At 62.5% G+C, this 46,796-nt stretch carries 45 protein-coding genes and 1 tRNA gene; 19 read left to right on the top strand and 27 right to left on the bottom strand.

Going from position 1 to position 46,796, the window contains the following annotated elements; translation table 11 throughout:
* Window positions 1-261 precede the first annotated feature (261 nt).
* Together JOZ06_RS19405 and JOZ06_RS19400 are read left to right on the top strand one after the other, a co-directional pair.
* Window positions 262-732: an antitoxin Xre-like helix-turn-helix domain-containing protein gene (locus JOZ06_RS19405; RefSeq protein ID WP_293235478.1), complete on the top strand. Its 471-nt coding sequence runs from the start codon at window positions 262-264 to the stop codon at window positions 730-732.
* The gene (locus JOZ06_RS19400; RefSeq protein WP_293235476.1) at window positions 729-1,211 is read left to right on the top strand and encodes an RES family NAD+ phosphorylase; all 483 of its coding nucleotides are present in this window, start codon (window positions 729-731) and stop codon (window positions 1,209-1,211) included. Before JOZ06_RS19405 ends, JOZ06_RS19400 begins: the two co-directional genes overlap by 4 nt.
* Window positions 1,212-1,237: 26 nt before the next feature.
* On the opposite strand, the gene JOZ06_RS19395 is transcribed toward JOZ06_RS19400, so the two are convergent.
* Entirely contained in the window at window positions 1,238-2,032 is a 795-nt protein-coding gene (locus JOZ06_RS19395) for a sulfite exporter TauE/SafE family protein (protein ID WP_293235474.1), read from the bottom strand.
* 140 nt (window positions 2,033-2,172) lie between these two features.
* Window positions 2,173-3,093 carry an AraC family transcriptional regulator gene (locus JOZ06_RS19390; RefSeq protein ID WP_293235472.1) on the bottom strand — a complete coding sequence of 307 codons (921 nt, stop codon included), beginning with the start codon at window positions 3,091-3,093 and terminating at the stop codon, window positions 2,173-2,175.
* Between the two features lie 119 nt (window positions 3,094-3,212).
* Here JOZ06_RS19390 and JOZ06_RS19385 point away from each other — a divergent pair, with 119 nt between their 5' ends.
* Window positions 3,213-3,554 carry a carboxymuconolactone decarboxylase family protein gene (locus JOZ06_RS19385; protein ID WP_293235470.1) on the top strand — a complete coding sequence of 114 codons (342 nt, stop codon included), beginning with the start codon at window positions 3,213-3,215 and terminating at the stop codon, window positions 3,552-3,554.
* Between the two features lie 54 nt (window positions 3,555-3,608).
* Here the strand turns inward: JOZ06_RS19385 and JOZ06_RS19380 are convergent, their stop codons facing one another.
* From JOZ06_RS19380 to JOZ06_RS19340, 9 genes are all read right to left on the bottom strand, one after another.
* Window positions 3,609-5,204 carry an EAL domain-containing protein gene (locus tag JOZ06_RS19380; protein WP_293235468.1) on the bottom strand — a complete coding sequence of 532 codons (1,596 nt, stop codon included), beginning with the start codon at window positions 5,202-5,204 and terminating at the stop codon, window positions 3,609-3,611.
* Window positions 5,205-5,569: 365 nt separating this feature from the next.
* The gene (gene recN, locus JOZ06_RS19375) at window positions 5,570-7,246 is read right to left on the bottom strand and encodes a DNA repair protein RecN (protein ID WP_293235466.1); all 1,677 of its coding nucleotides are present in this window, start codon (window positions 7,244-7,246) and stop codon (window positions 5,570-5,572) included.
* Window positions 7,247-7,265: 19 nt separating this feature from the next.
* Entirely contained in the window at window positions 7,266-8,141 is an 876-nt protein-coding gene (locus tag JOZ06_RS19370; protein ID WP_293235464.1) for an NAD kinase, read from the bottom strand.
* Window positions 8,142-8,150: 9 nt separating this feature from the next.
* Window positions 8,151-8,807 (bottom strand): response regulator, encoded by a 657-nt coding sequence (locus JOZ06_RS19365; RefSeq protein WP_293235462.1) that lies wholly within the window; start codon window positions 8,805-8,807, stop codon window positions 8,151-8,153.
* A 2-nt stretch (window positions 8,808-8,809) separates the two neighbouring features.
* Window positions 8,810-11,101, bottom strand: coding sequence for an ATP-binding protein (locus tag JOZ06_RS19360; protein ID WP_293235460.1), 2,292 nt, complete (start codon window positions 11,099-11,101; stop codon window positions 8,810-8,812).
* Between the two features lies 1 nt (window position 11,102).
* A complete protein-coding gene (locus JOZ06_RS19355; protein WP_293235458.1) occupies window positions 11,103-12,065 on the bottom strand; it encodes a TrkA family potassium uptake protein in 963 nt (320 codons plus the stop codon).
* A 45-nt stretch (window positions 12,066-12,110) separates the two neighbouring features.
* The gene (gene msrA / locus JOZ06_RS19350; RefSeq protein ID WP_293235456.1) at window positions 12,111-12,641 is read right to left on the bottom strand and encodes a peptide-methionine (S)-S-oxide reductase MsrA; all 531 of its coding nucleotides are present in this window, start codon (window positions 12,639-12,641) and stop codon (window positions 12,111-12,113) included.
* 12 nt (window positions 12,642-12,653) lie between these two features.
* Window positions 12,654-12,869 (bottom strand): DUF1653 domain-containing protein, encoded by a 216-nt coding sequence (locus tag JOZ06_RS19345; protein ID WP_293235454.1) that lies wholly within the window; start codon window positions 12,867-12,869, stop codon window positions 12,654-12,656.
* 6 nt (window positions 12,870-12,875) lie between these two features.
* A complete protein-coding gene (locus JOZ06_RS19340; RefSeq protein WP_293235452.1) occupies window positions 12,876-13,910 on the bottom strand; it encodes an HD domain-containing phosphohydrolase in 1,035 nt (344 codons plus the stop codon).
* 151 nt (window positions 13,911-14,061) lie between these two features.
* Here JOZ06_RS19340 and JOZ06_RS19335 point away from each other — a divergent pair, with 151 nt between their 5' ends.
* Window positions 14,062-15,108, top strand: coding sequence for a tRNA-dihydrouridine synthase family protein (locus JOZ06_RS19335; RefSeq protein WP_293235450.1), 1,047 nt, complete (start codon window positions 14,062-14,064; stop codon window positions 15,106-15,108).
* Here the strand turns inward: JOZ06_RS19335 and JOZ06_RS19330 are convergent.
* The 3 genes from JOZ06_RS19330 to JOZ06_RS19320 are packed head-to-tail and all read right to left on the bottom strand — an operon-like array spanning window position 15,034 to window position 18,960.
* Window positions 15,034-16,332: an MFS transporter gene (locus tag JOZ06_RS19330; protein ID WP_293235448.1), complete on the bottom strand. Its 1,299-nt coding sequence runs from the start codon at window positions 16,330-16,332 to the stop codon at window positions 15,034-15,036. The two genes, JOZ06_RS19335 and JOZ06_RS19330, sit on opposite strands and share 75 nt — an antisense overlap.
* A gap of 25 nt (window positions 16,333-16,357) precedes the next feature.
* Window positions 16,358-16,528, bottom strand: a complete 171-nt coding sequence (gene ccoS, locus JOZ06_RS19325; RefSeq protein WP_293235446.1) for a cbb3-type cytochrome oxidase assembly protein CcoS — start codon at window positions 16,526-16,528, stop codon at window positions 16,358-16,360.
* On the bottom strand, window positions 16,528-18,960 hold the full coding sequence (locus JOZ06_RS19320; protein WP_293235444.1) for a heavy metal translocating P-type ATPase: 2,433 nt from the start codon (window positions 18,958-18,960) through the stop codon (window positions 16,528-16,530). The genes ccoS and JOZ06_RS19320 overlap by 1 nt, the downstream gene beginning before the upstream one ends.
* An 80-nt stretch (window positions 18,961-19,040) precedes the next feature.
* On the opposite strand from JOZ06_RS19320, the gene JOZ06_RS19315 reads away from it, so the two are divergent.
* Entirely contained in the window at window positions 19,041-20,018 is a 978-nt protein-coding gene (locus tag JOZ06_RS19315) for an NAD(P)H-quinone oxidoreductase (protein WP_293235442.1), read from the top strand.
* A gap of 119 nt (window positions 20,019-20,137) precedes the next feature.
* On the opposite strand, the gene JOZ06_RS19310 is transcribed toward JOZ06_RS19315, so the two are convergent.
* A complete protein-coding gene (locus tag JOZ06_RS19310) occupies window positions 20,138-20,932 on the bottom strand; it encodes a hypothetical protein (protein ID WP_293235440.1) in 795 nt (264 codons plus the stop codon).
* A gap of 130 nt (window positions 20,933-21,062) precedes the next feature.
* Between JOZ06_RS19310 and typA the strand changes: the two genes are divergently transcribed.
* The 3 genes from typA to JOZ06_RS19295 all read left to right on the top strand — a co-directional run bounded on the left by typA (window position 21,063) and on the right by JOZ06_RS19295 (window position 24,566).
* Window positions 21,063-22,886, top strand: a complete 1,824-nt coding sequence (gene typA / locus JOZ06_RS19305) for a translational GTPase TypA (RefSeq protein WP_293235438.1) — start codon at window positions 21,063-21,065, stop codon at window positions 22,884-22,886.
* Window positions 22,887-23,024: 138 nt separating this feature from the next.
* Window positions 23,025-24,158 carry a hypothetical protein gene (locus JOZ06_RS19300; RefSeq protein ID WP_293235436.1) on the top strand — a complete coding sequence of 378 codons (1,134 nt, stop codon included), beginning with the start codon at window positions 23,025-23,027 and terminating at the stop codon, window positions 24,156-24,158.
* 102 nt (window positions 24,159-24,260) lie between these two features.
* Window positions 24,261-24,566: a hypothetical protein gene (locus JOZ06_RS19295; RefSeq protein WP_293235434.1), complete on the top strand. Its 306-nt coding sequence runs from the start codon at window positions 24,261-24,263 to the stop codon at window positions 24,564-24,566.
* A gap of 16 nt (window positions 24,567-24,582) precedes the next feature.
* On the opposite strand, the gene JOZ06_RS19290 is transcribed toward JOZ06_RS19295, so the two are convergent.
* Genes JOZ06_RS19290 through lptF form a run of 4 tightly spaced genes read right to left on the bottom strand, consistent with a single transcriptional unit; the run spans window position 24,583 to window position 29,931 of the window.
* Window positions 24,583-25,170: a hypothetical protein gene (locus JOZ06_RS19290; protein WP_293235432.1), complete on the bottom strand. Its 588-nt coding sequence runs from the start codon at window positions 25,168-25,170 to the stop codon at window positions 24,583-24,585.
* Window positions 25,171-25,174: 4 nt separating this feature from the next.
* Complete coding sequence (locus JOZ06_RS19285; RefSeq protein WP_293235430.1) at window positions 25,175-27,742, bottom strand: [protein-PII] uridylyltransferase; 2,568 nt, start codon at window positions 27,740-27,742, stop codon at window positions 25,175-25,177.
* On the bottom strand, window positions 27,742-28,818 hold the full coding sequence (gene lptG, locus JOZ06_RS19280; RefSeq protein WP_293235428.1) for an LPS export ABC transporter permease LptG: 1,077 nt from the start codon (window positions 28,816-28,818) through the stop codon (window positions 27,742-27,744). The genes JOZ06_RS19285 and lptG overlap by 1 nt, the downstream gene beginning before the upstream one ends.
* A gap of 3 nt (window positions 28,819-28,821) precedes the next feature.
* Window positions 28,822-29,931 carry an LPS export ABC transporter permease LptF gene (gene lptF / locus JOZ06_RS19275; protein ID WP_293235426.1) on the bottom strand — a complete coding sequence of 370 codons (1,110 nt, stop codon included), beginning with the start codon at window positions 29,929-29,931 and terminating at the stop codon, window positions 28,822-28,824.
* Window positions 29,932-30,110: 179 nt separating this feature from the next.
* Here lptF and JOZ06_RS19270 point away from each other — a divergent pair, with 179 nt between their 5' ends.
* The 4 genes from JOZ06_RS19270 to JOZ06_RS19255 are packed head-to-tail and all read left to right on the top strand — an operon-like array spanning window position 30,111 to window position 34,336.
* Window positions 30,111-31,676 (top strand): leucyl aminopeptidase, encoded by a 1,566-nt coding sequence (locus tag JOZ06_RS19270; RefSeq protein WP_293235424.1) that lies wholly within the window; start codon window positions 30,111-30,113, stop codon window positions 31,674-31,676.
* The gene (locus JOZ06_RS19265) at window positions 31,663-32,085 is read left to right on the top strand and encodes a DNA polymerase III subunit chi (protein WP_293235422.1); all 423 of its coding nucleotides are present in this window, start codon (window positions 31,663-31,665) and stop codon (window positions 32,083-32,085) included. The genes JOZ06_RS19270 and JOZ06_RS19265 overlap by 14 nt, the downstream gene beginning before the upstream one ends.
* Window positions 32,082-33,785 (top strand): hypothetical protein, encoded by a 1,704-nt coding sequence (locus JOZ06_RS19260; protein ID WP_293235420.1) that lies wholly within the window; start codon window positions 32,082-32,084, stop codon window positions 33,783-33,785. The genes JOZ06_RS19265 and JOZ06_RS19260 overlap by 4 nt, the downstream gene beginning before the upstream one ends.
* Window positions 33,785-34,336 (top strand): cob(I)yrinic acid a,c-diamide adenosyltransferase, encoded by a 552-nt coding sequence (locus tag JOZ06_RS19255; RefSeq protein ID WP_293235418.1) that lies wholly within the window; start codon window positions 33,785-33,787, stop codon window positions 34,334-34,336. Before JOZ06_RS19260 ends, JOZ06_RS19255 begins: the two co-directional genes overlap by 1 nt.
* A 14-nt stretch (window positions 34,337-34,350) precedes the next feature.
* On the opposite strand, the gene JOZ06_RS19250 is transcribed toward JOZ06_RS19255, so the two are convergent.
* Window positions 34,351-34,692 (bottom strand): MliC family protein, encoded by a 342-nt coding sequence (locus JOZ06_RS19250; protein ID WP_293235416.1) that lies wholly within the window; start codon window positions 34,690-34,692, stop codon window positions 34,351-34,353.
* 84 nt (window positions 34,693-34,776) lie between these two features.
* Window positions 34,777-35,568: an enoyl-CoA hydratase-related protein gene (locus JOZ06_RS19245; protein ID WP_293235414.1), complete on the bottom strand. Its 792-nt coding sequence runs from the start codon at window positions 35,566-35,568 to the stop codon at window positions 34,777-34,779.
* Window positions 35,569-35,689: 121 nt separating this feature from the next.
* Between JOZ06_RS19245 and JOZ06_RS19240 the strand changes: the two genes are divergently transcribed.
* Window positions 35,690-36,043 carry a tRNA-binding protein gene (locus tag JOZ06_RS19240; protein WP_293235412.1) on the top strand — a complete coding sequence of 118 codons (354 nt, stop codon included), beginning with the start codon at window positions 35,690-35,692 and terminating at the stop codon, window positions 36,041-36,043.
* Here JOZ06_RS19240 and JOZ06_RS19235 read toward each other — a convergent pair.
* Window positions 36,040-36,639, bottom strand: a complete 600-nt coding sequence (locus JOZ06_RS19235) for a TetR/AcrR family transcriptional regulator (protein ID WP_293235410.1) — start codon at window positions 36,637-36,639, stop codon at window positions 36,040-36,042. The two genes, JOZ06_RS19240 and JOZ06_RS19235, sit on opposite strands and share 4 nt — an antisense overlap.
* A gap of 24 nt (window positions 36,640-36,663) precedes the next feature.
* Window positions 36,664-37,584: a patatin-like phospholipase family protein gene (locus tag JOZ06_RS19230; protein ID WP_293235408.1), complete on the bottom strand. Its 921-nt coding sequence runs from the start codon at window positions 37,582-37,584 to the stop codon at window positions 36,664-36,666.
* 446 nt (window positions 37,585-38,030) lie between these two features.
* On the opposite strand from JOZ06_RS19230, the gene JOZ06_RS19225 reads away from it, so the two are divergent.
* Window positions 38,031-38,657 (top strand): protein phosphatase CheZ, encoded by a 627-nt coding sequence (locus tag JOZ06_RS19225; RefSeq protein ID WP_293235406.1) that lies wholly within the window; start codon window positions 38,031-38,033, stop codon window positions 38,655-38,657.
* A gap of 9 nt (window positions 38,658-38,666) precedes the next feature.
* Here the strand turns inward: JOZ06_RS19225 and JOZ06_RS19220 are convergent, their stop codons facing one another.
* Window positions 38,667-39,038 carry a hypothetical protein gene (locus tag JOZ06_RS19220; RefSeq protein WP_293235404.1) on the bottom strand — a complete coding sequence of 124 codons (372 nt, stop codon included), beginning with the start codon at window positions 39,036-39,038 and terminating at the stop codon, window positions 38,667-38,669.
* Between the two features lie 80 nt (window positions 39,039-39,118).
* Entirely contained in the window at window positions 39,119-39,775 is a 657-nt protein-coding gene (locus JOZ06_RS19215; RefSeq protein ID WP_293235402.1) for a hypothetical protein, read from the bottom strand.
* Between the two features lie 198 nt (window positions 39,776-39,973).
* Between JOZ06_RS19215 and fumC the strand changes: the two genes are divergently transcribed.
* Window positions 39,974-41,377 (top strand): class II fumarate hydratase, encoded by a 1,404-nt coding sequence (gene fumC / locus JOZ06_RS19210; RefSeq protein WP_293235400.1) that lies wholly within the window; start codon window positions 39,974-39,976, stop codon window positions 41,375-41,377.
* 56 nt (window positions 41,378-41,433) lie between these two features.
* Here fumC and JOZ06_RS19205 read toward each other — a convergent pair.
* Together JOZ06_RS19205 and JOZ06_RS19200 are read right to left on the bottom strand one after the other, a co-directional pair.
* Window positions 41,434-41,509: transfer RNA gene (locus tag JOZ06_RS19205), tRNA-Thr, on the bottom strand.
* Between the two features lie 51 nt (window positions 41,510-41,560).
* The gene (locus JOZ06_RS19200; RefSeq protein ID WP_293235398.1) at window positions 41,561-42,064 is read right to left on the bottom strand and encodes a hypothetical protein; all 504 of its coding nucleotides are present in this window, start codon (window positions 42,062-42,064) and stop codon (window positions 41,561-41,563) included.
* 75 nt (window positions 42,065-42,139) lie between these two features.
* On the opposite strand from JOZ06_RS19200, the gene JOZ06_RS19195 reads away from it, so the two are divergent.
* The 4 genes from JOZ06_RS19195 to JOZ06_RS19180 all read left to right on the top strand — a co-directional run bounded on the left by JOZ06_RS19195 (window position 42,140) and on the right by JOZ06_RS19180 (window position 46,621).
* Window positions 42,140-42,994, top strand: a complete 855-nt coding sequence (locus JOZ06_RS19195) for a basic amino acid ABC transporter substrate-binding protein (protein WP_293235396.1) — start codon at window positions 42,140-42,142, stop codon at window positions 42,992-42,994.
* Window positions 42,995-43,119: 125 nt separating this feature from the next.
* The gene (gene gyrA, locus JOZ06_RS19190; RefSeq protein WP_293235394.1) at window positions 43,120-45,705 is read left to right on the top strand and encodes a DNA gyrase subunit A; all 2,586 of its coding nucleotides are present in this window, start codon (window positions 43,120-43,122) and stop codon (window positions 45,703-45,705) included.
* Complete coding sequence (locus JOZ06_RS19185; protein ID WP_293235392.1) at window positions 45,702-46,175, top strand: PaaI family thioesterase; 474 nt, start codon at window positions 45,702-45,704, stop codon at window positions 46,173-46,175. The genes gyrA and JOZ06_RS19185 overlap by 4 nt, the downstream gene beginning before the upstream one ends.
* Window positions 46,172-46,621, top strand: a complete 450-nt coding sequence (locus JOZ06_RS19180) for a PaaI family thioesterase (RefSeq protein WP_293235390.1) — start codon at window positions 46,172-46,174, stop codon at window positions 46,619-46,621. Before JOZ06_RS19185 ends, JOZ06_RS19180 begins: the two co-directional genes overlap by 4 nt.
* The last annotated feature ends 175 nt before the right edge of the window (window positions 46,622-46,796 follow it).

Genomic DNA, 46,796 nt, shown 5'->3' with positions numbered 1-46,796 from the left:
GCCTTGCCTGGCGCGCCGAGCCGATCGACGCGCACACCTCATGGCTGTATCTGCCGGTGGCGGCGCGGGCGCGTGAAGTCGCGGGTTGCCTAGTGCTCACTGCCGACTAAGCCTTTCACCACGGAGGCGGGCCCCGTAGGGGGCCCGGGTCGGCACACCCCGCACCTTGTGTAGCGTGCGTTCGCGCAGCAACGCACGGCATCGCGTGCGCTTGCCTTGTGTGCTCATTTGAGCTATCTATATTGATCAAAGGAGCCGATTATGCGCAGCATCGTGAAGGATAAACCCCGGCATCGGGCTCAGGCCGAGCGTTTCTTGCGGCTGTACGAGCTGCCTCTGACCGAGCGAGTACGGCTGATCGAGGATCGTGTCAAAGCGCGCGTGTTTAAGGACATGGTGGCAGACATGGCTATGTCGCAAAAAGGTCTGGCCGAGTTGTTGCGTATCCCCGTGGCCACGGTGAATCGCAAGGCGATGAACGACGACTTGCTCAGCATCGACGAGAGCGAACGTGTGCTGAATCTGTTTGCGCTGATTGGCCAAGTACAAAAGATGGTGGCAGAAAGCGACCATGCCGAGGATTTCGATGCGCCCAAATGGGTGGCGCATTGGATTGAAGAGCCATTGCCGGCGTTGGGGGGTAAGCGTCCCGCCGAATTTCTCCATACGGCATCCGGGTTCATCATCGTTTCGGATGTGTTATCGGCGATGCAGAGTGGGGCCTATTTATGACCGTCTCGGTTTGGCGTATCGCCACTGATGCGCCGGATTACGCTGCAGACGATCTGACCGGGGCAGGGGCAAAGCTCACTGGCGGGCGCTGGAATCGCAAAGGCGTACCGATGTATTACAGCTCAGGCAGCATTGCTTTGTCTTGCCTGGAAACCGTGGTGCACTTGAATGCCGGCGGGCTGCCTCTCAACCGCTATTTGGTAGAGGTCGCGATTCCGGACGATATTTGGCAAGCGGCAGAGGCGTTTGCCAGCACAGATCACGTCGGCTGGGACGCAGAACCAGCGGGCCGGGTCAGCTTGGACTTTGGTTCGGCATGGGTCGCATCCGGCCGCTCCGTCTTGCTGCACGTACCCTCAGTGATTGTTCCGGAGGAATTAAATATCCTGATCAATCCGAGTCATCCTGACAGGCATCGACTTCGCGTCCGCAAGGTTCGCAAGTGGTTATACGACGGCAGAATCAAAAGCAGTCGTTGATCCTAGTGTGAAGAGTGATCCCCACGCTACATCGCGTGCCACACCCATTGCCGCAGCACGAAAACCACCGTCATCGTCAGGCCCACCGTGATGACGAAGCGCCGCACCGCGGGGCGGCCGATACGGCGGGCGATGCCGGCGGCGAGAATGCCGCCCGCCACCGCGCACAGCGCCATGGCCAGCACGTAAGGCCAGTCCACCAGCCCCGCGGCCACGAACACCAGTACCGCCACGCCGTTGATGCATAGCGAGAACAGACTGGTCAGCGCGCTCATTTCCAGAATGTCGGTTTGTCCGAAGGCGCTTAGCGCCGACAGCATGACGATGCTGACCCCCGCGCCGAAATAGCCGCCGTAAATGCCGATCAACAGTTGGCACGCCAGCGCGAGGCCGAGCTTGCCGCCTATACCGTGGGCAGCTTCCTTATTCGCGCCGGCCAGCCGGCGCTGAATGCCGCCCTGGACCATGAATAGCGCGGTGGCGAAGAAAATGAGGAACGGCACCATGTGCTCGAAGGTGGCCGAAGCGGTGTGCCGCAGCAGGTAAGCGCCGATGCCGCCGCCCAGCAAGCTGGGAATCACCAGCGCGCGCAAGGTGCGGTCGGTGCGGCCGAGTTCCTGGCGAAATCCCCAAATGCTGCCCAGCGATCCCGGCCAGATCGCCACGGTGCTGGTCGCGTTGGCGACGATCGGCGGCAGACCCAGGAACATCAGCGTTGGAAACGTGACCATGGTCCCGCCTCCCGCCACGGAGTTGATGGCGCCAGCCAGAAAGGCCGCACAGGCGGCCAGCAGCAAGGAAAACAGGTGAAGGTGTTGCATGGGGAAATCAAACGCCTCGTGGAATGATCGGCAAAGAGGTCTCTCAGCGCAGCTTGAATTTTACCGGTGGTGGCAAAGGGCCGGCAAACGGCCTGCCGCCAAAAAACCGGTAAATCTGTGAAGATTCGTTGCCCGCCGGGCTACGGCGCCGCTTGCCGTCGCCATTGTCCTGGTGTCGTTCCCAGGCTCTGGCGGAAGGCTTTGCCGAAAGCCGTGTCCGATTGGTAACCGACCGCGGCGGCGATATCCGCCAAGGGGCGCGGGCTGTCGCGTAATAGCCGGCAAGCGAGGGTCATGCGCAGCGCGGTCAAAAAATCGCCGGGTGTCATGCCAGCGCGTTCGCGAAAGCGGCGGGCGAAGGTGGCGCGCGACATGGCGGCGCGGTCGGCCAGGCTTTCCAGCGTCCACGGCTGCTCCGGCGCGCGCAGCATCGCTTGCGTCGCGGCGCCGAGCCGGGGGTCGGTCACCAGGGCGAGGCAGTGCGGGGCGCTGGAGGGTCGATCGGCGCAGTCGCGTAACGCATAACCCAGTAGTGCCTGCATCAGTGCCGTCAGGATGGCGGCGGCGCCGGGCAGGTTGGCGGCGCTTTCCGCGCGCAGCAGGGCGGCCAGCGTTTCCAGCGCGGCCAGGCCCGGGGTTTGATCCAAATGCGCCACCAATAGGCTGGGGACATTGGCGAGCAGCAGCTTGGCGGCGTTGGCGTCGTGGATCAGCCGTCCACACAGCAAGTCGACGGTGTGGTCCCCGTCTTGGCGCTTGAACGGCAGCGCGCCGCTGTCGTCGCTGCGCCGCGGCGCGGCATCGTCTGGCCGTGTCGCGGTGAGGCCGGTGACGCTATGGCCGACACCATGCGGCAGCAGTGCCAGACAGCCCGGCGACAAGAGATGGGCTTCGCCGCTGGCCGTGTGCAATCGGCACTGGCCGGCGAGCACCAGGTGAAAGGTGGCTTCGCCGGGCGGCAGGGGGGCGTGGGGCAGGGTGAAGCGGCTGCCTAGCAGGCAGCGCGCATCGAGCGCGACATGCGCGCGCGTCAAAGCCAGTAATGTGCTGAGCGTATCCATATGAGACGAATGATTGGTTATTGGATACTTTTATACAGTACAAGTCTCGATAGGGACAGCCATACTGCGTGCATGGCAGCCGTTGCGGTTGCCGCTCTTTAAGAACGAAAGGAACCACCATGCTGGACTGGAACGAATACCGCAAGCAACTGATGGGGCGCGTGGGCGAGCTGAGCAAATTGTCTCCGGACACGGTCAGCGGCTATCAGACGCTCTCCAACGCCGGCAAGAAAACCGACCATCTGGACGCCAAGACCCGTGAACTGATCGCGCTGGCGGTGGCGGTGACCACGCGTTGCGATGGCTGTATCGCCGTGCATGCCGACGCGGCGGTCCGCCAGGGCGCCACGCGTGAGGAGGTGGCCGAAGCGCTGGGCGTGGCGGTGGCGCTCAATGCCGGCGCCGCCATGGTCTATTCGGCCCGGGTCATGGACGCGCTGGCGAGCAGCGCACAGGCGTGAAGATATTTTGCTTGTCTGGGGGTCGGTACGGCGGATGTCGTGCCGGTTGCCGAATTAAACGATCGCCCCGGCCCAGCGCGCCTCGAGCCCGGCAAACCAGTCGGGGACGTCCGGCGCCGGCATCGGCTTGGCGAAGTAGAAGCCTTGAATGCTGTCGATACCGCTTTGGATGACGATATCCAGCTCTTCCTGGGTTTCCACGCCTTCGGCGGTGACCGGGATATCCAAGTCGACCGCGAGCTCGGCGATCTTGCGCAGCAGCACTTGGCGGCGCGTGTCTTGCGCCAAGCCCTTGATGAACAGCCGGTCGCACTTGAGGCCGGAAATCGGCAGGTCGGCCAGGAGCCCAAGGGACGAATAGCCGGTGCCGAAGTCGTCCATCACCACGCCCACGCCTTTGGCTTTGAGGCGGCGAATGGTGCGCACCATGTCGCTGCCATTGGCGATCAGCGCGTGTTCGGTGATTTCCAGCCGCACGCTGCCTGGCGGCAAGTCGCGCCGCTGCAGCTCCTGGTACATCCATTCGACGAAATGCGGTTCCAGCAGCGTGTCGGGAGAGACGTTGATATTGATGGTGGCGTCGTCAAAGCCTTGTTGACCCCAGTTGGCCAGGTGATCGAGGGCGTTGCCGATGATCAGCATGTCGACGTGCGCGCCTTGGGCTTGCAAAGTGCAGGCCAGGATGAATTTTTCCGGGTTGATGCGGCCGAGCACCGGGTCGGTGACGCGCAGCAGCGCTTCGAAATGCGCCTTGGGCTGATTGGGCGTGACAATGGGTTGAAAGTGGATGTGCAGCTGGTCCGGATGCAGCAGTTCCGGCAAGCGGTCGGCGATCAGCGCCAGTTGGTAGTCCTTGCCGGTGGCGGCGGTAATGAACGTGGCCGGGGTGGCCGCGCTACGAAAGGCGCGTTGTCGTCGCCGTTCGGAGTGTAGGGTCTGTACCTGGTCGGCGGCGATCGCCAGGCCGAAGGCGAGCACGGTGACCAGTAGGCGCACGCTGCCCGTGCTGGCGGCTTCCGGGATTCTCGGCAGCGGGAAAGTGGAGGTCAGGCACCAGTGCAACGGCAGGATCAGGCAGCCGGCGGCGGCTTTTAGCCGCCAGGTAAAGGGGGTGAACTGGCTGCCGGCCGCCTGTAGGCGTGCTTTGCGGTGTTTGAGCGCGAGGCCGGCGGCCAGAAAAATGGTGAAGACCGTCGAAGTCAACATGGCGGCGGGATCGACCACCAAGCCGCCGTGGCTGAAGCCGGTCGATAGGGTGGCGTGGCCGGCCATCATGCCGATAGCGAGACCGACCGCCGCGAGGCCGACGCGGCTTGCGCGCGTGCCGGTGCTGAGTGTGGGGATGGTGATTCGGGCGACAAAGGTGTTGATCAGCAGGGCGAGGAGCGCGGGCGCCAGGCGCAGGCCATCGGCGGCCAGGTCGGCATAAATGAAAAAACCGGTGACGTCGAGCACCCACACCAGGCCGCCAATGCTGAACGCGGCGCGCGAGGCGCGCACGAGCCTGCTGGCCGGGTCGAAGGCGTTGCTGGTTTCTTCCACCAGCTGTTGGCATAGATGCACGACCAACGCGCCCAATGCGCAATAAAACAATGAGGGCAGCCCTAGCGGAAAGGCGCGTGCGGACTCATTGAGTAGGACGATGTTCATGGGGTCTCATCGGTGGCGGTTGGGTCGGCGTGCGGATTGCATGGCGCGGCGTTTGATTTAAACTGCACCTGAATTTTATTAACTATGCATTTAAAATAGGATTTTGTCAAAAAAAATGATGTTTGTCAGTGCAAACATCATTTTTTAACACTTTGCCATGTAATCTGTTGCGCATTGCCAACGGTTTTGTGGTTTATAAGCCGGATGTATTACGTGCCGACCCGGTAGCGTGCGCTCGCGAAGCAACGCAGGGTAGGCTTCGGCATGAAAAAGGCCGCCCCGCTTTTAGGGTGTGGTCTTGACTCCCGCAGTGTCAGCGCGTGCAAGCGTAACGGCGGGAGTAGAAGCAAAATCTTAGTGGCGGGCTAGGCGCCGGGCGCGGCGTTGAGCGCCAGCATCTCGGCGGCATGGTGCCGGGTGGCGTCGGTGATTTCCACCCCGCCCAGCATGCGCGCCACTTCGGCCACGCGCTCTTGGGCATCGAGCACGCGGATGCGGCTCAGCGTCTGATTCTTCTTCACGTCCTTGCTCACTTGCCAGTGCTGGTCGCCACAGGAAGCGACTTGCGGCAGGTGGGTGACGCACAGTACCTGATAGTGCTGGCCCAGCGCCTTGAGCTTGCGCCCGACCACCTCCGCCACGCGGCCGCCGATGCCGACGTCGACTTCGTCGAAAATCAGCGTCGGCACGCGCGCGACTTGGCTGATGGCAACCTGCAGCGCCAGGCTGATGCGCGACAGTTCGCCGCCGGAAGCGATCTTGCCCAGCGGTTGCAAGCGGGTGCCGGCATTGGTGGCGACCAGATATTCAACGTCTTCCAATCCGTGCGCGCTCGGGCTGTCGAGCTCGGTCAGCGCAATGTCGAAACGCGCGCCGCTCATGGCGAGCGTCTGCATTTCCTGCGCCACACGGCGGCCCAGCTCGCCCGCCGCTTTGCGCCGCGCCGCGCCGAGCTTGCCGGCTGCCTGGCGGTAAGCGTCCTCGGCGGCGCATTCGGCCTGCGTCAATGCCGCCAGGTCCGCGGCCGCGTCGAGCGCGCTACGCTGTTGCTGCCAGTCTTCCAGGCGTTCGAGCAGCTCTTGCGGCTGGCAGCGGTATTTGCGCGCCATGCTCATCAAGGCATCCAGTCGGCGCGCCATATCCTCCAACTGCCGCGGATCGTCGTCGACGTGACTGGCGTAGTCGCGCAGACCATGCACGGCTTCGGACAGCTCGACGTCGACCGAGGTCAGCAAGGCCTGAACTTCTTCCAGACGCGGGTCGAGATGGGCGAGTTTGCCGAGCCGGTTGTGCACGGCCGCCAGGATGGACAGGCAGCTGCCATCCATTTCCGATAGGGCGTCGACCGCCATTTGCGCGCTTTGCAGCAACTCGGCGGCATTGGCCAGGCGATCGTGATTCTGATTGAGCATCTCCCATTCGCCGGGCTGGATGGCCAGCGCGGCGACATCCTGAATTTGCCAGTCGAGACGTTCGCGCTCGTTTTGCGTTTGTTGGGCGTTCTGTTCGGCGTCGCGGCGCGCGCGGCGCGCGCTTTGCCATTGCTGCCAATGGCCGGCTACCGCGTCGACCAGCGCGTCGGCGCCGGCGTAGGCGTCAAGCAGCGCGCGTTGGGTGTCCGCGCGCGACAGCGATTGGTGGGCATGCTGGCCATGAATGTCGATCAGTGCGTCGCCCAATTGTTTGAGCTGCGCCAGCGTGGCTTGCTGGCCGTTGATCAGACTTTTGGAGCGGCCGTTCTTGTCGATGACGCGCCGTAGCAATATTTCGTCGTCGTCGCCGGTCAGTTCGTTATCGGCGAGCCATTGCGCCAGATCGCCGCGGCCGTCGAGCGCGAAGCGCGCGCTGATGTCCGCGCGTTCACAGCCTTCGCGCACGATCTGCGCGCCTTCGGAGCGGTCGCCGAGCGCGAGCCCCAAGGCGTCGAGGATGATGGACTTGCCGGCGCCGGTTTCGCCGGTGAGCACGGTGAAGCCGGCGGCGAAATCGAGCGCCAGTTCGTCGACGATGACAAAGTCTTTGATGCTAAGCGATAGCAGCATGGCAGTCGGGCACCCGGTGTCAGAGGAGGCGTTCGCCCCAATGCAGTTTGTGGCGCAGCATATCGTAGTAGTTGTAGCCGAGCGGATGCAAAATGCGTAGCGGATTGCGGTAGCGACGGATCAGCACCCGGTCCATTTCCATCAGGTCGCAGTTCGACTGGCCGTCGAAATGCACGCGGGCATCCAGGCCGCGCGTCAGCATGAATTCGACCTCGCACGAGTCGTTGACGGCGATGGGGCGATTGTTCAGCGATTGCGGGCAGATCGGCACCAGCGTGATGGCTTGCAGCGTCGGCTGCAGAATCGGCCCGCCCGACGCCAGCGCGTAGGCGGTGGAGCCTGTGGGGGTGGAGACGATCAGCCCGTCGGAACGCAGGCTATAGACGAATTGGTTGTCGATGAAAACTTCGAATTCGATCATCGTGCCGACCGCGCCGCGGTTGAACACCACGTCGTTGAAGGCGAGTGCGTTGGCGACTTCCGCGTCCTCGCGCAGCACCACGGTCTGCAGTAGGATGCGGTCTTCCGGGACGAAATGCCCTTGCAAGATGGCGTCGATCGTGTCGAGCATTTCATGCAGCGGGATGTCGGTCATGAAGCCCAGGCGGCCCTGGTTGACGCCGATCATCGGCACGCGGTAAGGCGCCAATAGGCGCGCGACCGACAGCATGGTGCCGTCGCCGCCGAGCACGATGGCGACATCGACCAGTTTGCCCATATCCATGCGGTCGATCAGCGGATGCTTGCCGGCCTCGACCGCGCTGGCGCTTTCCTTGTCGATGAAGACATTGATGCCGGACTGCGCCAGATGGTCGGCCAGCTGGCGCAGGCTGGCGACAATGTTCGGCTTGCTGTGGCGGGCGACCAGGCCAACGTTTTTGAACAGGCTTTCCATGAGGGTAGTTTACCGATTGTTGCTCATGTCGTCTGCATTGTGCTTCATGCCGGTTGCCTCGAGCGCTTTCAGGTAGAAGCGGATCAGATCGGCGAGCGACGTGACGTCAAGCTTGTTGAACAGATTGGCGCGGTGTACTTCGACCGTGCGCGGCGACAGATCGAGCTCGCGCGCGATTTCCTTGCTCGATAGTCCGGCGGCAACGCCCTCGAGCACCTCGCGCTCGCGGCCGCTGATGCGCGCGAGCCGCGAGAGCACTTCTTGCGTTTCCACTTCCTGGCTGTGTTGGCGGATGCTCAGGCGGATGGCGCGGCGCAAACTCTCGACCAGGCGCATCTGATCCACGGGCTTGGTCAAAAAGTCGATGGCGCCGTTTTTGAAGGCGCGGCGGCATTGTTCGACATCGCCGTGACCGGTGATGAACACCAACGGAATGGTGATGCCGCGCTCGATCATCATGTCCTGCAAGGCAAGGCCGGTGATGTGCGGCATGCGGATGTCGAGCACGGCACAGCCGATTTCGCTTGGCTGACAGTGATCGAGAAAGGATTGCCCGCTGGAGAAGGTCAGGGCGCGCATGCCTTGGGCGGTGATCAATAGCGCCAGCGCGTCGAGGACGGCGGGGTCGTCATCCACGATATAAACGGTGGGCGTCATGGTGTTCATAATCACTCTCTCGTGTCTGTGTACGGCGGTTGGCCGGTGTCGAGCGGAGGCAGTTCGACCACGAATTCGGCGCCGCCGCTGGAGCGGTTGTGGGCGCTGATGTGACCGCCGAAGCTTTCGATAATGGTCTGGCAGATGGTCAGGCCCAATCCCATGCCACTGATCTTCGTACTGAAAAACGGCGCGAAAACGTCATCAATCTTATCATCGCCGATGCCGGGGCCGTTATCGCCGATTTTGACGCACACGCGGCGCGCGCTGTAGCTGGTTTCGACCGACAGGCAGCCGGGGTGGTCTTGGCCGTGCATCGCGTCGATCGCGTTGCGCACCAGGTTGAGTACCACTTGTTCCAATTGGATGGTGTCGGCATAAACCAGCGGCAGGTGCACACCCGGATGGTAGTCGACCGCGATCTCCGCTTGTCGCAAGTCGTAGTCGGCCAGCGCCAGCACGTTGCTGATGGCATGGTTGACGTCCACCGGCGTGTGCTGGCGCGCTTTCTTGGCGACGAACTCGCGCAGCCGGCGTACGATCTTGCCGGCCCGGTCCGCTTGGGCGACCGCTGACTGGATGGCCTGTACGATCAGCTCCAGATTGGGCTCGTCCTCTTCCAAGAGGCTCAGGCTTGCCTGGCAATAGCTCATGATGGCCGATAGCGGCTGATTGATTTCATGGGCGATGCCGGAGGCCATCTCGCCCATCGAGGTGATCCGGGTGACGCGCGCGAGCTCGTATTCGTGCTGCTTCAGCCGCGTCTCGCTGGTTTCCAGCGCTTCCAGCATGCGCCGCCTGAGCGGCGCCGTGTCGCGAAATGCCAGCACGGCGCCGATCAGGCCGCCGCCGCGGTCGAACAGCGGCGACACCGAGCCCTCGATCAGCAGCTTTTCGCCGTTGGGGCGCAGCAGATAGCTATTCTCTTCCAGCTCGCACACTTGCTGCTTGTCGAGGCATTCGACGAACGGGTCGGTGATGGCGCGGCGCGCGAATTCGTAGCGCAGCATGAAGACGTCGCCCAGCGGTTGATCGATCGCCTCCTCTTCGCGCAGGCCGAGATGGCGTTCGGCGGCCGGATTCATGTACTGCACCATGCGCAAGTTGTCGATGGTGATGACCGCGTCGCTGATGGCCTGCAGCGTGACCGAGGCATTTTCGCGCGTGCGAAACAGGCTGTCGTCGGCCGATTCCCGGTCAAGGCGCGCGTTGTGGCGGATGGCGACGATCAACAGAATCAAATAGCTCGGCAGCGCGGCAGCCAGGACGGCCAAGAACAGAGACACGCGGTCGACCATGTTGAAGCGCAGCTGGGTCGATGCCACCAGTTCGTAGGGGAAATAGGGCGTATCGATCTGCTCGTGCTGCGTCAGCGCCGGCAACAGCGTGTCCAGCCAGCGCGGCGGCTGCGTTGCGCGCCGTTGGTACACGGTGCTGTCGTAGAGGCTCGACGCGCCTTCCTGACGCGATAGCGAGATGTTGAGCCAGGCGCGCTGTTCGGGACGCAGATCGAGCAGGGCATCGGTGCGTACCAGCAGGGTGACGATGCCGATGCTTTCTTCCGGCCGCATCAGCGGGCTGTCCGATGGCGGCGAAGGCGAATAGAGGGCGTGGATGTAGGCGATGGCGGATTGGTCGTCGGACAAGCGCAATAGCGGCGTCACTTCGATATCGGTGCTGCGCAGCGCGCGGGTCACGGTGGGGCCGACCACGGCATCGGCCAGCAGGTCGAGGCCTATGGCGCTGCGCGCGCTTTGATGGAGCGCGGGCTCGGCCATGACGAACGGTATGTAGGATTCGCGCTCCGGCGCGCGCCGCCAGCCGGCTTGCCGCCGCCAGCTGGCGCTGCCGTCGTGCTGATAATCGCGGATAAGGAAGTCCGGCCCCAGATTGCCGCGCACGGCGCGTTCGAAGGCCTGGCGCTGATAGTGGGCGATATGCGGCTGAAAGCCCATGCTGTAAATGAAGTTGTAACGTCTGGCGGCCTGCTGGGCGTAGCTGCGCAGCTGCGTGTCGCGCACCGACGGGTCGCTGGTGATGATGTCCTCCAACCCGTACAGCACCATTTCGGCGTTTTTGAGCCGTGCCTCGACGGCGCGCGTCATATAGAACACCACGCGATCGAAATGCTGCTGTTGGTGGCGTAGGTCCATGGCGATCAATACGCTGCCGCCTAGCAGACTGAGCAGTGCCCAGCTGACCAGGAACCACGCCCAGGCCTTGCGTGGCGCGTTGGCCAGCAGATGATGCTGGCCGAGCCAGAGGCTGGGGAACGCGGCGGGACGGAAATCGCGTCGGCGCATATCAACGATTGCGGATCAACATGATGGCGGTGCCGGCTTTCAGCGACGTGTCCGGGCTGGGGCTGAATTGCACTTCCTCGCCCGGGTGCTCGAGCGCCACCACCAGCAGCCGGCCGTCCTGCTCGGCTTGGAAATGTTGCAGCGTCTGGCCCGCCCAGCGCGGCTCGGCGGTGATGATCTCGGCTTTGAACGTATCCGGATAACGTTCGTGCAGCGTCTCGAAGAAACGCTGGCTCTCGGGCCGCAAGACGCTGTTGGCCATGCTCAGCCCGCCCAGCATCGACGGCACCACCACTTTGTCGGCGCCGACCGCTAGGAGCTTTTTGCGCGTGCTCTCGTTCTCGGCCTTGGAAATGGCGGTGATGGCGGTGTTGAGGCTCTTGGCGGTGACGACGACGAAGGCGTTCTCCGCGTCGGAGGTCAAGCAGGTGATGATGGCCTGAGCTTGGGCGACGCCGGCGGCCAGCAGATTGGCGTCCTGTGTGGCGTCACCGACGATGTAGGGGATATCGCGCTCCTCCATCTGCGTGGCGATGGCGATGTCGCGTTCGATGACCACCACCCGATGGCCGCTGCGCGTCATTTCATCCAGCGTATAAAGCCCTGTGCGGCTTAAGCCGCACAGGATGACGTGATCCGAGAAGCGGGCAATGACCTTTTCCATTTTTTTGCGCTTGAGATAGAGGGGTAGATCGCCCTGGAACAGCATCAGGGTCAGGGAGGAGATGCCGTAACCGACCGCGCCGACGCCCAAAATGATCAGGATGATGGTGAAGACGCGGCCGCCGGTATCGAGCGGGTGGACTTCGCCATAGCCGATGGTCGATACGGTGATGACCGTCATGAACAGGCTATCGAGCAGCGACCAGCCTTCGATCAGCATGTAGCCGAGCGTGCCCGCCAACACGGTCGCCAGTAACAGAGTCAGCAAAAACAATAGCTTGCGGGTGAATAATTTTTTCATACTGTCCGATTAGACAACGGCGCGAACGCCCGGGCCAGACGAACCCTAATCGTCAAACAGGGACGGGTGCTGCCGGCGAAAGGCGGCAATCTTCGGCGCGATGACGACCTGGCAATAGGGAACCTGGCGGTTCTGCCAATAATATCGCTGATGATAGTTTTCTGCAGAATAAAATGTTCCGGCGGGCGTGATTTCGGTCACGATCGGCCGGTCGAAACGGCGTGCCTTGATAAGCGCATTCACCGTTTCCGTGGCGATGGCGTGTTGCCTGTCGTCCATGGTGAAAATGGCCGAGCGGTATTGCGTGCCGATGTCGTGTCCTTGCCGGTTGAGCGTGGTCGGGTCGTGGATGCTGAAAAATACGTCGAGCAGGGTGGCGTAGGAGACCACGGCGGAGTCGAATGCGATGCGCACGGTTTCCGCGTGTCCGGTGTCGCCATGCGAAACAGCCTCATAATCCGGGTTGGCGGTCTGGCCGCCGCAATAGCCGCTCTCGACTTGCCGCACGCCGTTGATGCTGGAAAAAATGGCCTCCAGGCACCAAAAGCAGCCCCCCGCCAGCAAGGCAGTTTCCATCGTGTTTTCCTTTTAGAAGGCCCGCACCAGCGCGAAGCGCGGCACGTCGCCATCGCTGCTGGTCACGGTTTGATTGAACATGGCCTGCGGTCTGGCCCACAAGCCGTATTCGCCGTACAAGGCGCGGTACATGACTAAAGCCTCCTCGGTCTCCGAGTGTCGGGCGATGCCGAGCACTTCGTAAAGCTGGCCTTTGTAATGGCGGTAAATGCCGGGAACGGGTTGCATCCGGGGTCAACTCCAATATTGGGAAAACAGCGGCAGATGGCGTGCTTCGATGCGCATGCTCACGCTGGATTTGACATGATACCCCGGGCGCGAGGTGTCGATCGATTCGTTGGGGGCGCGGATCGGTACCGCCAACGGCGCGGTGGCGCTGCGGCCGTTTTTGATCACCAGCGCGCGCTCGCCGTTTTCCAGCTCGACGAAGCTGCCGGGCGGGTAGATGCCCAGAATCTTGACCAGCTGCGTGATGTGCGCCGCCTCGAAGGGTTCGGCGGCACCGGCGTACAGCGTGGAGAGCGCCGCTTTGGGTGTGATGCGGGGACGGTAGGTGCGCGGCATCAATTTGGCGGTCACGATGTCGATCAAATGCAGTAGCTGCGCCAGCGGCGGAATGTCTTCTTCCTTGGCGCCAAAAGGGTAGCCGCGGCCATCGCGCCGCTCGTGATGCAGAATGACGGCCTCGTGCCAGCGGCTCTCGTCGATCCCTGCCTCGCGCAGCATGGCCGAACTAAGCAGCGGGTGGATATCGAGCGTTTGCTTCTGCAGCGTGGTGGGCGGACCGTTCTGTTCGGCAAGCTGGTTTTGCACGTCTGCCGACCCCAGGTTCATGGTCAGCGCGGCGCCGATCAGTATCGTTTTATCGTCCTGCGGCAGTCCCAGGTTGTCGGCCATGCGCGCGGCCAACAATGCGCAGTTGATGCCGTGTTGCGCGGTGTATTGGGTATAGGGGCCCAGCAGCACCGCGGCGATGCAGCCGTCGGGCGATTGTTGCGCGCGCTGCGCGATGTGGGCGATCAAGGCCTGCAATAACTTGTTGGACTCGTCCAGGCGCACGAAATGGCCCTGGATGCCGCTCAGGCAACGGGCAAGCTGCTGCGCTGCCTGCACCGGCGGCGTAGCCGGTTCGGGCAAGTTGGTCGGCAGCGGCGCATCGCTGCCGGCAAGCAGCGCAGCACGAAATTTACCACTGAGCCGGTAGACGAATTCCGCTTCCTCGGTCAGTCGATTCGAGGTAAAGAGATTGGACGGTAATTGAAACGCCAAGGGCCACTCCCGTTCGCGATTATTTTTAGCCGATGTTTTTACCTGTATAGCTAATGTCGTCGAGAGTGAATACGCAGTTTGCGTATTTTTCGCCGAGCGTTCACGGATGTGCGTACAATCAACCCCCGCCGATGGTTTGGAAGTCCTTGTCATGAAAGTCGTTTTGGCCCCGATGGAGGGGCTGGTGGATGCCGTCATGCGCGATGCGATCACGCGCCTGGGCGGTGTCGATTGGTGCGTCACCGAATTCGTGCGCGTGACGAGCGCGCTGCTGCCGGCGCGCACCTGGCAGCGTCTGGCGCCCGAGTTGGCGCAAGGCGCGCGCACGCGCGCGGGGACGCCGGTGCACATACAGCTGCTCGGCAGCGATCCGGCCTGTCTCGCCGACAATGCCGCGCGTGCCGCCGAGTATGGCGCGCCGGCGATCGATTTGAATTTCGGTTGTCCGGCCAAGAGCGTCAATCGCCATCGCGGCGGCGCGGCGTTGTTGGATGAGCCGGCGCTGCTCCATGACATCGTTGGCGCGGTGCGGCGGGCGGTGCCGGCGGCGCTGCCGGTCAGCGCCAAGATGCGGCTCGGTTTCAACGATAAGACGCGCGCGCTGGAGTGCGCGCAAGCGCTGGCCGACGGCGGCGCCAACTGGTTGACGGTGCACGCGCGCACCAAGCTCGAGGGCTATCGTCCGCCGGCGCATTGGGACTGGGTGGCGCGCATTCGCGAGGCGGTGGCGGTGCCGGTGGTGGCCAATGGCGAGGTCTGGACGCTGGCGGATTACGACGCCATCCGTCGCGTCAGCGGCTGCGACGACGTGATGATCGGACGCGGGCTGATCGCGCGTCCCGATCTGGCTGCTTGTATTGCCGCCCGGGCGCGCGGCGAAGCGCCGGCGCCGCTGGACTGGCCGTCGATGCTGCCTTGGCTGTTGGATTTCTTCCGCCAGTGCCGGGCGTTGGGCGGCGAGGGGTCGACCTACCCGGCGGCGCGGCTCAAGCAGTGGCTCGGCCAGCTCAAGCGCGGTTTTCCCGAAGCGGCGGCGCTGTTCGAAAGTTTACGCCCGCTGCGTGATGCCGCGGCGCTGGAAGCGGTGCTCGTGGCGGCCTGTCGTGGGTCGGGGCGCGCGATGTCAGCGTTGGAGCCAGGCGAACCGGGTTTCCCAGATGATCGGTGCACCGCGGATCAACAGGCCGAGTGCCAGTAGATTGACCAGCGAGACGATCAAAAACAACAGTGCGATGCTATGGAACCAAGCCAACAGCAGCGCGCTGGCGATCGCCGCGGCCACCATATAAAAGCCGTTGATGATGTTGTTGGCGGCGATGGCTTGCGAACGGAAGGCCTCCGGGCTCGCGGTCTGCAGCCAGGTATACAGCGGCACGGTGAAGAAACCGCCGAAAAAGCCCAAAAACGCCAAGTCGATCACGTGATGCCACTGACGCCCCCCTTGTAGGAAGGTGACGATGTCCTGCAACGGGCCGTGATGGAGCGGCAGCGCGCTCAGCGACAGATCGGTGCCCGCTAGCGTCATGCCCAGGCTGCCCGCCAACACGAGGCCGAGCTCCAGCCGGCCGCGGGACAGCTTGGCGCATAGTACCGAGCCCGCGCCGATCCCGACCGAAAAGACCCCCAATAGCAGGGTGTACACGTCGGCGTTGCCGCCCAGGTGCAGCCGGGTGAAGGTCGGCAGCTGCGTGGTGTAGACCGCGCCCAAGAGCCAGAACCAGGAAATGCCCAAAATGGCCGACCGCACGCCATTGATATGCCAGGCGCTTTGCACCAGCCGGCGGCTATCGCCCACCACGTTGAGCGACAGCTTGAGGTGCGTCGCGGTCGGCGGTGCGCTCGGCATGGCGCGGCTGAAGGCATAGCCGGTCAGGGCGGTGGCGAGAATGATCAGCGAGGCGATGAGCGGGCCGTGATGCATCATCAGGCTGCCGATGATCTGGCCGAACAGAATCGCCAGGAAAGTGCCCATCTCGATCAGGCCGTTGCCGCCGACCAGTTCCTGGCCGGCGAGATATTGCGGCAGCACCGAGTATTTCAGCGGGCCGAAGAAGGTCGAATGGGTGCCCATGAGAAACAGGGCGCCAAGCAACAGGCCGGCGGAGTGCAGGTACAAGCCGCTGCCCGCCAGCAGCATGATGCCGATTTCCGCGATTTTGACGAGACGGGCGATGCGCGCCTTGTCGAAACTCTCCGATACCTTGCCGGCGGTGGCCGAAAACAGGAAGAACGGCAAGATGAAGATGCCGGCGGCCAGGTTGACCAGCTGCTCGGCCGGCAGGCCGGCGAAGGATAGGCCGTAGTAGCTGATCAGCACCACCACGGCGGTGCGCAGCAGGTTGTCGTTGAAGGCGCCCATGAACTGGGTGCCGAACAGGGGTAGAAAGCGGCGGGTGGCGAAGAAATTGAAGCTGGTTTGCACGTGGGCGGGCTCCTGGGGCGGGGCGTCAGTGTTCGTCGGGTTTGCGCGTTTCGGCGCGGTCGTCGTCCATCAAAATGCGGTGCGCCGGCCCTTCCAGATCGTCGAACTGGCCGCTGCGCGTTGCCCACCAGAAGATCAGACCGATGACGAAGGTGAGCACGATGCTCAGGGGAATCAGCAGGTACAGGCTTTCCATCAGGCTCTCCTTTCGATCAGCCGCAGGGCGTTGGAGACCACCAGCAGCGAGCTCGTGGCCATGCCCAGACTGGCGAGCCACGGCGTGACGTGGCCGCTGACCGCCAGCGGCAGCGCCACCAGATTATAGGCGGCGGCCCACCACAAATTCTGTTGAATGATGCGACGGGTTTTTCGCGCGACCAGCCAAGCCTCGGGCACCAAACTCAGGCTGTCGTCGATCAGCACCATGTCGCCGCTGGCGCGGGCGACGTCGGTGCCGCCGCCCATGGCGATGGACACGTCGGCGCGCGCCAGCACCGGGGCGTCGTTGATGCCGTCGCCGATCATCAGGACCCGGCCGCCGCCGGCTTGCAGCTGCGCCACGTAATCCAGCTTGTCTTGCGGTGTCGCGCCGGCCCGCCAGTGCGCGATGTCGAGTAGTTGGGCCAGGCGCTTCACCGCGCCGTCGCCGTCGCCGCTGAGCAGGTGAATGCGCAGGCCTTGCCGGCGCAGGGCGTCGATGGTGTCCTGGGCGTCGCCGCGCGGCGTGTCGCCGATGGCGAAACGCGCCGCGAAGCCTTGCCGGCCGCCGAGCCAAATCAAGGAGCTGCCGTCTTGCCACGCGTCTTGCGGCGGCGCCGCGCCGGCGAGTTCACCGACGAATTCGGCTTGCCCCAGGCGCCAGGTTTCGCCGGCAATCGTTCCCTCGACGCCGCGTCCCGGATGGTTTCGCAAGGCGGCCGCTGCTTGGGGCGGCACGTCGGCGTCGGCGAGCAAAGCCCGCGCCAACGGGTGTTCGCTGCCGGCTTCCAGTTGGCGCGCCAGCGCCAGCGACGCCGTGTCGTCGAGCGAGGGACGCAGCGTTTGCATCGCCAAGAGCCGCATATTGCCATCGGTCAGCGTGCCGGTTTTGTCGAACACCACGTCGCTGGTCGCCACCAACGCTTCCAGCGCATGGCCGCGCGCGACCAGTACGCCCATGCGCGCCAGCCGTCCGCTGGCGGCGGTGAGCGCGGCCGGTGTGGCCAGCGACAACGCGCAGGGGCAGGTGATGACCAGCACCGCCACCATGATCCACAGCGCGCGGGTTGGGTCGATGAATTCCCAGGCCACGAAACTCAGCGCCGCGGTCAGCAGCAGTCCGGCGACGAACAGGCTGGCGAAGCGATCGGCCAGCACCGCCAGACGCGGCTTTTGCGCCAGCGCCTGGTCCAACAGGCGCGCGATGGCGGCGAGCCGGGTGTTTTGGCCGACTTCGCCCACGCGTACCACTAGCGGGCTCGTCAAGTTGACGCTGCCGGCGATGACCGCGCTGCCCGCCAGTTTGTCGACCGGGTGGCTTTCGCCGGTCAGCAGCGCCTCGTTGCTGGCGCTGATGCCGTCGACAACGACGCCATCCACCGGGATGGTTTCGCCTGGCCGCACCAGCAGCGTCATGCCGGTTTGCAGCGTGCTGACCGCCACTTCCTCGGTGTGTCGTGTGACGGGCCAGTCGGCCAGGTGATGGGCGAAGGCCGGAATCAGCTTGACCAGGCTCTCCAACGCCTCGCCGGCTTTGCGGCGGGCCATGCCTTCGAGGTAGCGGCCGCCGAGCAGCAGAAAGACGAACATCGACACCGAATCGAAATAGACGCCCTGGGCGATGTGGTGCAACAGGGCCCAACTGCTGGCGCCGAAGGCGGTCAAGATGCCGAGGGCCACCGGCGTGTCCATGCCGACGCGCCGCGCGCGCAGATCGCGCCAGGCGCCGCGGTAGAACGGCTGCGCCGAGTACAACATCACCGGCAGCGTCAACAGGAAGCTGGCCCAATGCAGTATCCATAGAAAGCGTGGTTCGATTTCGCCGCTTTTCGCCACATAAATGGGCACGGCGTACATCATCACCTGCATCATCGACAGGCCCGCGACCCAAAGGCGATTGATGGCCTGTTTGCGCTCCTTCTGTTGCAGGGCTTCCTGGCGCGCGCTGTCGTAGGGGTGGGCGCGGTAGCCGACACGGGCGACGGCTTCCAGAATCCGCGACAGATGCAGCTTGGCATTGTCCCAGCGGACGCGGGCGCGATGACTGGTATAGTTGATGTCGACCGAGAGCGCGCCGGGCAGGCGCAAGAGCTGCTGCTCCACCAGCCACACGCAGGCGGCGCAGGTGATGCCCTCGAGCATGAGCGTCGCCTCGCGCACGTTGTCCGGCTCGGCGCGCACGAACGATTGCTGCAGCGCCTCGTTGTCGTAGAGCGCGATTTGCTGCATCACTTCGACTGGCAAGGCCTCTGCGGGCTGTCCCGACGCCTCGCGATGGCGGTAGTAGTCGCCAAGCCCGGTGTCGAGGATGGTCTGCGCTACCGCTTGGCAACCGGCGCAACAGGCTGCGTGTTCGCGCTCGGCCTCACGGATGATGAAGTGGGTATCGGGCGGAACCGGTAGTCCGCAGTGAAAGCATTGCTCTGTCATGGCGTGCTATTGTAATGGAATATGACACGTGACGCAGGCCCGTCTCCATGTGGCGTGCGTCCGCTGTGAACGAGATCATCATGTCTATGAAAGCCATCGTCCAATCCGCTCCCGGCGGGGTGGACACCTTGCGGCTCGCCACTGTCGAGCATCCTATTCCGCATGAAGGCCAGCTCCTCGTTCGTGTGCGCGCCGCCGGCGTCAATCGCGCCGATATCGTGCAACGCGAGGGTCATTATCCCGCGCCGCCAGGCGCCTCGCCGATTTTGGGCTTGGAAGTGGCGGGCGAGGTGGCCGAGGTGCGCGGCCCTTCCCGGTTCAAGGTGGGGGATGCGGTGTTCGGTTTGGTCCCGGGGGGCGCTTATGCCGAATACGTCGTGCTCGATTCGGCGCTGGCAACGCTGAAGCCGGAGCGGCTGTCGTGGGTCGAGGCGGCCAGTCTGCCGGAGGCCTGGATGACTGCCTGGTTCAATCTGGTCGAGATCGGACGGGTGGCGGAAGGCGAACGCGCGTTGATTCACGCCGGCGCGAGCGGCGTGGGGGCGGCGGCGATTCAACTGGCGCGGCTACTGGGGCTATCGGTATTCGCCAGCGCCGGGTCGTCGGAAAAGATGGCCTTCTGCGTCCGCTTGGGCGCCGAACAGGTCTATAACTGGCGCGAACTGGATCATTTTTCGCCCATGGTCCGGCAGTGGGGCGGGGTGGATCTGATTCTCGATCCTGTGGGCGGCTCGTACTTGGCTGAAAACGTTGCCTGTCTCAATCCGGATGGCCGGCTGATATTCATCGGCGTCATGGGCGGCGCGCAGTCGGCGCTCAATCTGGCTCAGGTGTTGATGAAGCGGCTGACGCTGCGCGGCTCGACGCTGCGGACGCAGCCGCTCGAGGTCAAGGCGCGTTTGGCGGCGGCCATTGCCGAGCACGTGTTGCCGGCGCAAGCGGCGGGACTCGTGCATGTCACGGTTGATTCGGTCTTTCCGCTGGTCGACGCGGCCCAGGCGCATCTCTACATGGAAAGCAATCGCAATTTGGGTAAAATAATGCTTCAAATGGAATAATGTGATGGAATTGATGACAATGTATTGGCTTTGGGGTACATTGTCCGTGGGAAGCCGGCAGGCTTCTCGAATGACCTGGTTCGGATGAGATGGGGGCGGCTGATACAGCCGCCCGTTTTTTATTTTTTCAACCACTCCACCAGGGCGATTTCGCTGGCGTAGTCGAGCGAGGCGAGCGCCGAGATCAGCTCGCTCATGTCTTCTTCCGCCGCGTGATCGAGCCACCACTTTTCCACGCGCAGCCATAACCCGCGGCAATCGGCCGGATCGTCGAAACGGCAATCCGCCAGCGCCGCGCTTAGCCGTGCGCGCGCCGTCTCGCCAAAGCGCAGACCGAGCCGGGCCTGCTCGAAGCGCATGAGCGCCTGATAGCGCGCCAACGCGCCGGATGTGTCGGCGCCGCCGGGGCGCCAGGCGGCGGTTTCCTGCTGTAAGCGCGGCAGGGCATCTTGCCAGGCGCTATAGAGCAGGTCGCGGAAACGCGCGTTGTCGGTGAAGGAGAGGTTGTCGAACGGCATCGGCGGCATCGTGCCTTCGGACAGCAGGCGTTTGCCGAGCCGGATTTGCCCTTGCTCGTCGCGGTGCACGGGACTACGCCAACTGTCCTCTTCCTGTGTGGCCTGATTCTTTACGTAGACCTCGATGCAAGGCTCTGCGCCGCTGTCCGGCAGGAAGCGCGCCTGAATGTCGAATAGCGCGTGCTTGGCCAGGTGTAAGAGCTGCAAGCCTTGGTCATGACCGACCAGCAAGAACTGGTCGCCTTGATCGTAGACGGCGATATCGCCGGCGTGGGCGGCAGGCTTGATCAGCGTGGCGCTCAGCTCGCCACCCAGCTGGTTGATGTCTTCCTGGCCGGCGGCGTGGCCGGTCCGATAGCCTTGATGTGTGTGCCACAGGGCATTCCAGTCGTACATCGTCAACTCCTAATGTTTTCGGCGCGCAGTGTAGCGGCTTTCCATTGAAAGTCATAGTGCGGCTGCAGCATTCCTTGTGCTAAAATATTACGTTTTTCCCGCTTATTCATTTCGTTTCGGCAGAATTCCAATGACCCGTCAGATCCGCAACATCGCGATTATCGCGCACGTCGACCATGGTAAAACCACTTTGGTCGATAAGCTTCTTCAACAAGCCGGCACCTTCCGCGAAAATCAGCATGTCGCCGAACGTGTCATGGATAGCAACGATCTCGAAAAAGAGCGTGGTATCACTATTTTGGCAAAGAACACCTCGATCGAATATGAGGGAGTTCATATCAATATCGTCGACACACCGGGACACGCCGACTTCGGCGGCGAGGTGGAACGCGTGCTGGGCATGGTCGATGGCGTGCTGTTGCTGGTCGATGCCGTTGAAGGCCCGATGCCGCAGACCCGCTTCGTGACGAAGAAGGCGCTGGCGCTCGGCCTGCGTCCCATCGTGGTGGTCAATAAGATCGACCGTCCGGGCGCGCGTCCGGACTGGGTGGTGGACCAGACGTTCGACCTGTTCGACAAATTGGGCGCCACCGACGAGCAGCTCGACTTCCCGGTGGTATATGCCTCGGCGCTCAACGGTTTTGCGATGATGGATCTGGCGCAGGAGTCCACCAACATGCGCCCGCTGTTCGACGTTATTTTGCAATACGTGCCGCTGCCGTCCGGCGACATCGAAGCGCCGCTGCAACTACAGATTTCCGCGCTCGACTATTCGACCTATACCGGTCGTCTGGGCGTGGGCCGCATTCTCAACGGCAAGATCCGCCCGGGCCAGGTGGTGGCGGTGATGAATCACGAAGACCAAGTCGGCCAAGGCCGCATCAACCAGGTGCTGGGCTTCAAGGGCCTGGAGCGCGTGCCGGTTGAAGAGGCTGGCGCGGGCGATATCGTGATCATTTCCGGTCTGGAAGACATCGGCATCGGCGTGACCATCGCCGATCGCGATACGCCGATTGGCTTGCCGATGCTGACGGTCGACGAACCGACGCTGACCATGGACCTGATGGTCAACACCTCGCCGCTGGCCGGCACCGAAGGCAAGTTCGTTACCAGTCGCCAGATCCGCGATCGTCTGCAAAAGGAGTTGCTGACCAACGTGGCGTTGCGCGTGGAAGACACCGAGGACGCGGACGTCTTCCGCATCTCCGGTCGTGGCGAGCTGCACTTGACCATTTTGTTGGAGAACATGCGCCGCGAAGGCTATGAAATGGCCGTCGGCAAGCCGCGCGTGGTGTACAAGGATGTTCAGGGCGAGAAGTGCGAACCGTACGAAAACCTGACCATCGACCTGGAAGACAGCCATCAGGGCACGGTGATGGAAGAGTTGGGCCGTCGTCGCGGCGAGCTGCAGAACATGGAGTCGGACGGCAAGGGTCGTACCCGCCTGGAATACCATATTCCGGCGCGCGGCCTGATCGGTTTCCAGGGTGACTTCTTGACCATGACGCGCGGCACCGGTCTGATGTCGCACGTGTTCGATGATTACGCTCCGGTCAAGCCGGACATGCCGGGTCGTCACAACGGCGTGCTGATCTCGCAAGACACCGGCGATGCCGTGGCCTATGCGTTGTGGAACCTGGAAGATCGCGGCCGCATGTTCGTGAGCCCTGGTGACAAGCTGTACGAAGGCATGATCATCGGTATCCATTCGCGCGACAACGACTTGGTGGTCAACCCGCTCAAGGGCAAGAAGCTGACCAACGTGCGCGCGTCCGGCACCGACGAGGCCGTGCGTCTGACGACGCCGATCAAGCTGACGCTGGAGTCGGCGGTCGAATTCATCGACGACGACGAACTGGTGGAAATCACCCCGCAAAGCATTCGTCTGCGCAAGCGTCACTTGCAGGAGCACGATCGCCGCAAGGCGGCACGCGCCGGCGTCGACAACACCTAACGGTCGACGCGCAGATTGGCAGACCCCGTTCGCCTCGCGGCGAGCGGGGTTTTCTTTTATGTGGCAGACCCTAAGGACGATTGCCGCGCGTCTTGTCGTGGCCTATTGATCAAAACACGGTGTTCGGCGGGAGCGATCATGCGTATGGTCAAAGGCTGGCTTGTCCTGTTTCTGGTGTGCCTGGCGGTATCGTCGAGCTTTGCCGCCTGTCTCAATCGCCGTATCGTGTTGTACAACCGCAGTGCCCGCGCCATCGAGGTCTATCGGCTATCCGATCTCGGCCGTTCTTTGCGGGATGCAGACAGGGTGTGGCAGTCGCCGCCGTTCGATGGCGGCTCGGAAGTAAAGCCGGTGCGCTATCAAGGCGGCAAAGCCTTGCTCGCCACGACCCGCTACGGGGTGGTGATTTTTTCCTATCCGGACAGGACGGTGCTGTTTCATCGCGAGATAACCGGCTATGCGGCGATGAACATCCACTCGGCGCTGCCGATGGACGACGGCAATGTGTTGATCGCTGATTCGGCTGGTTACGTCGGTATCTTGTATCCGGGGCAAAGCACGGACGATGTCGATCAGCCGTCGGCACAGACGCAGTGGTACCCGCTTTCTTATGCGCACGGATTGGCATACGACCCGATTTATCAAGCTGTCTATGCCGGCGGCTATGTCACGCTGCATCGCTACCGCTATGGCGGCAGCGGGTCCGGTGCCGTTTTGAGTCTGATGTCCGCGTACGATTTAAGCGCCTATTACCGCCGCTGTGCGGTCTTCGGCATTTGCCAAGAGGACGCGGATTGGGAAGATGGGGTGCACGATGTGTATCCGGTCGAGGGTGATAACCCGCATTTGTTTTTTTTGACGACCGGTGAACGCGTATTTTTGTTCGACGCCTCGCAACAGCGCGATAACGACCGGCCGAGCGGCGGCCTTATAAAGATCGCACTGACGGAATATGCGCCTTTTTATCGCCTGGATAGTCAGTATTCCCGGCAAGAGCGCGCCGCCAGTCTGCGCGACCGGGTGGTGTTGAAAAAAGGGGGCGTCAAGGCGATCTCGGGCGCGATCAGCGGCGATGCGGCCTGTGTCCTGGCGCGCCCGGCCCCCTTTTTTACCCCGGACCTGCAATACGATTACTACGAACCGCGATTGCTGTATGCCGAAAGCCTGGCCGATACGGCGGACGTCGATCTAACCGATCAGCACCATCTGCAGTTCGATCGTGGCCTGGCAATCGCGTTTTATAAGGCGAGGTTGTTGCCGGACGATTTTTAGCCGTGATACCGCGTTTTTTTGCTTGTCGGCAGGGCGCGATAATCGACGCAAACCCCTGTCTGTGCTATGCTTGCGGCCCTTTCCGTCGATCTCTTTTTGGGCATGAAAGATCCCTGCGACCACTACACCTTCGATCTGATCGGCGGCGTGCGCAAAAAACCGGGGCGCAAACCGCTGGGCGCGCGCGCCATGACCGTGGCCGAGCGCAAGCGGCGCAGCCGCGAGATGCGCCGCAACCGGCTGCAAGAGCTGTCGGTGACGGTGGTGTTGTCGCGCGATGCGCAACATGCGTTGGAAAAGATGATCGAGTGGTGGGGCGTCAGCAAGAAAGAGGCAATCAACCGCGCGCTGCAGATCGCCTGTCAATCGCAAACCGGGCGTACCGGCCGGTTGTTCGACGACTGGTGAGGCGCGCGCGACGAGATCACGGACATTGCGGCGAGAGGCCGTTCAGATCCTGTTGCTGTTGCCGGTAGTCCATCCGCACCGTATCGCCATCCCGCGTCAACGTCACCACGGCCAAACGGTCGAATTCCTTGCCGGGCCAAGGCGCGATCGCGGCGCCGTTCGGCGCGTAGCGCGCGCTCAGTTGTTTGAGCGCCTTCTCGATCATCTTGTGCTCCCAGGCAATCCATATCATCGATCGGCGGTAGCGCGGCTGATCGAGCTCCCGCAACAATCCCGCCACGTCGTTGTAGCCGAAGCGCGTATCGACCGGCTTGGCGAGCGCGATGGCCGTGGGTTCGAGGGTGGCCAACGGCCGGACGTAGCTGTAGCCGTGGTTCGCCACGCCCGGATTGGGGGCAAACAAAAAGTCCGGCCGGCCGAACAGCGTTTGCAGCCGGGGCGGCAGCGCCAGCGCGCGGTTGAGACCCTGGCAGGAGAGCTGGCCGAGGTCGTCGGCCGGTTTTTCGGCGTGACGCATGAATACCAGGGTTTGCGTGTCGGCGGCGCCGGCGCAGAGGGACCAGGCAAGCAGCAGAGGCAGGGTCAAGCGGCAAAGCGCGCGCATGGCGTCAGATTCTCAAGGCGTTGAACAGTTGCGATTCCAGGCTGACCACGGTTTTGTCGTCGGTCAGGCCGGGGCCGGTGATGAGGAACGAGTCTTCGGCGCGGCTGCCGAGCGTCATGATCTTGGCCGAGTGGACCGTCAAGCGATGCTCGGTGAGCACGGCGGCGATGCGCGCCAGCATGCCGGGCCGGTCGCCGGCGACGATCGACAGCACGAAGTAATTGGCCTTGTCGTCCGGGCGGATCAGAACCTGCGGCGTGATCGGGAAGTATTTGAGGTGACGGCTGATGCGCCCGTCGACTGGCGGCTCGATCGGATCGTCGCGGCGCAGGCTGGCGGCGAGCTCGAACTCGATGAAATTGATCATGTCGCGGTAGTCGCCGTCGAAACTTTCCGGGATGAATACGTGGAAGGTGTCGAGCGCATAGCCGTTGGCGGTGGTGTAGACCTTGGCGTCGGCGATGCTGTAGTGCGCGCGGCCGAAAAAGGCGCAGATGCGGGCGAACAGCGCCGGCTGGTCCGGCGTGTAGACCAGTACCTGAATGCCTTCCTTATCGTCCGATAGCCTGGCGCGCACCACCGGCTCCTGGCTGTCGGCCACGCGGTTGAGCACGCGGGCATGCCAGGCGATTTCGCGCGCCTCGTGCCGCAGGAAATAAACGATGTCGAGCCGGGCCCAGAGTTTTTCCTCTGCGCCGTCGGGTACCGCATAGAGTCGCAACAGCGCGCGCGCCTGCTGTTTGCGCGCTTCCAGTTCCGATCCCGTGTCCACTGCGCCGCCGCTCATAAGGATTTTGAGCGTGGCCAGGTAGAGGTCTTCCAACAGCTTGGCTTTCCAGGCATTCCAGACTTTCGGGCTCGTGCCGCGGATATCCGCCACGGTCAACAGGTAGAGCGCGGAAAGGCGGCGCGGCGTGCCGACGAGATCGGCGAAGCGTTGGACGGTTTCCGGGTCGTAGATGTCCTGTTTCTGCGCGATGTGCGACATGGTCAGGTGCTGGGCGGTCAGCCAGACGACGAGATCGGTGTCCTCGGGCGGCAATCCATGGCGTTCGCAAAATTCGCGCGCGTCGACCGTGCCCAGTTGCGAGTGGTCGCCGCCGCGCCCTTTGGCGATATCGTGGAACAGCCCGGCGATGTACAGCGTCTCGGGCCGTTCGAAGTCATTGCTCAGCCGCGATAGAAACGGGTATTCGTGATTGAAGGCGCTGATGGCGAAGCGGCGCAGATTGCGCACCACCATCAGGATGTGTTCGTCGACGGTGTAAACGTGAAACAGGTCGTGCTGCATCTGGCCGACAATCTTGCCGAAAGCCGGCAGATACTTGCCCAGCACGCCGTAGAGATTCATGCGCCGCAAGCTGCGTGTGAGCCCCTGCGTGCGCAGTATCTGCAGGAAAAGCTGCTGATTGGCCGGGTCTTGCCGGAAGCGCTCGTTGATTTTGGTGCGCGCGTGCCATAGGGCGCGCAGCATGCGCGGCGCGAATCCGGTCAGTTCCGGATAACGCTGCAACATCAGAAACGCTTCGAGGATGGCGGACGGCTCGGTGTCGAAGACATCCGGCCGACGGATGCCGAGCATGCCGTTGACCGAATAGAAGTGGTCGTTGAGCACCTGGGTGACACGTGGCACCTGCGAGTAGAGGCGGCCGCGCAAATTGGGCAGTAGGATGCCGTTGAGCTGGGAGACGGTGCGCGCGGCGCGGTAATACAGCTGCATCACTTGTTCGCTGGCGCGCAGCACGGCGCTGTCCGGCAGGCCGAACGCCAGCCCCAATTGTTGCTGCAGATCGAAAATCAGCCGGTCTTCGCGTCGCCGTGCCAACAGGTGGAGAAAGATGCGCAGGCGCTGCAGCTGCCGTTCGCCGTGCTTGATCAGGCGTGCCTCCGCCGGCGTCAGGATGTGGCCGGCCACCAGCGCATCCCAGGTGTCGCCCAGGCCGATGGCCTTGCTGATCCATATCAGGGTTTGCAGGTCGCGCAACCCGCCGGGGCTTTCCTTGAGGTTGGGCTCCAGGTTGTTGGTGACGCCGAAAAAGCGGTTATGGCGCTGTTGCTGTTCCATCGTTTTGCCTTCAAAGAAGGCAAGCGGATCGCGTTGATCGTCCAGCGCGGCGGCGAGCGTGTCGAAGGCGCAGCGGTCGCCCGCGATCAGCCGCTGCTCCAGCATGTTGGTTTCGATCGTGATGTCGCCGGCCGCCTCGCTCAGGCATTCGGCCTGCGTGCGCACGCTATGGCCGACCTCCAGGCCGATGTCCCACATCAGGCTAATCAGCCGGGTGACGTTATCCGTCAGGGCGGTGGGGGCCGCCTGCGGCAGCAGGATCAGAACATCGATGTCGGAGCAGGGGAATAACTGGCCGCGGCCGTAGCCGCCGACGGCGATCAGCGTGGCTTGGTCGCCGAAGCCGAGCGCCCGCCATAGCCCCTGGACGGCGCGGTCGACCTCGGCGGCGTGCCGGCTCAGGTAGGTCGGGGCATCGTGATCGATGCAATAGGTGTCGGCCAGCGTCTGGCGGCGCGCTTTGAGCTCATTACGCCAATGGCGCGCCAAATCCAGATCGTTGTCCATTAGCGTGTCTCTTGATGAGCGATCAGCGCTATCCCGGCCAATAGGAACAGCAGTGTCGGCAACGTGGCGGACAAAGCGGGATTCCAATCGTGCAGCAGGCCGAGATAGCCGAACAACCGGTTGGTGAAGTGAAAGGCCACGCCGATGCAGATGCCGGCAAAGAGCCTCAAGCCAAGCTGCCCGTGCCGGCGCTGCTTGGGGGTGAACGCCAGCGCCACCAGCGCCATGGAAACGCAGGCGAGCGGATAGAACAGCTTGCCCCACATGGCGATCTCATAGCGCTGCGTCTTCTGATTGTTGTCACGCAGATGCCGGATGTACGTCATCAGGTTCATGGCCGACATCTGCTCCGGCACCACCAACAGCACGTTGAGGATGCTGGGCTCGATCACCGAGTGCCAGTCGAGCTGGCCCAAATGGCGCGTGACGATGCGGTTGGGCGTGAAAGTGGTTTCGTTGATGTCCGAGAGCTTCCACAGTTTGCGATTGACGTCGTAGACGCCGCGGTCGGCATGGCTGGTGCTGACCAGATGATAGTTGTCATCGTAGGTGTAGACGTGAATGCCCAGGAGCGTTTGGTCGGGCAGCATTTCGCGTACGTTGATGAAGTTGCTGTTGTCCTTGACCCAGATGCCGGAGTGGAATTCCTGCGCCACCAGCGAGCGGGTGGCCGATAGTTTTAGCTGCTCGGCCTTTTGTTGCGCGAGCGGCGCGCCGAACTCGCCCAAAAAGAGCGTGATGAGCGCGCATATCAGCCCAAAGGCAAAGAGTAGGCTGGCGATGTTCAGTAGCGTGACGCCGCTGGTGCGGATGATGGTGTACTCGCTGTGCGTGACCAATTGCGTCATGGCGACCAGCACGCCGATGAGCACCGCCAGCGGCAAGAGTTCGTAGCAATGCCCCGGCACCAGCAGCGCGACGTAGTTGAGCATGGCCTGCATGTCGTAGCTGTTCTGCCCGACGTGCGGCATTTCCTGGATGATGTCGAAAAAGCCGTACAACGCCAGCAAGGCGACCAGGGTGTAAAGGGTGGCGCTGATCAGTTGCGACAGCATGTAGCGGGAAATAAGTCGCATGGATCAAGCCTTTTTAATGAGCATGGTGCGCAGCGATTGCCATAGGGGTTGTGCCGGCCTATCGCGGTATAACAGTCCCAAGAGCGCGATGATCAGCACCGCCAAGTGGACGAAAATGATGCTCCATGCCGGCAGCGAGCCGTGCATGATGCTGTTGCGTACCACGGTGAGTCCGTTCTGGTAGGCGAAATAGCTCAACAAAGCGGCGATCAAATTGAATGCCTGCCCGCCCGATCGCGGATTGGAGTAGGACAGCGGGATGGCCAGGATCGCCAGGATCAGGCAGCTGAACGGCAACGAGAAGCGCCAGGCGAGTTCGGCGCACGCGCTCGGATCGTTGAGCTGGGTGAGCAGATACGTGGTCGGCAACGACTGGCGTGAGCGCGGCGCGGCTACCAGGTCGTGGCTTTTGCCGATGACGGCGATGTAACGTTTGAAGTTGATGACATCGAAATTGGCCTGGCCCGGCACGCCGACATACCGGTAGCCGTTTTCCAGCACGATAATTCGCTGATTGATGTCATCCGTCGCCAAATGGCCGCTCTTGGCGAGGATTGTGGAAATTTGCCCGTTGCTCAGGTCCTGGAAAAAGATATTCTTGGCGCTGCCGTTTTGGCCGGCGTAATTTTCAACGAAATACACGCGGTTGGCGTCGGAGGACTCCTTGAATACGCCAGGGGAAATTGCCGAGATGTCTTCGCGCTGTTTTAGCTGATCCGCATAGGCCTGACTGCGCTGGTCCGCCCAGGGCGCGATGCCAATGGCCACCACGCCTACCAGCATCGACAAGGGCACGGCGAAGCGCAGAATGGGACCCAGCAGACTTTTTTGCGACAGGCCTGCCGCGAGCCACACCTGCATTTCCTGGTCGCGCCACAGCCGGGTCAGTACGACCAGCGTGCTGATGAACACGGTGAGAATAAGTGGAACCGGAAATAACCCGAGCGCCCAAAACCCAATCAGGGCGGCCACTGCGTCGTTGGCAACATCTCCCTCGGCGGCGCGTCCGAGCAGGTTGATTGCCTGCGTGGAAACCAGAATCGCCAAAAGGACGATAAAAACACCGACGGCGTTGAAAGTCAGTTCGCGCGTCAGGCTTTTGAAAAAAACCATGGATGATGTGCCTTTTTTGACTTTTTGCGACTAGCGTAGTGATAATTCAAACCGAAATACTGATATGCAATTTCCAGGCATGTCGGGAAACTGAAATATCCGCCTTCACTCGTGATGGGCCGATGCCGTCTTCGCGGCCGAGTTGAGTGGCTGACACGCGATAACAACGGGAGTACACAATGGAATTTAACATAAAAAGCGGAAGCCCGGAAAAACAGCGCGTAGCCTGCGTGATTGTCGGTGTCTACGAATCTCGCAAACTAACGCTGGCGGCCGATCTTCTCGACCGCATTTCCAATGGTTTTGTCAGCGACGTCATTCGTCGCGGGGATATGGAAGGCAAGCTGGGCAGCACGCTGGTGCTGCACTCCGTCCCGCATGCGTTGTGCGACCGGGTGATGCTGGTCGGCCTGGGGAAGGAGCGCGAATTTCGCGCCAAAGAATATCGCGAGGCCATCCGCGCTTCGATTCGCGCCCTGGCGCAAACCTCGGCCAACGAGGCGGTCAGCTATCTGACCGAGCTGCCGGTTAAGAAGCACGAAGTCGAATGGATGGTCGAGCAGGCGACGGTGGTGACGCTGGATGCGTTGTACCGTTTCGACCGTTTTAAGAGCAAGGTGGACGACCCGCTGCGCGGGCCGCGCAAACTGACGCTGGCGGTGCCGCGCCGAAGTGATCTGGCCGACGGCGAAAAAGGCTTGGCGCGCGGCTTGGCGATCGGCGCCGGCATGGCCTTGGCCAAGGATCTCGGCAACCTGCCGGGCAATGTCTGCACGCCTTCCTATCTGGCCGAGGAAGCGCGCAACATGGCGCAATCGCTTGGCGCCGAGGCGGAAATCCTTGACCGCGCCGCCATCGAGGCGCTGGGCATGGGCTCTTTCCTGTCGGTGGCCAAGGGCAGCGTGCAGGACCCGCATCTGATCGTGCTCAAGCACTGGGGCGCGAAAGATCGTAACGATGCGCCGGTGGCGCTGGTGGGCAAGGGCATCACATTTGATTCCGGTGGCATTTCGCTCAAGCCGGGCGAAGGCATGGATGAAATGAAGTTCGACATGTGCGGCGCGGCGACGGTACTCGGCGCCTTCAAGGCCGCGGTCGAGATGAAGCTGCCGATCAATTTGGTCGCGGTGGTGCCGACCTGCGAGAACATGCCCTCCGGCGGTGCGGTGAAGCCTGGCGACATCGTGACCTCGATGTCGGGACAGACCATCGAGGTGCTCAATACCGATGCCGAGGGGCGCTTGATTCTGTGCGACGCGCTCACCTATACCGAACGCTTCAATCCGTCTTGCGTGGTCGACGTTGCCACGTTGACCGGCGCGTGCGTCGTGGCGCTGGGGCATATCGCCACCGGACTCTATAGCAATCAGGATGCCTTGGCGCGCGAACTGGCCGCCGCCGGTGAGGAAGTGGGCGATCGAGCATGGCATATGCCGTTGTGGGAAGAGTACCAGGAAATGATCAAGAGCCCGTTCGCCGACATGGCCAACATCGGCGGGCGCCCTGGCGGCAGCGTGACGGCTGCGTGCTTCTTGTCCCGTTTCGCCAAGAGCTACGACTGGGCGCATCTGGACATCGCCGGCACGGCCTGGAAGAGCGGCAAGGAGAAGGGCGCGACCGGCCGGCCGGTGCCGCTTTTGGTGCAATTCCTGCAGGACCGCGCCGACATCGCCCTGGGCAATGTCGTGCGCCGTGGTCGTCCTCGCCGAGAAGTCGCAGAGCCGGTAGAAGATGACGCGGATTGATTTTTACACGCGGGTCGACACGCCGGCGCAGTTTGCCTGCCGGCTGACCCAAACGGTGTATAACAAGGGGGAGCGGCTCTTGGTCTGGCTTGAGAGCGACCAGGCCCTCGGCGCCTTTAGCGCCCACTTGTGGAGTTTTGACGACGTGGCTTTCGTGCCGCATTGCCGCAGTGATGCGCCCGAGGCCGAGGCTACGCCGATTTGGTTGACCGCCGAGGCGCCGCAGGGCGATCATCCGGCGGTACTGCTCAACCTGTCTGACGGCACGCCTGCCGAGCCTGCGCGCTTCGCCCGGATTCTGGAGATCGTCGGCAACGACGAAGCTTCATTGGCGATGGCCCGGGAGCGCTTCAAGCGTTACAGGGAGTGCGGGTTTGTCATCGAACATCACGATATGAGCAACCGATGAGTAAGAATGAGCCGAAGAAGCCAGACCCGCAGGCGTGGCCCGAGATGGAGCTGCCAATACTGACCGACGTGGACGAGACGTTGCCGTCCGAGGGCGTCGACATTCCCGAGTTCGACTTCTCAGACGAACTGGATCAAATGGTCGATACGCTGCAGACGGCCGAGACCCCGTTGGAATTCCCCCCCGAGTTGCTGTTGGAGGACGTGGGCGTTGCGCCCGCGCCGGAGACGGCAATCGATTTCAATCGACTGCCCTCGCTTGATTTGGAAGCCGTGGATGCCGGCGAACTGACGGCGGCCGAAGCGGAGGGAAGCGAATTCGAATTCGAATTGGAGCCGATGGCCGTGGCGCAAGCCGAGGCCATGAGCGTCGAAGAGGACGCGCCGGCGTTGCCTGATACCGAGCAGCAAATTCCCGAACTGACGCTCGAAGACGTCCTGCCCGGGCCTTCCTCCGAGGTGTCGCTGCCGGCGGATGCGGAAGAAACGGAGACGCCGCTCACGACCATTCCGGAGTTGACGTTGGACGAGGTGCTGGCGGACGACGCCGCGCAGCCGGACGCTGCGGCCATGGCGCCCGCGCCGGTCGCGGATGCGGCGATAGCCGATCTGCCGGCCGATCTGCCGGTGCTGGACGAGGTTTGGGCGGAGGACGGGGCGCAAACGGCGCCGCTCGCGCAGACGGAAAGCGTGCCCGAAGCGGATGACGTTTCAGTCGGCAACGAGACCGAAACGATGCCAGTCCAGGAGACGGCGCTGGATGTCGATGTCGCCGAAGCCGCTCAGTCTGCGCCGATGGATGATCTGCCGGTGCTGGACCAGGCTTTGACGGCGGCGGAAACGGCGCCGACGCCTGAGTCTGTGCTCGAGCCCGAATCCGCCGAGTGCGTGATGGAAGAGGCGCAAGCGGCAGAGGCGGAAGCGCAGCCGGTGTTGGCGACGGCCTTAACCGACGACGCGGCCGGGGGCATGGCCGAAGCGGCACCGGCATCGGTGCTCGACGAGGCGGTCGAAGCGGTTGCCGAGGCGTCCGGTTCGCCGGTTGCCGAGCCCGTGGAGGATCTGGACGCCATGGCGGCGCTGTCGCCCGAGGCAGCGGCACCGACGCCGGCTGAGTTGTCGTCCGCGCCGGCCGAGGACGAACCTTTCCGTTCGATTTCGCTCGACAGTTTGCCGCGCGGCGTGCTGGGCGGCGGTCTGGGCGTTCCCGAGAGCGAAGAGGGATCGAGCGTGCAGGACTTGATTCGCGCGGCCGAACGCACGCTGGCGCAAGAGCGCCTTAAGCAGGCGATGGCCGAAGCGCGCGAGGAGGCGTTGCAGTCTGCGCTCGACGCGCCTTTGCCCGTGGAGACGGCGCCGTCGTCCCCCACGCGGCCGGTGGAGATCATCAACGTGGCCGGCTTGGCATCCTCGCCGGCGCCGCAAGCCTTTAACCTGCCGACGGTGCGCAAGTCTTACGTGACCTTGGTCGACGAGGCCATGCTGATCGATTCGCTTTACGACAAAATCCTGCCGCGTATGAAGGTTGAATTGTCGTTGTGGCTGCAGGACGCACTCGACCATCAGAGTAAACAAATGCTCTCCGGGGTGATGCACCAGCTGAAGGAAGATTACGAAATGCTCTTTAGCGAGACGTTGCGCGAAAGCCTGCGTCAGGCAATCGCCGAAATGGGGCGGGAAGAACGTGGGGAGCGCCGCTGATGGGACATCGTTTGTCTCGCATCGTGACCCGTACCGGCGATGGCGGCACAACGGGTTTGGGTGACGGCAGCCGCGTGGATAAGGATGCGCCGCGTATCCATGCGCTGGGCGAGGTCGATGAGCTGAACTGTCTCGTGGGGGTGCTGATGGCGGAGCCGTTGCCGCCGGAGGTCGCCGAATGGTTGACGGCGGTTCAGCACGATCTGTTCGATCTGGGCTCGGAAATTGCCGTGCCGGGGTTTGCCGCGCTGACCGAGGCGCGCGTCTTGGCGCTGGAGGCCTGGGTCGAAGCGGTGAATCGCGATCTGCCGATGCTCAAAGAGTTTATTCTGCCTGGCGGTACACGCGCCGCAGCGCTGGCGCATCAAGCCCGCGCCGTGTGCCGTCGCGCTGAACGCACGTTGGTTAGCCTGGCCAAGCAGACGGAGATATCGACGCCTGGCCGGCAGTACTTGAATCGTCTCTCGGATTTGCTGTTCGTGCTGGCGCGCCATTTGAATCGTTTGGCCGGCCAGCCCGATATTCTCTGGCGCCCGCGCCGCGAGGACTGACGGCGCTCGGCCAATCAGCTGGTGCGGCAGCTGAGAAGCGGCGTGGCGTCAGGCCCTCGGGTCACATCATACAAGTCCCCCTGCGGTCCCTTGGTCCACCAGATGAAATGATCCGCTTGATATTTCACGCCTGAGGCCGCAATGGTCTGGACGAACAGCAGCGGCTTGCCGGGCTGGGCGGCCAGCAACGCGAAATGCTGCCCGTTATGCCCGGTCAGGTAGCGAACCTTCAAGGGTTTGCTGCCGGCGCAGAGGTATTGCAAGGTCAGCGTTTCGTTGATGGCGATATCCGGCACGAGGGCGGCATGGGCGCCGGCACAGGCAACGACCAGCAAGACGGGCAGGAGTCGTTTCATGAAGCGCTTCTCGGTGAGGGTGTTGGGGTCACAAGTCTAGCCGTTGCCGTTCGCCTTGCAAAGCGCCGTTTCTCGCGCATCGCGTCATGCGGGGCGAAAACGGGGCTGGCGGCGTTCGCTGAAGGCGCGCACGCCTTCTTTCCCTTCTTCCGTTTGGCTTTGCGCAATGATGGTCCGCGCTTCCTCCGCCAGTTGCGCCGCCAGCGGCTGGGTGGCGCCATCGAGCAGTAGCCGCTTGACGCCGCCCAACGCGCCGGTGGGGCCGTCGGCGAGGCGATGGATCAGCTGCTCGACGGTTCCGGTGAATGACGCCGCCGGTACGACCTGGTTGACGAGCCCCCATGCCAGCGCTTCCTCCGCCGACAGTACGCGATTGGTGAGGAAGAGCTCCATCGCGCGGCGTTGGCCGATCAGCCGCGGAAGCAGCCAGCTCGAACCGGCGTCCGGGGTATAGCCGATCTGGGTGTAGGCGGTCGTGAAGCGGGCATGCTCGGCGGCGATGGCGAGATCGGCGACGGCGACCAAACTCAGCCCGGCGCCGGCCGCCACGCCGTTGACGGCGGCGACGATAGGCGCATTGAGCTCGGTGAAGAGGCGGATGGCTTGATGCAGCGGATCGGTCGCTTCCTGTAGCAGCTCGCCCACACGATGTGCCTGTTGAACGAAATGGGTGACGTCGCCACCGGCGCAGAAGGCATTGTCGCCTTGGCCGGTGATGACGACGGCGCGGAGCGTCGCGTCCTGAGTCAGTTGGCTGGCGATGTCGGCCAGTCGTTGGATGCCCTGGGTGTCGAGCGCGTTGAACGCGGCGGGGCGATTGAGCGTGATGCGGGCGATGCCTTGCTGGGTGGTGAAATCGATCATGGACTCGGTCATAGGGGTGCTCTCGGTGGCATGAGTGGGTAGTATATCCCAAATGAATAATTGCTGGGTTTGCCTCCTGTGGCAAAGCCGGGTTAAATGGCGTCTTTCTTCTTTTACTTTGCGGAGTCAGTTCATGGGCGAGCCGGTGAAACCCGTTATTTCCTTTGACGTGCTGGACAAAATCGATATTCGTTGCGGAATGATTCAAAGCGTCAACGACGTGCCGCGGTCCGACAAAGTGGTTCAGCTGATGGTGGATTTTGGCGATTTTCAGCGCTCGATCCTCTGCGGCATCAAGCAGGAGCGTGCTGATTTGCAGGGGCTGGTCGGCCGGCAGGCGTTGTTTGTGGTGAATCTGGCGCCGAAAAAAATCTCCGGCGTGGTGTCGGAGGGGATGCTGTTCGATATCGGCTACGCCGACGGCATCATACCGTCGGCGTTGGCGCAGCCGGAGTTTCCGGTGCCCAATGGCGTGCGCGCGGGCTAGGCTAGTTGCAGCAATTGCCGCGTCGCTTGCAGCGCCGCGGCCAGCGGGACGTCGTCGCGGCGGATCTTGGAGAGCAAGGTGGCGCCTAGCCACATTTGATAGAGTGTTTCCGCCGTGGCGCGCGCGTCGTCGATGTCCGTGAGCGAGCCGTCGTCGCGGCCCGCCTCGATGCAGCCGGCGAGACGATGAATGATGGCGTCGGTGCCTCGATTGAGCGTCTCACGCATGGCCTCGGAAAGATCGCAGACCTCGCCCCCTAGCTTGACGACCAAGCATTTGCTTTCTTTGTTGTCGCAAAGCTGATGATGACCCCAGCTTTGCCAGTAACGCATCAGCCGTTCGGCGGCGGGGGTGCCGTCTTCCGCCATCAACGCGTCAAGCTGCGCCAGATACTCGTCGAAATAATGTTCGAGCAAGGCCTCGCCAAAAGCGTCTTTGGATTTGAAATAGTGATAGAAAGAGCCCTTCGGCACGTCCGCCGCGGACAAAATCTCGCTCAGCCCGACGGCGGCATAGCCTTTGCCGAGGATAATGGGTTTGGCGGTATCGATAATGTGCTGGCGCACACAGCTGGATTCGGTCTTCATAATCAGCATGATAGCCTTAATTAGACCGGTCGTCTAGACGGGGGGCGGCTGGCGCCGCCGCAATCTCCACGCATGCTGCTCCAAGAATTGCCGCGCGCAGGCCTGGCCGAGCCGGTAGTCATGGCGAAGGGCTTCAAGCTTACTGCCGACCAGCTGGCTTTTGAGCGGTTGGCGCGGCGCGAGCTCGATCACTTTCACGCCGGCGGGTGGCCGGGCAATAAAATCGTGCGCGAGCAAATAGCCGTCCAGATGGCTTTGCAGCACGGCGGCCATATTGCTGAGCCGCCCCTTCATCAAGCGTGGCGGTAATTTGAGCGGTTTGACGGCATAGCTGGCGGGCAGGGTGCGGATCACGACAATACAGTCCGCCCCCCATTGATGGGCGGCGCGCAGCGGCAGCGGATCGCTCACGCCGCCATCCCAGTAGGTGACGTCGCCGATGGTGACGCCGCCGCGATAAAACATGGGTATGGCGCTGGAGGCCTTCACGGTCGTCGCCCACTGCGCGGGGGTGAATGGGAGGTAATCGGCTTGCAGTGTGTCGCTGCGGCAAGCGACGACGCGCAGGTCGCGTCCTTGCAAGCGGCGCGCGGCGCGTTCGACATCCAACGGAAAAGACTCGCCGGTGGTGTCGAACAGCCAGTCGAGGTCGATCAGATGCCCGCCGCGCGCGAAGCGCAGCGGATCGAAAAAGGGTTTTTGCGTGGTGTAGCGCATGATGATGCGCCGCGCGTAGCCGCGGCTGCCGCTGGCGTAGGCGGACAGATTCTGTGCGCCGGCAGAGGTGCCGACCAGCGTGCGAAACGGAAAGAAATCCTGCTCAAGAAAGGTGTCGAGAATGCCGGCGGTAAAGATGCCGCGCTGGCCGCCGCCTTCGCATACCAAGGCCAGCCGCGTATGGTGCAGCCAGGTGTCCGACTCCTGTTGCCCGCTGAGCCTGATACTGAAGTTCATGCTGAAGTCTCCTGAATGGCTCAGGATAAGGCGAAATTGTGGCTATGACAAATGACTCGCCTCTATTTGGCGTAATAAAAGCCGCCTGGCGGGCGGCTTGGGGCTCAGAGGGCAGTGCGTGGCTCGCTAAACACCACCAGGCGCGCTTTTTTGGGTTTGCGGCGGGGCGGACGGAATAGGGTCAGCAAAGCGGTATTCTTTTGCATCTGGCGCTCCTTGTACTTATGCGGCCGGTTGGTCGCGGCAATCTCTAATTAAATGGATTAAAAAACCCTTCTGGCTTAGATAAGATTGTCGCACTGCAAAATAGTTCACGTACTTGTCAACTATCCTGGGGGTGGCGCGCTAAATTGTCTGGACTTTGCTTGCGCTAAGTCCGAAATGGTTTAAACATTATCAATATATAATATGCTGTAACGATTATCGGCCAAGACAGCGGAGTCGAAATGACCACTCAAAAGCAGCAACAGCAGGCTGTGTTTCAGCAGTTGGGGCAGATGACACGTACCTTGCATGCCACGTTGCAGGGTATTGGTGGCGATGGCGAGTTGACGCGCGCGGTGGAAGCGATGCCCGATGCGCGCGAGCGTTTGGCGTACGTGCTGTCGATGACCGAGCAGGCGGTGTCGCGCGTGCTCAATGCGGTCGATGCCATGACGCCGCTTCTGGACCGGCGCCAGAGCGAGGCGCAAACCTTATTGGCGAGTTGGGCGCGCGTGTCCGGCATGCGGCGCGATACGAGCGACTATCGCCGCACGCTGCAAGAGACGCGTGATTTTCTGCAACGCAGCGAGCAGGAAAGCGAAACGCACAAGGCGCATCTGATGGAAATCGTCATGGCGCAAGAGTTTCAGGACCTGACTGGGCAGGTGATCAAGCGTGTGGTCGAGGTGGCGGGCAAGATGGAGTCCGAACTCTTGACGCTATTGCAGCAAACGCAACCCGCGACGGGTGGAAAAAAGAAGGCGGACGGTTTGCTCAACGGACCGGCCATGCCTTCCGATATCGCGGGCCAGCAGGCGCTGTCCTCGCAAGCCGAAGTCGACAAGTTTCTCGACGATTTGGGATTTTGAGCCCGCAGGTCAGATAAAACGCGTCGGCCGGTCGATCGGCAGCCGGTCGTTGAATTTGAGAAAGCCGGCCACCAGGCGGTAGACGTGCCAGATCCAAACGGCGACCAGAATCAACGCGCCGATGCCGACGAGCAGGGTGATGAAGCCGACGACGGCGATGCCTAGCGTGATCCAAAACGTGCGGATAAGCCAGGTGAAGTGCGTGGCGTAACCGCTGCCGGCGGCGTCGGCGCGTTTGACGTAAGCGACGATTAGACCGATGAGCGTGCAAACCGGGAAGAACAGCCCGAGACCGAACAGAATGTAGGTGGCCAGCGCCACGTTATGCAACGGCGACGCCGGGGTGATCTCTCCGGCTTCCACGATGTGCTCAAAATCCATTATTTCCCCTTGTTGAAAACCGTTATTTGCCATGATCGGGTTTTACCCGAAGCGCGCACATGCGGCAAGCGCGGCTCTGGTTATAGAAATGTGTCCGGCCGGCATTGGATGACGATGCCGTGGACCGGGCCCATTTCGACCGATGGGCGTGATTTGCCATCGCCGCGGCTGCGCGCGTGGATCAGCCGGTTGATCAAGAAGGCTTGCCAGCCAGGTAACCGGCTGAGATTTTCTTGCCCGTGGGCCTGCCAGCCGATGAAATAAGCTTGAATGTCGTTGGCGCAGGCCGCGCGGCGCTCTTTGCGGGTAAAGAGATAGCTCGCCATGGTAATGGTGCCGACCGCGCGCAGCGCGTAGGCGTGGCGCAGCAGAGTGAAAACCTCCAGTTCGAGATAGTTGCTCTCCAGTTGCGCCATCGAGCGCGCGCGCAGAAAAGGGATCAGCGCCAAGCGGATTTCCCATCGCCCGCGGCCGCAGGGAATCAGGTTCAGCATCGAGGCACGATAGCCGATCAGATCTGGGATCAGGCTCAATAACAACAGAATGCCCGTCAGGGCCACGAGGCCGTCGACCCACGGCGGAAAGAGTTCTTTTCGCGTGCCGGGCCAGAGATCATCGATGAGCGCGACAGCGAGACAGAACAAGGCGAGCAGCAGGCTGCGCCTCAGGGTCAACGTGTTGCGCAGGCGGGAAAAGTAGAACCGGTCGTAGGCATGCGTCAGGATAGTGCTGAGCATCGTCTCCCTCTCTTTCGGCCGTTCGCCTATCCAGCGTCTTGTTACAGTTTTAAATGAAATGAAACTGAAAAGGCAATGATTTTCGACAAATAGTCATGCGTTTTTGTTATGTGTGCTGCCGCTAGCCAGGATGAAGGTAGCGGGGCGGTGTGATAGATTGAAAAATCAATTGTCATGCGGTGTCGCGAGGAGGAAGCGATGAGCAAGGTGCGCAAAGAAACCGATTCGATGGGCGAAGTGGCCGTTCCTGCGGATAAATACTGGGGGGCGCAAACGCAGCGATCGGTGGCACATTTCCCGATCGGCGTGGCGCGCTTTCGATGGCCGTTCGCGATGATTCGCGCGCTGGGCGTGCTGAAGAAGGCGGCCGCGCTGGCCAATATGGCTTTGGGCGAGTTGCCGCCCGAACTGGGCGGTCCGATCGCCGAGGCGGCGCAGGAGGTGATCGACGGCAAGCTGAACGATCATTTTCCGTTGGTGGTGTTTCAAACGGGCTCCGGCACCCAGTCCAATATGAACGCCAACGAGGTGATCGCCAATCGCGCCATCGAGCGCCTGGGCGGCGTGCTTGGCAGTAAGGCGCCCGTTCATCCGAACGATCACGTCAATCGCGGCCAGTCGTCCAATGACACGTTTCCGACCGCGATGTACATTGCGGCGGCCGGCGAGGTGTTCGATACCTTGTTGCCCGCGCTGGACGCGCTGCGGCGCACCCTGGCCGACAAGGCGGCGGCCTATGACGGCGTGGTGAAGACGGGGCGCACGCACTTGCAGGACGCCACGCCGATTACCTTGGGTCAGGAGATAGGCAGCTGGGTGGCACAGCTCGATTTTGCGCGCGCCGGTATCCTGGCCGCCGTGGAGGGATTGTTCGATCTGGCGATCGGCGGCACCGCGGTCGGAACCGGACTCAACGCGCATCCTCGTTTCGGCGCCGCTTGCGCCGAGCAGATCGCCTTGCTGACCGGGCGCCCGTTTCGTTCGGCGGAGAACAAGTTTTTTGCGCTCGCCGCGCACGATGCGCTGGTCAATGTCTCCGCCAGCCTGCGCACCTTGGCGGGCGCCTTGCTGAAACTGGCCAATGACGTGCGCTGGCTGGCCAGCGGCCCGCGCTGCGGGATCGGCGAGATTCGCATTCCCGAGAATGAACCCGGTTCGTCGATCATGCCGGGCAAGGTGAATCCGACTCAGTGCGAGGCTTTGTCGATGGTGTGCGTCCAGGTGTTCGGCAATGACGCGGCGGTGGCGTTTGCCGGCAGCCAGGGCAATTTTCAGCTCAACGTCTATAAACCGGTGATGGTGCACAACGTGCTGGAGAGTCTGACGCTGCTAGCCGATGCCATGCGGGCGTTCGACACGCACTGCGCCGCCGGCATCGAACCCGACAGCGCGGTGATCGCGCGCCATTTGGCCGATAACTTGATGCTGGTGACGGCGCTCAACCGCCATATCGGTTACGACAAGGCGGCGCAAATCGCCAAGCGGGCGCTGCATCAGGGGGAGACGCTGCGCGAGGCGGGGGTGGCGCTCGGCTTTTTAACCAAGGAACAGTTTGATATCTGGGTCGATCCGGCGCGCATGACGCGGCCGGAAGGTTCGTAGCGCGTTCGCGCCGCAATGGAAGACGGGCCTTGCCTGGCGGCAAGGCCCGTCTGTATTGGTGCCGGAGAGAGGAGTCGAACCCCCGACCTTCTGATTACAAGTCAGCTGCTCTACCAACTGAGCTACACCGGCGAGAGGGCGCCATTATGCGTAAATTGCCGCGTTAAGACAAGCGCGGCGCCCTCACTTTTTCTTGTGAACCGGCTTTGGGACGTGGCGGGATTTCTTGGCCGCCTTGTGTTTGGCCGGTTGCGGGTGCTGCCCATGCTTGGCCGCCTTGGCTTTGGCCTTGGTCGTGGATTTTGCGCTCGCGGCGTGCTTGGCGGTTGCCTTGCCCTTTTGCGGGGCTGCCGGTTTGGCGGCTGCCTTGCCCTTGTGCTGGGTTGCCGGCTTGGCGGCGTGTTTGCCGGTGCGCTTCGCCGCCGGTTTGGCGGCGTGGTGCTTGCTCGCGCTCTTGTTGCCGTGCTTGCGGCTGGCGTGGGGCTTGGCGCCGGTCTCGACGGTGACCAGGTTGCTGCTGCCTTGAACCTTGTGCGTTTTGTGATGGCTGGGTTGCGCCGGCTGGCTGACCTGCACGTCGCCGGGCAGCGGCGTGTCCGCCGGCATGGGGTCCTCGGCCAGCGCCGCGCCGGCTGCGCACAGCAGCACGCTGGCAGCCACGGAAGTGAGGAGCGATTTCAGAGCCATGTCAATGAATCTCGTGTCGAGATATCCCACTATGGGTATCTTATACATTGTGAATAATATGAGCGGACGGGTAAGATGTCGTCACGCGCCATCGAAGCGCTCAATTATAAAGCACCGCACAGAAATTGGAGCATGAGGGCTATGAAACTTTCGCCCGGCGGGTTCTTTCTCGTCGTTATTTTGCTGGCGGCGACGCTGACCGGTTGCGGCCGGCAAGCCGATTCCGGGGCGGCGGCAGAGGATGGGACGGAATACGTGGTCGGCAGCGACGCCAGTTATCCGCCGTTTGAATCTGTTGGCGTCGGGCAACAAGTTGTGGGGTTTGACGTGGATTTGCTGCGCGCGGTTGCCGCGCACGCCGGATTTCACGTCCGCTTCGTCAATACGCCGTGGGAGGGAATCTTCGGCGCGCTGGCGCAGGGGCGTTACGACATTTTGGCGTCCAGCATCAGTATCAATGCCGCCCGGGCCCAGGCGGTCGATTTCTCCGATCCTTATTTTGATGCCCGCCAAGTGATTGCCGTGCCCCACGGCGCGAACGAGGTCGGCTCGTTTGCCGACTTGCGCGGCGAGCGCGTCGCGGTGCAGGTCGGCACGACGGCCGACGACGATCTGCAGCGGCTGGTGGGCCGCGATAGTGCCAATATCGTCCGTTTCCAAACCATGACGGAGGCTTTCGACGCGCTCAAGGCCGGCAGAGTCAAGGCGCTGGTCGGGGATAACGGCGTGGTGGCCGGCTTTGTGCGCCATTCCAACGGCATGTTTTTTACCGTCGAAGATACGGCAAGTTTTGCGCCGGAGCACTACGGGTTCGCCGTGCGAAAAGGGCGGGAAGCCTTGCGTGGCAAGATTAACGCGGGTTTGGCTGCGGTGCGCGCGGATGGCACCTATGCGGCGCTCTATCAAAAATACTTCGGTACGGGGCGGTAATTATCCTCGTGCCTGTCCGATGGCGTGATTCGCCTTGACGGTAAACTTCTCTCCGTTATGCGTGAAATTTACGCCCGTGGTAGAATTGCCAACGTTTGCCAACAATAAAAGACAAGCTTTCATCCATGACAGATCAGCTTTTCGCCAAGGAAACCATTCCGGTCAGCCTGGAAGAGGAAATGCGCCGCTCGTATCTCGATTACGCCATGAGCGTGATCGTGGGGCGCGCGCTGCCGGACGTGCGTGACGGTCTTAAGCCGGTTCACCGGCGCGTCCTGTTCGCCATGCACGAACTGTCCAACGACTGGAACCGGGCATACAAGAAGTCGGCCCGTATCGTTGGCGATGTCATCGGTAAATATCACCCTCACGGCGACACGGCCGTTTACGACACCATTGTGCGCATGGCGCAGGATTTCAGCCTGCGCTATCCGCTGGTGGACGGGCAGGGTAACTTCGGTTCGGTCGACGGCGACAACGCCGCCGCCATGCGTTACACCGAAATCCGCATGGCGCGTATCGCGCACGAGCTCCTGGCCGACATCGACAAGGAAACGGTCGACTTCGGCGCCAACTACGACGGCTCGGAACACGAGCCGCTGATTCTGCCGGCCCGCATTCCCAATCTGCTGATCAACGGCAGCTCGGGTATCGCTGTCGGCATGGCGACCAATATCCCGCCGCACAACTTGTGCGAGGTGGTCGACGCGTGTCTGACATTGCTCGCCAATAGCGACATCTCCATCGACGAGCTGATCGACATCATTCCGGCGCCGGACTTTCCGACCGCCGCCATTATTTACGGCACGGTCGGCGTCAAAGAGGCCTACCGCACCGGCCGCGGCCGCGTCATCATGCGGTCGCGCACACACGTCGAGGACATCGGCCGCGGCGAACGCCAGGCGATCATCGTCGACGAGCTGCCGTATCAGGTGAACAAAGCGCGCCTGCTGGAGCGCATCGGCGAATTGGTGCGCGACAAGCAAATCGAGGGCATTTCCGATTTGCGCGACGAGTCCGACAAGTCGGGCATGCGCATGGTGATCGAGCTCAAGCGCGGCGAAATGCCCGAGGTGGTGCTCAATCATTTGTACAAGATGACCCAGCTGCAAGACAGCTTCGGCATCAACATGGTGGCGCTGGTCGATGGCCAGCCGCGGCTGTTGAATCTGAAGCAAGTGCTGGAAGAGTTCTTGCGCCATCGCCGCGAAGTCGTCACCCGGCGCACCATTTTCGAACTGCGCAAAGCGCGCGAACGCGGCCATATCCTCGAAGGGCTGGCGGTCGCCTTGTCGAATGTCGACGAGATCATCGCGCTGATCAAGGCATCGGAAAACCCGCAAGTGGCCAAGGCCGGGCTGATGAGCCGCACGTGGCGCTCCCAGCTCGTCGAAGACATGCTCTCGCGCGTCGATCCGGCCATGGCGCGCCCGGAAGGCGTGGAAACCGGTCTGACCGACCAAGGCTACCAGCTGTCGGAAACGCAGGCCCAGGCCATCCTCGATCTGCGTCTGCAACGGCTGACCGGCTTGGAGCAGGATAAGATCGTCGCCGAATATCAGGAAATCATGGCGGTGATTCTGGATCTGATCGACATCCTGGCAAAACCGGAACGCATCAATCAGATCATCGCCGAAGAGCTCGCCGCGATCCGTGCGCAGTTCGGCGACCCGCGCCGTTCGGAAATCGAACCGTTCGGCGGCGACATCAACATCGAAGACCTGATTACGCCGCAGGACCTGGTGGTGACTGTTTCGCACTCGGGCTACATCAAGACCCAGCCGATGGACGACTACCGCGCTCAGCGTCGCGGCGGACGCGGCAAGCAGGCCGCCGCCACCAAGGACGACGACTTCATCGAGACGCTGTTCGTCGCCAATACGCACGATTACGTGTTGTGCTTCTCCTCGTTCGGCCGTTGCTACTGGATCAAGGTGTACGAACTGCCGCAGGGCGGACGCGCGAGTCGCGGCAAACCGATCGTCAACGTCTTGCCGCTGTCGGATGGCGAAAAAATCAATGCCATGCTGCCGGTCAAGGCCTTCACCGACGATCATTTCGTGTTCATGTGCACGGCCGGCGGCACGGTCAAGAAGACCGGCCTGTCGAGTTTCTCCCGCCCGCGTTCGGCCGGCATCATCGCGCTCGACCTGGACGAAGGCGACAAGCTGATCGGCGTGGCGCTGACCGCCGGCGAGCATGAGGTCATGCTGTTCTCCAGCCATGGCAAGGCCGTGCGCTTCGCCGAGAGCGACGTGCGTCCGATGGGGCGCACCGCGCGCGGCGTGCGCGGCATGGACCTGCCCGAGGGCGAGAGTGTGATTTCGCTCTTGGTCTCCGATAGCGAGACCGATCAAGTGCTGACCGCGACCGAAAACGGCTACGGCAAACGCACGCCGATCGCCGACTACCGCAAGAGCCATCGTGGCACGCAAGGCGTCATCGCCATCGACACCTCCGAGCGCAACGGCGCGCTGGTGGCGGCCACCCTGGTGGTGGAAAACGACGAGGTGATGCTTATCACCACCGGCGGCGTGCTGATCCGCACCCGCGTGGCGGAGATCCGCGAAACGGGCCGCGCCGCGCAAGGCGTGCGGCTGATCAACCTCGACGAGGGCGAAAAGCTGATTGGCCTGGAAAAAGTGGCTGAGAGCGATTCCGTCGACGAGGGCGAGGCGGACGAGGACTTCGCCACCGGAGAAGAGGCATGAGCCAGGCGCCGGCGCCGGCCAACCCCCAAGTGCTCGACGTGTTGAGCAAGCTCTTCGTGTCGTTGCCGCACGCGGCGACCTTGGGCATGCGCTACGTCGGCACCGCCGGGCGTAAACCGACGCTGGCGATCGATTGGCGCGACGACCTGGTCGGCAATCCGGTCAGCGGCGTGCTGCACGGCGGCGTTATCACCTCGCTGGTGGATACCTGTAGTGCCGTGTCGGTGGCCGCGCAGCTGCCTGATTTTGAAACCATCGCCACGTTGGACCTGCGGATCGACTACCTGAAGGCGGCGACGCCGGGGCGGCCGATCTACTGCACGGCCGAGTGCTACCGGCTGGCGAGCCAAGTCGCTTTTACCCGGGCGGTGTGCTTTCACGACAGTATCGATCAGCCGATCGCGCATGGCGTGGCGACGTTCATGCGCGAATCGAGCCCTGTTCCGATGGTCGGGGGAGCGAATCAATGAGCGAGTTCGCCCAGCGTTTCAATCGTCTGCGCGACGAAAAGAACTATCGTGAAATTATCGAGGCGATTCCGTATGCCCGGCTGATGGGCGTCGAATTCACCGAGCAAGACGATGAGGGCGCGCTATTGTTCACGCTGCCCTATGCCGAGCGTAACGTCGGCAATACCGCGCTGCCGGCATTGCACGGCGGCCTGATCGGCGGCTTCATGGAAAATGCCGCGTTGATTCATCTGATGTGGAATCGCGAGTCGGTGGATCTGCCGAAGATCGTCGACTTCTCGCTCGATTACTTGCGCCCCGGGCGTCCGCAAACGCTGTACGCCCGTTGCGAAATCACCAAGCAGGGCAAGCGCGTGGCGCATGTGCTGATCGAGGCTTGGCAGGATAGCCCGGACAAGCCGGTGGCCGTGGCGCGCGCGCATTTTCTGCTGGCGACGAATACTTAAGGACCCTCTGAACAAGTTATTTGCCGCCGCGTTTGGTCAACAACAGGCCGAATGCAAGGCGCGCGACGCAGGTCGCAGTCATTCTGCGATGCCAAGGAGCGCAACGCCGTCAGGCGGCCGCTTGTTGGCCAAACCCTTCGGGGCGGCGCCTGGCGGTAAATAACTTGTTCAGAGG

This window comes from Paludibacterium sp. (assembly GCF_019232825.1).
In the GTDB taxonomy this organism is placed as follows: Bacteria; Pseudomonadota; Gammaproteobacteria; order Burkholderiales; family Chromobacteriaceae; genus Paludibacterium.
Note: the sequence above shows the minus strand (reverse complement) of the source record. Positions and strands in the feature narration are given on the sequence as shown.

Bases quoted from the DNA above. Each gene is read 5' to 3' on its own strand.
- lptG (WP_293235428.1), bottom strand. From the start codon at position 28,818: ATGCGACTTATTTCCCGCTACATGCTGTCGCAACTGATCAGCGCCACC.
- JOZ06_RS19315 (WP_293235442.1), top strand. From the start codon at position 19,041: ATGTCTATGAAAGCCATCGTCCAATCCGCTCCCGGCGGGGTGGACACC.
- JOZ06_RS19245 (WP_293235414.1), bottom strand. From the start codon at position 35,568: ATGACCGAGTCCATGATCGATTTCACCACCCAGCAAGGCATCGCCCGC.
- JOZ06_RS19195 (WP_293235396.1), top strand. From the start codon at position 42,140: ATGTCGTCACGCGCCATCGAAGCGCTCAATTATAAAGCACCGCACAGA.
- JOZ06_RS19185 (WP_293235392.1), top strand. From the start codon at position 45,702: ATGAGCCAGGCGCCGGCGCCGGCCAACCCCCAAGTGCTCGACGTGTTG.
- JOZ06_RS19235 (WP_293235410.1), bottom strand. From the start codon at position 36,639: ATGCTGATTATGAAGACCGAATCCAGCTGTGTGCGCCAGCACATTATC.
- JOZ06_RS19220 (WP_293235404.1), bottom strand. From the start codon at position 39,038: ATGGATTTTGAGCACATCGTGGAAGCCGGAGAGATCACCCCGGCGTCG.
- JOZ06_RS19360 (WP_293235460.1), bottom strand. From the start codon at position 11,101: ATGCGCCGACGCGATTTCCGTCCCGCCGCGTTCCCCAGCCTCTGGCTC.
- lptF (WP_293235426.1), bottom strand. From the start codon at position 29,931: ATGGTTTTTTTCAAAAGCCTGACGCGCGAACTGACTTTCAACGCCGTC.
- JOZ06_RS19365 (WP_293235462.1), bottom strand. From the start codon at position 8,807: ATGAACACCATGACGCCCACCGTTTATATCGTGGATGACGACCCCGCC.
- JOZ06_RS19285 (WP_293235430.1), bottom strand. From the start codon at position 27,742: ATGGACAACGATCTGGATTTGGCGCGCCATTGGCGTAATGAGCTCAAA.
- JOZ06_RS19200 (WP_293235398.1), bottom strand. From the start codon at position 42,064: ATGGCTCTGAAATCGCTCCTCACTTCCGTGGCTGCCAGCGTGCTGCTG.
- JOZ06_RS19250 (WP_293235416.1), bottom strand. From the start codon at position 34,692: ATGAAACGACTCCTGCCCGTCTTGCTGGTCGTTGCCTGTGCCGGCGCC.
- JOZ06_RS19310 (WP_293235440.1), bottom strand. From the start codon at position 20,932: ATGTACGACTGGAATGCCCTGTGGCACACACATCAAGGCTATCGGACC.
- gyrA (WP_293235394.1), top strand. From the start codon at position 43,120: ATGACAGATCAGCTTTTCGCCAAGGAAACCATTCCGGTCAGCCTGGAA.
- JOZ06_RS19385 (WP_293235470.1), top strand. From the start codon at position 3,213: ATGCTGGACTGGAACGAATACCGCAAGCAACTGATGGGGCGCGTGGGC.
- JOZ06_RS19265 (WP_293235422.1), top strand. From the start codon at position 31,663: ATGACGCGGATTGATTTTTACACGCGGGTCGACACGCCGGCGCAGTTT.
- msrA (WP_293235456.1), bottom strand. From the start codon at position 12,641: ATGGAAACTGCCTTGCTGGCGGGGGGCTGCTTTTGGTGCCTGGAGGCC.
- JOZ06_RS19390 (WP_293235472.1), bottom strand. From the start codon at position 3,093: ATGGATACGCTCAGCACATTACTGGCTTTGACGCGCGCGCATGTCGCG.
- JOZ06_RS19335 (WP_293235450.1), top strand. From the start codon at position 14,062: ATGAAAGTCGTTTTGGCCCCGATGGAGGGGCTGGTGGATGCCGTCATG.
- JOZ06_RS19380 (WP_293235468.1), bottom strand. From the start codon at position 5,204: ATGAACATCGTCCTACTCAATGAGTCCGCACGCGCCTTTCCGCTAGGG.
- JOZ06_RS19400 (WP_293235476.1), top strand. From the start codon at position 729: ATGACCGTCTCGGTTTGGCGTATCGCCACTGATGCGCCGGATTACGCT.
- typA (WP_293235438.1), top strand. From the start codon at position 21,063: ATGACCCGTCAGATCCGCAACATCGCGATTATCGCGCACGTCGACCAT.
- JOZ06_RS19320 (WP_293235444.1), bottom strand. From the start codon at position 18,960: ATGACAGAGCAATGCTTTCACTGCGGACTACCGGTTCCGCCCGATACC.
- JOZ06_RS19230 (WP_293235408.1), bottom strand. From the start codon at position 37,584: ATGAACTTCAGTATCAGGCTCAGCGGGCAACAGGAGTCGGACACCTGG.
- JOZ06_RS19270 (WP_293235424.1), top strand. From the start codon at position 30,111: ATGGAATTTAACATAAAAAGCGGAAGCCCGGAAAAACAGCGCGTAGCC.
- ccoS (WP_293235446.1), bottom strand. From the start codon at position 16,528: ATGGAAAGCCTGTACCTGCTGATTCCCCTGAGCATCGTGCTCACCTTC.
- JOZ06_RS19370 (WP_293235464.1), bottom strand. From the start codon at position 8,141: ATGGAAAGCCTGTTCAAAAACGTTGGCCTGGTCGCCCGCCACAGCAAG.
- JOZ06_RS19395 (WP_293235474.1), bottom strand. From the start codon at position 2,032: ATGCAACACCTTCACCTGTTTTCCTTGCTGCTGGCCGCCTGTGCGGCC.
- JOZ06_RS19225 (WP_293235406.1), top strand. From the start codon at position 38,031: ATGACCACTCAAAAGCAGCAACAGCAGGCTGTGTTTCAGCAGTTGGGG.
- JOZ06_RS19405 (WP_293235478.1), top strand. From the start codon at position 262: ATGCGCAGCATCGTGAAGGATAAACCCCGGCATCGGGCTCAGGCCGAG.
- JOZ06_RS19215 (WP_293235402.1), bottom strand. From the start codon at position 39,775: ATGCTCAGCACTATCCTGACGCATGCCTACGACCGGTTCTACTTTTCC.
- JOZ06_RS19260 (WP_293235420.1), top strand. From the start codon at position 32,082: ATGAGTAAGAATGAGCCGAAGAAGCCAGACCCGCAGGCGTGGCCCGAG.
- JOZ06_RS19300 (WP_293235436.1), top strand. From the start codon at position 23,025: ATGCGTATGGTCAAAGGCTGGCTTGTCCTGTTTCTGGTGTGCCTGGCG.
- JOZ06_RS19345 (WP_293235454.1), bottom strand. From the start codon at position 12,869: ATGCAACCCGTTCCCGGCATTTACCGCCATTACAAAGGCCAGCTTTAC.
- JOZ06_RS19255 (WP_293235418.1), top strand. From the start codon at position 33,785: ATGGGACATCGTTTGTCTCGCATCGTGACCCGTACCGGCGATGGCGGC.
- JOZ06_RS19295 (WP_293235434.1), top strand. From the start codon at position 24,261: ATGAAAGATCCCTGCGACCACTACACCTTCGATCTGATCGGCGGCGTG.
- JOZ06_RS19355 (WP_293235458.1), bottom strand. From the start codon at position 12,065: ATGAAAAAATTATTCACCCGCAAGCTATTGTTTTTGCTGACTCTGTTA.
- recN (WP_293235466.1), bottom strand. From the start codon at position 7,246: ATGCTGCTATCGCTTAGCATCAAAGACTTTGTCATCGTCGACGAACTG.
- JOZ06_RS19240 (WP_293235412.1), top strand. From the start codon at position 35,690: ATGGGCGAGCCGGTGAAACCCGTTATTTCCTTTGACGTGCTGGACAAA.
- fumC (WP_293235400.1), top strand. From the start codon at position 39,974: ATGAGCAAGGTGCGCAAAGAAACCGATTCGATGGGCGAAGTGGCCGTT.
- JOZ06_RS19290 (WP_293235432.1), bottom strand. From the start codon at position 25,170: ATGCGCGCGCTTTGCCGCTTGACCCTGCCTCTGCTGCTTGCCTGGTCC.
- JOZ06_RS19180 (WP_293235390.1), top strand. From the start codon at position 46,172: ATGAGCGAGTTCGCCCAGCGTTTCAATCGTCTGCGCGACGAAAAGAAC.